Origin of the sequence: Corynebacterium pygosceleis (assembly GCF_016595275.2) — a bacterium.
Taxonomy (GTDB): domain Bacteria; phylum Actinomycetota; class Actinomycetes; order Mycobacteriales; family Mycobacteriaceae; genus Corynebacterium; species Corynebacterium pygosceleis.
The window spans coordinates 1-57671 of record NZ_JAENIQ020000005.1 but is presented as its reverse complement, the minus strand read 5'-3'; the positions used below and the strand labels follow the sequence as shown (position 1 = coordinate 57671).

Sequence of the window (57671 nt, the reverse complement as noted above, 5' to 3'; positions counted from 1 at the left end):
CGGTCGAGGACGTCGACGGCCGCGTCGTAGCAGGTCTCGAGGTCCGCGCCGTCCTGTGCCAGCCGCGCCGCGGCCATGACCGCCGCTCCGACCCCCATGCCCATGGAGGAGGTGTCCACGACCCGGACGAGATCATCCTCGAAGACGGCCGCGGCGGTCACGGCGTTCGACCAGGTGGAGGACAGTTCCTTGGACAGGTGAAGAGCGAGCACACCGTCGTCACCGCCGCGTTCCAGCTGCCGCGCGTAGACCGCCACCAGTTCCAGGGCGGACAGCCCCGAGGTCGAACGGTCTCTCCCGTTGCGCATCACGTGCAGGTCGATGACGGTGATGTCGAGGTCATCAACGACGGCGTCGGGTAGACAGGCCGCGGAATCCGTGACGACGCGTACGGGCATGGGGCTGCGGACTCCTCACGGTGAAGGTTCAGGTTTTTTGTTCACCTAAACGTAGCACCGGACGAGTTCCGGACCCGAAATGAGGGGCTCAGTCCCTCGGGTAGGTCACTCCCGCGTTCCAGACGTCGAGGTACCAGCGGGCACGCGTGACGTTGTCCGGGGTGAAGATGGCCTCGGGCATGATCCGCCCGGTGTCGCCGAGGACGTCACGGCTCCCCGGGTAGAACGGCGGACGGGCGGTCAGTTTCGCCCAGTGACAGTTGTCCGGCCCGTTCAGTATCGGCAGTTGCTCGGGGGCGATGTTGAGCAGCGACGCGGTCAGAGCCTTCAGTGTGCCGCCGTGGGCGACGAGCAGCACCGCACCGGAATCCCAGTCGTCGTACGTGCGCATCAGCTCGTCGACGACCTCGCGGGCGCGGGCCCCGACCTCCAGGTGGGTCTCGCCCCCGGGCGGGGCCCAGTTCACGTCACGGCGCCAGATGGCCCGGGCACCGGGGTGCGCGGCATCGACCTCGACGCTGGTCTTCTCCTGCCACTCCCCCAGATCCGTCTCCCGGAGACGTCGGTCCGTCTCGACGGGCAGACCGAGTGCCTCGGCGAACGGCGTCGCCGTGTCATGGGCGCGGGTCAGATCCGAGGACAGGACCCGGGTGATCCCGAAGGAACGCAGCGGCTCGACCACGGCCCGCGCCTGGGCGTGACCGATGTCGGACAGCCGGGAGTCATAGTGCCCCTGCATCCGGCCGGTCGCGTTGTAGTCGGTCTGCCCGTGCCGGAGCAGGACCAGTCGACGGGTCACAGTTCGTTCGCGTCAGGTTCCTCGGACGCGAGCGGGATCTCGTCGATGGAATCGACGTTGCGGACATCGACGTCATTCGACCAGGTCTCGGGGCGTTCCGGGGTCTCGATACCCTCGACCTCGATGAAGGGGCAGTCGCGCCAGAGGCGGTCCAGGCCGTAGAACTCCCGTTCCTCGGTCCGCTGGACGTGGACGACGATCTCGCCGTAGTCGAGGAGCGCCCAGCGGCCCTCGCGGACGCCCTCACGGCGGATCGGTTTCGCCCCGACCTCGCGGAGCTTCTCCTCAACCTCGTCGACGATGGCTCCGACCTGGCGGTCCGTCGCCGCCGAGGCGATGACGAAACAGTCGGTGATGATGAGCTGACCGGACACGTCGATGACGGCGATCTCTTCAGCGAGCTTCTCTGACGCGGCCAGTGCGGCGACGGTGGCGAGCTTGATGGAGGCGGTGGTTGCAGGCACAGGTTCTCTTCCGTGGGATTCTTCGTACTTCTCGTGTGCACCCGTGTCGGACCGTACCCGGGGAACGGGCCGACTGTCGCGGTGATCATCGGTCGATCGTCACCGGATGCACACTCTCGGGTTCAAGTGTCCCACGGTTTGCCCGTTACGGCACATTCCCCCGTGGTCACCGGAGTGGGGGACGCCACTCGACCGCACCCCCGGTGTCGCCTCCGGGCGAGCGGCCTCAGGGCGTGGGGTCGAGTGCCCCGTTCGCACCACCCGGCCGGTAGAGCTGGCGTTTCGCGATGTACTGGACGATTCCGTCGGGGACCAGATACCAGAGGGGCCTTCCCTGCGCGGCACGCGCACGGCAGTCCGTCGAGGAGATGGACATGGCGGGGATCTCGATCAGGGACAGACGTTTCCGGTGGACCTCCGGGAGGATGTCGTCGTCGAGTTCGTACCCGGGGCGGGTCACCCCCACGAACTCCGCCAGGGAGAACATCTCCTCCCAGTCCCGCCACGTGACGATCTTCGCCAGGGCATCGGCACCGGTGATGAAGAACAGTTCCGCCGTGGGGAACTGCCTGCGCAGGTCCCGCAGCGTGTCCACGGTGTAGGTCGCTCCCCCCCGGTCGATGTCGACCCGGGAGACGGTGAAACGGGGATTCGAGGCCGTCGCGATGACCGTCATCAGGTACCGGTCCTCCGCCTCACTGACCTCCCGACCGGCCTTCTGCCAGGGCTGCCCCGTGGGGACGTACACCACCAGATCGAGGTTGTGCAGATCAGCGACCTCACTGCCGGCCACGAGGTGCCCGTTGTGGATCGGGTCGAAGGTCCCGCCCATGATCCCTATTCTCCGGGGCTCGGACGGGACGGCGGCACCGGGTCGTGGGTCGCCCTGCTTCGCGGAGGTCGTCATGGCCGCAGATTCTACCTGCGGTACACCGGACCGGCCCGTTCCGGTGCACCGTGACTCAGGGGCGGGTCTGTCCGTCGCCGGTGAGCACCCACTTCGTGGTGGTGAGCTCGGGCAGCGCCATCGGCCCACGCGCGTGCAGCTTCTGGGTGGAGATGCCTATCTCCGCTCCGAAACCGTACTGTTCCCCGTCGGTGAACGCGGTCGAGGCGTTGACCATCACCGCCGCGGAGTCCACTCCCGCGACGAAGGCGTCGGCCGCCCGGATACTCGTGGTGACGATGGCGTCGGTGTGTCCCGACGACCAGCGTGCGATGTGCTCCACCGCTCCGTCGACACCGTCGACCACCCCGACGGCGATGTCCATGGACAGGTACTCGTCCGACCAGTCGGCGTCGGTCGCGGCCTCGACCTCCGCGGCACCGAACGCGGCGAGGGTCTCCACGTCACCGTGGATCCGGACGCCGGCCTGCTGCAACGCCTCCACGACACGCAGTTTGTCGGCGTCGGGGAGTGCGGCGTCGAGAAGCACCGTCTCCGTCGCGTTGCAGACGCTCGGGCGCCGGGTCTTGCCGTTGATGACGATGGCGATGGCCTGATCCAGGTCCACCGCGCCGTCGATGTAGACGTGGCAGTTGCCGGTACCGGTCTCGATCGCGGGAACGGTGGCGCCGGTGACCACGGCCTCGATCAGACCGGCGCCACCACGCGGGATCACGAGGTCGACCAGACCACGGGCGGTGATGAGGTCCTGCACACTGTCATGGGTCTCGCACGGCAGGAGCTGCACCGCGGCGGACGGAAGCCCCTGCCGCGAGAGGACGTCCTGCAGCACGGCGACGAGTGCGGTGTTGGAGTGGCGGGCGGACCGCGACCCGCGCAGGAGCGCGACGTTGCCGGACTTCAGGGCGAGGCCGAAGGCGTCGACGGTGACGTTGGGGCGCGCCTCGTAGACCATGCCCATCACCCCGAGCGGCACCCGGACCTGACGCATCCGGATACCGTTCGGCAGCGTCTTTCCCCCGGTGACGTCCCCCACCGGATCCGGGAGGGCGGCGACCTGCCGCAGACCGCCCGCCATCCCGGCGATCCGGCCCTCATCGAGGGAGAGCCGGTCGATCAGGGAGTCACTCATCCCCGCGTCGCGCCCGGCGGCGATGTCGCGTGCGTTCGCCTCCAGGATCTCATCCGCGCGTTCCACCAGCGCCTCGGCCGCGGCCAGCAGAACGGCGTTCTTGGTGTCCGTCGTCGCCTGCGCGACCGTCCGTGAGGCGTCCTTCGCGGCACGGGCCCTGGCCAGGACCTCCTCCCGTTCCTTCTCTCGGGCGGAGGAGATCGTGTCGGTGTTCTCAGCGGGGTTCATGCCGCCGAATCTTAGCAGCGCAGAATCATCCGCGGGGCGCTTCAGCACAGGTCCGGGGCGCGAACCTCCCCTTGGGTTCAGCCGGACACCCCACACGCAACAGAACCTGTGTTCGATTCCCGAGGGTGGTGTCCCGCAGCCAATTAAGCTGTCCGGTAACGAGCAGTCCCCGCCCCGTCACCTCCGGTGCAGATCCCGGTGGTGCGACGACAAGGATCCCCGCATGAGTGCAGACACCGTCGCAGTCCAACTGGCCGCAGCCATCGCCGAGGTCCGCCGCACCGATCGCCTCCGGCCGGTCACGATCCTCTGTGGACCGACAGCCCGTGGCGACGTCCTGGAGCAGCTCACGTCCACCGGCACTCTCCTCGGAGTCACCGTCACCTCGTGCGCCGGGTACATACTCGGTCGCTCGGTCGAGGTGACGGAGCGTCGTGACGGCCGTGTCCTCCTCGACCGTTCCCGCATCACCGGCTCGGTCATGCGGCTGCTCACCGACACGGACACGGAGTTCACCAGGTACGGCACCGCCGACCAGCCTGCGACGAGGAGCGCACTGGTGTCCATCGTCACCGAGCTGCTCTCCCTGCCCGGGCATCTCCGGGACCGGACGGAGGGGCGGCTCCTCCCCGGCGCGTGCCTCGACGTGGCGCGTCGCGTCCGTGCCCTGAATCCCGACTGTTTCACCTGGCACGACGCCTGCCTCCACGCTCTCACCCCGCCGCCCGACGACGCGGCGGTCATCGTCGTCGACGTCGTTCCCACGGACCCCACCCAACGGTGGTTCCTCGACGAACTGGACGCACTCCGAATCGACACCGTGGGGCAGTGCCCGACCGGGGAACGACCGGAACCCGTGGTGTGGTCCTGCAGCGACGAGAACGACGAGGTGATGCGGGCGGTCCGCCACATCAGGAAGCTCGTGGCGGAGGGAACACCGCCGCACCGGATCGCCTGCGGGTGGTGCAGCCCGGACTACGGGCCCCGACTCTCCGACGCACTGACCGGGGCCGCCGTCCCCTTCACCGGGTTCTCGGACCTGCGGTGGTCGGATGCCCCCGAGGTACGCGCACTGCTCCGCATCCTGGCACTCGATCCGCAGGTCCTGCCGCGCCGCGAACTGGCCGCGATTCTCGGCACCGGCGCAATCCGGCACCCGGTCGACGGTAAGCCGGTCCACCGGGACATCTTCGACCGGGTCACCCGACGCGCCGAGCGTTTCGATGTCCTCGCCGACTGGGAGAGACCGAGAGTCACGGACGTCGATTCCGGTGAGCCGGACGGGCACCCGGACACGGACAGAATGAGACGGTGGGTCCTCGCCCTCCGGGACGGCGTCACCGCACTGCGGGAAACAACGACCTGGGATCAGTTCACCGGCGCTCTCCGCGACCTCGTGGCCGCGCAGCTGCGCCCCGGAAAGGGGCCAGAGCGTGCGGCGGCACTCGCCGCGATCGACAGGGCCGTCGAGGGATTGTCCGGCATGACAGCGCAACTCCCCCGGTTCCGGATCGATCTCGCAACCGAGCTCCTGCGGACGTTCCTCGACGAACCCCAGCCTGTCGACGCACCGGTCAACGCGATATCGATCGGTGGAATCGACGATCTACCGGGGCGGATCCTCGATGCGGTCCTCATCCTCGGCGCCACGGAGAAGGCACTTCCCGGATCCGTGAACGAATCCAGCGCCATCACCTTCGCACAGCGTGGTCAGACACCGGAAGGTATCCAGGACACACGAATCGAGGTCTTTCACCGGGCATGCGCCACGGCCCCCGGGCACGCGGTCGTCAGCTACCCCCGCAGCCACTGCGACGGCTCCGGGGGAGTCGGCCGCTCCCGCCTCATCGACTCCACCCCGGCGGTGGTCTCCGGCGGACTCGTCGATGCTCTCTCCGGGGAGGACGTCGCGGTCCCCGCCGACCCTCGGGAACTGTTGCTGGCGCAGATACTCTCCGGCGCGGAACCCGACCCGACGATCCGTCGGGCCGCGGACATCATCGGGGCCAGGGAAACCGGTGCCGCAGCCGGGGAGCCTCTCAGCGAATACAACGGCTGGATCCCGGGGTTCACCACGGATCTGTTCCGGCGGGAGCTGTCGGCGACGGCGCTGGAGAGTTACCCGGAGTCCCCGCTGACGTTCCTCATCGAGCGGATCCTCGGTTGCCGGATCCTCGAGGACACTCCCCCGGACTCCGGCATCGACGCCCGCGACCGGGGAACCGTCTACCACCGGATATTCGAACTCTGGACCAGGGAGACCTGGCTGGACGCCACGCCGCGCCCGATCCTGCCCACGGACATCGACTGGGTGCGGGCCAGGTCCCGGCTGGACGACATCACCGACGAACAACTCGCCGCGATGGCCCCTGCATCGGGGGAAGGTGCGCGCTGGAGTCTCTTTCGTGCGGAGGTGCGCACCACGGTCGGCGCCTGGTTCGAGGAAGAACGGAGAGAGGCCCTCGAAGGGTGGGTGCCGGTCGGTGCGGAGCTCGCGTTCGGCGGCACGCACCGTGACGGGTCGACGGCCGCGCACCCCCTCGAGATCACCCTGCCCGGGGGGACGGTCCTGAAGTTCCGCGGCTCCGTTGACCGCCTGGATTACCACCCCGGACGTCGGGTTCTCCGCGTCACCGACTACAAGTCGGGAAAGCAGTCCCACTCCGGGAAGATCAGTCAGGCGTACCCCACCGGCGAGAAGATCCTCCGCCTGCAGCTCGCTCTCTACGGTGCGGCCGTCCGTGCCGCACTCGACGCGGCTCCGCTCTTTCCCGGGCTGAAGGTACCGGGGAGCCCCACCACGGGTGCACCACTCGTGGAACTCCCCGACATCGATCCACCGGGCATCGAATCCCGGTACCTGTTCTTCACCGACCACACACCCCGGGACTCGCCGCGCACATCAGCGATCACCGTCGACGACACCGTGCTGAAGCATCTGGAGTCGACCCTCCTGGCACTCCACGACCTGATCGGTTCCGGGGTGTTCCCACCCCAGAGCAGGAACGGAAACACGGGAAACATCCCGCGTCCGAACTACCTCCGTCTCGGCGCCGCGAACTACGACCGGGCGGCCGAGGCACTGACGCCGCGCGGCTTCAACCCGCTCCGGATCACCGCCGACGACCAGCCCCGGGACAACTCCGGCCCGCACACGACCACACCCGCCACCGCAGCCCCGAGGAAGCAGTGACCCCGATGACCACACCCACACTCCAGGACGACGCGGCACGGCGGACCATCACCACCGCAACCGGCGTCAACCTCTTCGTCGAGGCCGGCGCCGGATCGGGGAAGACCCACCTCCTCGTCCAGCGCCTCATCACCCTCATCGTCGAGGAAGGCGTCCCCGTCAACAACATCGCGGCGATCACCTTCACGGAGAAGGCCGCCGGTGAACTGGCGGAACGTCTCCGCACCGCACTGGAGTCCATCGCCGGGACGGGCGTGCACGATTCAGGGATCTCGGTCCGCTCCTTCACCGACACCGACACCGCACGCCGCAACGCCCGGGCCGCACTCGAACAACTCCCGGCCGCGGCCATCGAGACGCTGCACGCATTCTGCCTGCGCATCATCACCCTGCACCCGCTCGAGGCGGGGGTCCCGCCGATCATCAAGGTCGCATCCGACTTCACCGCTCTGGTCGCCTCCGACGATCTCGCCGCCGAATTTCTCGCCCTCTGCGACGACACGATCAGCGGAGCCGCACCGGACCTCACGGAGTTGCCGAACTGCCGCGTGGACGGAGAGCAGTTCGCCGAGAGCCTCACCGCACTCTCCGCACACGGGGACTGGTTGAACACGGTGCGGGACCGCATCCGGTGGATGGACGAGCACTGGGGTGATCTCGGCCCGACCATCGACGCTCCCCTCGTCCGGCCTGAACCGATCACCGCACGCGACGTCGACGACTACATCCGGCGTCTCCGCGAACTCCTCCGGAACTGCACGAACACCGAAGACAGGTTCGCCCTCACCGTGGCTTCCTGCCTCAACGACGCGGAGGAACTCCTCGCCCACGACGACCCTGCCCCCGAGTCACTGAAACCACCGTCATTCTCCCGCGGACGTGGCGGCCGGAAAGCCGACTGGGACATCCCCATCGATGACGCCAGGGACCGGTTCCAGGCCATCGGCGACGAGTGGACGGCCAGATACAATGCGGAACCCGCGTTCCACGTGACCGTTCTGCGACACGTCATGGCGTGCCATGTCCTCGCCACGGCGCAACGTCGGATCAACGGCGGCACCCTCGACTACCACGACCTGATCTACGTCGCCGACCGTCTGCTCACCCCGCCACCGGCGGGCGTCCGGGACACCGCGGCAGACACCCGCGGTGTCGTCCGAAACGAACTCCACCGGCGTTTCACGCATCTGTTGATCGACGAGTTCCAGGACACCGACCCGGCGCAACTCCGGATCATCACGGCGATCGCCGGTGACGGTGGAGATCCACGCCCGGGACGACTGTTCACGGTCGGTGACCCGAAACAGTCGATCTACCGTTTCCGGCGCGCCGACATCGATTCCTACCTCGCGGCACGTCAAGCCGCAGCCACCGGGCAGTCGGAACTCGTCGAACTCACCACGAACTTCCGTTCCTCCGCACCCGTCATCACCTGGGTCAACGACGTCTTCGGCGAACTGTTCACGGACGGTGACACCGCCGACGGCACCCGGCCCACCGTCCCCTTCGCGGAACTGAGTCCACGCCCCGACGCCCCCACCGGGAACTGTGGCGTCGTCGTGATGAACAACAACCGGGACAACGTCGACGAACTGACCCCCGGGGAAGCGGAGAACAGGGACATCGTCGCCGCCGTCCGTGCCGCACTCGCCGGCCAGTGGCTGCACCACCCGAGGGGAAAGGGACAGCAGGAACCGGTGCCCCTCCGACTGCGGGACATCGCGGTACTGGCCGTGACGCACAAGGCCGCCCGGGCGACGATGTCCGCGCTCCGGGACGCGGGGATCCCCCACATCAGTGAGAACTCATCCCTCGTCTACCGGGGCACCGAGATCGTCGACCTCCACACGGTGCTGCGGGCGATCGCCGACCCCGCGGACGAATTCACCGTCGCAGCGGCGCTGCGCACCAGTCTCCTCGGGTGCTCCGACAAAGATCTCGTCCGGTGGCGGGAGGACGGGAACCGCTTCTTCCCCCACCACCGCACCGACGACGGGGACAGCCCGACCGCTCCGTCACCGGTGGAGGCGGGCCTCGCCCTGCTCGGAGCACTCGCCACCGCAACCACCGGGGTTCCCGTCGGACGGGCCGTCGCCGCGACCATCGACGCGCTGAACATGGACGCCGTCGCCGCCGCAGTCCACCCCGACCCGACCCCGGCGCTCCACCGGATCCGGACCGTCCGGGACAACGCCCACGACTACGGCCGGGAGGTCGGCGGCGATCTCCGCGGCTACCTCGAATGGGCCGACACCCAGGCCGTCACCAGTTCCCGGATGGCGGAACCCGTCATCGACGACACCGGGGGTGACGTTGACGCGGTCCGGGTGCTCACCGTGCACGGCGCGAAGGGCCGCGAGTTCCCGATGGTGATCCTCGCCGGGCTCAGCGGACAGAAACCCAACCACACCCCCGACATCGGACTGAACCCGGATGAATCAGGGAGGGTGGCGATGCGCCTGAGTGCCACCTGCCCCGAACTCCGCACCCCGGACTGGGAAACCTGGTCGCGGAACGAGAAGACCGCGTCGGAGTCCGAGTGGATCCGCCTGCTCTACGTCGCGGCGACCCGCGCCGAATCAGTGCTCGTCGTCCCCGTGGAACCGAAGCTGACGAAGGCGGGGAAGGCGTACTCGAACTGTTACGGACACCTCCTGCACGAACTGCTCGACCCCGGGACGGTGACGTTCCCCCGCCTCGCGGACGTCGCTCCCGCCCCCTCCCCGGGAGGCACCTCCGCCCGCACCCCGGACGATCTCGTACGGAGGACCCGGGAGGTGGACGCCGCCGTGTCGGCCGCGACGAGCCGCCCCGGCAGGGCAGCCGTCACCGGACTCGCACACGGCGACCACGCTTTCACCGATCTCCCCGACGACTACCCGGCGACCACCGGATTCCGGCTCGCCGGGGCACCCGTGTCGAAGGACCACGGGACGGCGTTCGGGACAGCGGTGCACCGGGTCATGGAACGCGTCACCGAACACGGTGACGTCGGGGAACTCGCCGCCGGGGCCGCACGGCTCGGCGGACTCAGCGAGCGGGAGACGGCATCCGTCCGCGCAGCGGCGGAGAGTTTCCTCTCGTCACCGCTGATCCGACGCGCACTCGCCGGCGAACACCACCGCGAGCTGCCCGTCGCAGGGCGCGTCGGGGCCATGACCGTCGACGGTGTCGTCGACCTGATCTACCGCGACGACGACGGCTGGGTCATCCTCGACTACAAGACGGACGCCGGGCTCAGCGCCACCACCGTCGACGAGTACTTCCGGCAACTGGCGCTCTACGCACACCTCATCGGCGACCAACTGGGATCACCCGTGACCCGGCTGGAACTGGCGGTGGCCCGGAGGGGACAACCCGAGATCATCACCCGGCACAGGGCGGGCGCCACCGGGTGACGGATGAACCGCCTCCCGGATCCCGTCAGTACCCCCGCCCCGGATCCACCTCGGTGGGCATCCGCTCCCCCGATTCCAGGGCGTCCAGGTTCGCCAGCACCGCGTCCGGCATGAGCCGCTGCATGCTCTCCACCGTGTTCGCCGTGTGCGGTGTGATCACCACATTGTCCATCCCCCACAGCGGATGATCGTCCGGCAACGGCTCCGGATCGGTGACATCCAGCCCCGCGGCCCGGATCTTCCCCTCCCGCAGCGCCGCCACCAGGTCATCGGTGACCACCAGCGGTCCACGGCCCACGTTGACGAACACCGCCGTGTCCTTCATCAGACCCAGCGTCCGGGAATTGATCATCCCGCGGGTCTCCTCCGTCAACGGTGCCGCGAGAATCACGTGGTCAGCCCGCCGGAGGACATCCTCGGTGTGCTCCGCAGTGACGGTCTCCTCCGCTCCCTCGACGGGACGGCCCGAATTGTTCACCGCGATGACATCGCAACCGAATCCCTTCAGCATCGGGATCAGATCCCGACCGATCCCGCCGGCCCCGATCACCGCGACGGTCTCCCCGAACAACCAGCCGGTCCCCCGGTGCACCTCGGGGGCGGTGTCGAAGGACCTTTCACGCGCGACGTGCACGTGCATGTGCAGTGCGGAGAGCAGCAACGCCACCGCGGACTCGGCGACCGGGCGGCCGTACACCCCCGAAGCGTTCGCCCACCGGCGGGAATCATCGATGTATCCGGCGTCGAAGAACGCGTCGATGCCCGCCAGACACAGCTGGACGAAGCGGATGTTGTCCGGCAGGGTCTCCGGGAAGTCTCCGGGAACACCGTTGAACACGAGGAAATCGGCGTCCTCCAGTTTCTCCACGCGCTCGTGTCCACGACCGGACAACGCCTCCACCAGGCCGTCCCACTCCCGCGTCTGCATGACGTATCTCATGTGCGGCCACTCCTTCCCCGCGACCGGGCGTTCCCGGCGCGGTGTCGAATCATCTGTCGTCGATCCAACCTAGCCGCTTCACCGGGCAGCACGTGCGCGTTTCACCGGCACCGTTCGCCTCACGCCCTCGAGGCGTAGTCGGAGAGATAGTCCGCGTGCACCACGGGGCGCTGCATCCCCTCCGGGAGCTCACTCGTCTGCCTGCCGAGCATGGGTTCCAGGGTGTGGGCGTCATAGGCGACCTCACCCCGGCCGATGACCTCCCCGTCCGGCCCGACGATGTCGACGATGTCACCGGAGTGGAACTCACCGTCGATGCTCGTGATACCCACCGCGAGCAGTGAGTTCCCGCCACCGGTCACCGCACGGACCGCACCGGCGTCGATACGCAGGGTGCCGGCCGTGTCGGCGGCGTAGAGCGCCCAGAACTTCCAGGCCGAGATCCGCGTCGTCTTGGGGTGGAACACCGTTCCGATGTCACCGGTGTCGAGAGCGGCACCGATCTGCGCCGCCGAGGTCAGCAGCACGGGGACACCGCACCGGGACGCCAGCCGTGCCGCGGACACCTTCGACGCCATCCCGCCGGTGCCGACACGGCCCCCGTCGCCCGCGATCACGTCCCGCAGATCACCTCCGTCCCGGATCTCACCGATGAACCGTGCCTCCGGGTCGATGGGGTTCCGGTCGTACAGGCCGTCCACGTCGGACAGCAGGTAGAGCGCCTCCGCACCGGCGAGGTGCGCGACGATCGCCGCCAACCGGTCATTGTCCCCGAACCGCATCTCCGAGTGGGCGACGGTGTCGTTCTCGTTCACGATCGGCGTCACCCCGAGCAGACGGAGCTTGTCCAGGGTCCGTTGCACGTTCCGGGTCCGGTCCCGACGCCCCGCGTCGGAGGCGGTGAGCAGGACCTGCGCGGTGGTGCGCCCGTAGCGGGCGAAGGAGCGGCCCCACTCGTGCGCGAGATACACCTGCCCGACGGCGGCGACCGCCTGCTTGCCCGCGAGATCGGTGGGGCGCTCGGTCATGTTCAACGGGCCCATCCCGGACGCCACCGCACCCGAGGACACGATGATGACATGGGTCCCCGCGCCCTGGCGGGCCTGCACCGCGTCGACGATGCGGTCGATCGCCGTCGGGTCCACCCGGTTGTCCGGCCCGGTGAGCGACGATGATCCGATCTTCACCACCACACGTCGCGCGGCGGTGATCCGGGCCCGCAGTGCGGTCTCGGCATCGGAGCGGGAGGAGGAAACGGGAGTCATGCAGGACAGTCTAGGGCCCGCAGCCGCCGACACCGGACGCCCGCCCCCGTTCCGGTAGCGGAACTCCGGTGGGGGCGGGCGTCACGGGTGGTGGGCGGTGAGCGGACGACGGCGAGGACGGAGGGTCAGCCCTGCCAGCGCTCCCGGTCGGCTTCCTCCCCGTCGCCGAAGTCGAGCTCGTCGATCAGGCCACGACGCACCTGGGAGGCGCGCTTGCGCTCCGCGGCGGAGACACGGCCCGTCTGCTCCAGACGACCGTCCGTCCCCCGGCCGGTCGGGGTCAGATCCACACCGGCGGCGGTCATCGGCTCCCACTCGAAGGACAGGTCACCGATCGTGACCGTGCAGCCGGCCTTCGCGCCGGCCTTGTAAAGGGCGTCCTCGACACCGAGCTTCGCCAACCGGTCACCGAGGAAGCCGACGGCCTCGTCGTTCTCGAAATCGGTCTGCCGGATCCAGCGCTCCGGTTTCTCGCCGCGAACGAGGAAGGCCCCCTCCTCCGAGGGGTCGGCCTCGATGACGAAGTCCCGGGTACGACCCTTCGCGTCGACGGCCTGGGGCCGCACGATGGTCCGCACATCGGACTCGGCGACGGGGTTCTCCCGGCGGTGGGTCTCCACCATCTCCATCAGTTTGTACTTCAGCGGCTCGAGGCCCTTCTGCGCCACGGCGGAGATGATGAAGACGGGCCAGCCGAACTGCTCCACCAGGTCCTCTCTGACGAACTCCGCGAGTTCCTCCGCCTCCGGGATGTCGGCCTTGTTGAGGATGATGATGCGGGGACGGTCCTTCAGGTCCCCGAGGCCGGTGTCCCTGTCGAGGGCGGACTCGTAGGCCGCGAGTTCCCCTTCGAGCGCCTCGATGTCACTGGCCGGGTCACGGCCCGGTTCCAGGGTCGCGGCGTCGACGACGTGCGCGAGCACCGCCGTACGCTCGATGTGCCGGAGGAAGTCCAGGCCGAGCCCCTTACCCGTCGACGCCCCGGGGATCAGACCCGGCACGTCGGCGATGGTGAAGGTGCCGTTCCCGACGTTCACCACACCCAGATTCGGACGCAACGTGGTGAAGGGGTAGTCCGCGATCTTCGGCTTCGCGGCGCTGAGCACGCTGACCAGTGACGATTTACCGGCCGACGGGAAACCGACGAGCCCGACGTCGGCCATCGACTTCAGTTCCAGAATGACGTCGTGCTCCTCACCGGGCTCGCCCTTCAGGGCGAAACCGGGGGCCTTGCGGGCACGGGAAGCCAGCGCCGCGTTGCCAAGCCCGCCGTGACCGCCCTGGGCCGCGACGTAGCGCATCCCGTTCGAGGTGAGGTCGGCCATGACCTCACCCGCCTCGTCGAGGACGACGGTGCCTGCGGGGACCTCGAGGACGAGATCCTCCCCCCGGGCACCGTTGCGGTGGTCACCGGCGCCGTTGCCGCCGCGGGACGCCTTGATGTGCGGCCGGAAGTGGAAGTCGAGGAGGGTGTGCACCTGGGGTGACACCTCGAGGATGATGTCCCCGCCGTGCCCGCCGTTGCCGCCGTCGGGGCCGCCGAGGGGCTTGAACTTCTCACGGTGGACGGAGGCGCAGCCGTTCCCGCCGTCGCCGGCGGACAGATGCAGGACCACGCGGTCCACGAAACGGTTGCTCATAACGTTGAAAGGCTTTCTTGTTGAAGAAAAATGCTCCCTCCAACCTACCGAACACGCGACTCAGGGCCTACTCCCGTCCGCTTCCCGCCGCCCCGGGCCACCGCCGTGAGGACCGCGACATCCGGGGGCACGCCGACCACGCCACCACTGACCGCCGACACAGCCGGCCGCCGCCCGGGGCCGGGCCGGTCGAACGGCAGGTTCCCCTACACTCGGGAGGATGCAGATCAGGTACCCGGCATGAGTCCCGTCTCCGACCGCCCGGTCACCGTCGTCGGAGCGACGGGGTACCTGGGGCGGTATCTCGTCGCCGAGCTGGACGCCCGTGGACACCGTGTCCGCGCCGTGGTCCGTGACCCCGGGCGTGCCCGTCAACCGGGACCGTACGGCGCTCCCCCGCTGATCGGGGCGCACACGGAGCTGGTCCGCGCGGACGTCACCGAACCGGGTCGGATCACGGGTCTTCTCGTGGGTTCGGGGCGGGTGTTCTCCGCACTCGGGGTGACCCGCCAGAAGGCGAGCCCCTGGGACGTCGATTTTCTGGCGAACCTCGCGGTTCTGCGTGAGGCTGAGCGTACCGGGGTGGAGTCGATGCTCTATGTCGGAGCGATCGGCATGGAACACGGTACGTCCCTGGTGGCACGGTCGAAGACGGCCTTCGCTGCGGCGTTGGAGTCGTCTCCGGTCCCGGGGTGGATCGTCAACCCGTCCGCGTACTTCTCGGACATGTCCTCCACGGTGGACCTCGCCCGGAGGGGTGTGCTCCTTCTTCCCCCTGATCCCGGGATCCGGTTGAATCCGATCCACGGGGCGGACCTCGCGGCGTTCTGCGCGGATCTGTCCGAGGGGCCGACGGGCCCCGGGACCGGCCGGGTCGAGGTCGGTGGCCCCGATGTGTTGACCGCGCGGGAGGTCGTGCGGATCGCGGCTGATGCGGCCGGAACCGATCCGTGTACGTTGCGGATACCCCGGCGGCTACTTGACGGCATGGTCTGGACGGCAGGCCGGGTCAGTGACCGTCACGGAAACCTGGCCCGGTTCTTCGCCGAGTCGATGACCCGTGACGCGGTCGGCCGGTGCACGGGCACCCGGCACCTGGCCGACTGGTTCGCGGACCTCACCTGATCCGCGAAGCGGGCGGGACAGGGAGGGTCGGGGGACCGGGTTGGGCAGCGGCTCCCGCCGCATCCGTTTTCCCCGCAGCGGGTCGCGGAGACAGGCGGTGCGGGCACGCGAAAACGGCGCCGGACTCCCCTCCGGGAGTTCGGCGCCGTTCAGGCAGCTTCGTGGAGAAGTGAACCGGGGGTCCTAGACCGCGGCCGGAACTTCCTCGACGATGTTGATCATGCGACGGTTGCGCTTGGTGGAGAACTGCACGGAGCCCGCCTTCAGAGCGAACAGCGTGTCGTCTCCGCCACGGCCGACGTTCTCACCGGGGTGGAACGAGGTACCGCGCTGACGGATCAGGATCTCGCCGGCCTTGACCTGCTGGCCACCGAAACGCTTGACGCCGAGACGCTTTGACTCGGAATCGCGACCGTTGCTGGAGCTGGAAGCACCCTTCTTATGTGCCATTGTCTGTCTCCCTCCTTCAAAGGAAAAGATCGATGAAAGCCGGCAGGCTTACTTGATGCCGGTGACCTTGATGACGGTCAGCGGCTGACGATGGCCCTGACGCTTCTTGTATCCGGTCTTGTTCTTGTACTTGAGAATTCGGATCTTCGGGCCCTTGGCGTGCTCGACGATCTCTGCGTTGACGCTCACCTTGGCGAGCTGGTCAGCGGCGGTGGTTACTTCGGCGCCGTCGACGAGCAGAACCGGGGTGAGAGCCACGGACGAACCCGGCTCACCCTCGATCTTCTCGACCTTGACGAGGTCACCTTCGGCAACCTTGTACTGCTTGCCGCCGGTCTTGACGATCGCATACATAGGAGGGCTACCCCTTTTTCTAAAAACTCGGATGAGTGCGCCACCGGTGAAGCAGCAGCACTTTCAATGGACTGTGTTGAACACTTGCGTACCAGACCCCACGGCCCGTCCGGTGAAGAAACGGGCCGTGCGACCGGCGGATAGTGCACGCCGATACGGTCTGGAACAGCGACTGTCAAAGACTACCGCCCCGGACGGGTAAAAGACAAACCCACTACCTCTTTCCGGGAACTTTGCGGACGACACGCCGGCGACCTCGTTGTCCCCGCTTCGGTTTGTCGGCTGTGGAGCTGTCCACCGCAGGTGACCCCTGGCCGGAGCCCGCCTCCGCAGCTTCGTCGGGGGCACCCGCGTCCGGGGTCCGGTCGTCGGCCGCGGCCGGTGCGGCGATGCGTCGGACGATCCGGCGGCGGCCGCGACGCAGTTTCTTCACCTGCACGCCGCCCGCACCCGAAGCTCCGGAGGTCTCCTCTGCCGGAGTTTCCGTTTCTCCCGTTGTCCCGGCATCGGCGGTGGCCTCGTCCCTGGCCTCGGCGATCTGCTTCTTCGTCAGACGCTTGGTGACCCTCCTGCGTCCCCGGCGTCCCGGTGCCGGCTCCGCGGAGTCGGTGGAGTCCGGTTTCCGTCGGGATCCCTCGGCCGGGGCGGAGGTGGAGACGGAGTTCCCCTCCGTACCGGCGGAGCCGTCGGTCGACCCGTCGGCGTCGGTGTCACCGGTGGAAGCGGTGGCGTCGGTGGAGTCGGCCACGGGCCGGGCGTTGCCGCTGCCGCGGCGGCCACCGCGCCGTGCGCGACGTGCGGCGGAAGCGGACTGTTCCGTCGTGGTGTCCCCGGTGTCATCCCGGTCCACTTCCTCGATGTCCTCGTCGGCCAGTGGGCCGGACATGTAGTCGGAGCGCTTCGGCGGATGGTCGGAGACGGAGTTTCCGCGGGTCCTCCGCTTCCGGCGCGGGGACGCCTCGAATGCCTCGAGGGCCTCCCGGTAGCTGTCGGCGGGGAGGTAGTCGGCGCCCGACGGCTCGTCCGGGTCCTCCGCTCCGGCGAGGGCGACGGCGGCCGCCGCGATGGATTCGACGCTGTTCGTCTCCTCCCCGTTCCGACGTCGGTCCGCTCCGGCGGTGTCCCGGGGGCCGTCGTTCCGGTCGTCCCGGGTGTCGGGACGCTCATCCGTCGTGTTGTCCGGGGTGCGGGCGCTGCGACGACGGCCGCGTGCGTTGCGGCGGGACCGGGTCTCCCCACGGTCGTCGCCGTCACCGCGATCGTCCACCCCGGTGGAGCGGGTGTCCGCGTCTGCGGTGCCGTGTGCGTCATCCGTTGATGCCGCGGAGGTGTCGTCCTCCGCCCCGCCGGTGTTCGGGGTGGTGTCGCCGGCGGAACCGGTGCGGCGTCCACCCCGACGTCCACGGCGGGACGCCCCGGACCGGCCGCTGCGGCGCGCGGACTTTCCGTCGGTGTTCTCCTCCTCTTCCGTGGCTGCGACGACGGCGTCGGCGAGCTCCTCGATGGACGGTGTCTCGTCGGAGTGGTCGTCGCGGTTGTCCGCCCGGGTTTCCTCCCCGCGGTCCGTGTCACTGTTCGACGCTCCGGCAGCGGGGCGCCGTCCGGACTGATCGTCGGAATCGGCGGCACCCCTGCGCCCCCGGCGGGAACGCGGCGGTTCCTCCTCGTGTTCGACCGGGTCCGCGTGGACGACGATGCCCCGCCCGTCGCAGGTCTCGCATTCGGTGGAGAAGGTCTCCAACAGACCCGTACCGAGTTTCTTGCGGGTCATCTGGACGAGGCCGAGGGAGGTGACCTCGCTGACCTGGTGGCGGGTCCGGTCGCGTCCGAGCGCCTCGGTGAGACGGCGCAGCACCAGATCCTGGTTCTCCGGCAGGACCATGTCGATGAAGTCGACGACGATCATGCCGCCCATGTCCCGCAGCCGCATCTGTCGGACGATCTCCTCGGCCGCCTCCAGGTTGTTCCTGGTGACGGTCTCCTCGAGGTTGCCTCCGGAGCCGGTGAACTTACCCGTGTTGACGTCGATGACGGTCATCGCCTCGGTGCGGTCGATGACCAGGGACCCGCCTGACGGCAGCCACACCTTGCGACTCAGTGCCTTCTGCAACTGCTCGTCGATGCGGTAGTGCTCGAACACGTCGACGCCACCGTTGGCGTTCGCGTCGTAGCGTTCCATGCGCTCCTCGAGATCGGGTGCGACGGAGCGGATGTAGGCGTTGACGGTGTTCCAGGACCTGTTGCCCTCGACGACGAGGGCGTCGAAGTCCTCGTTGAACAGGTCGCGGACGACCTTGACCAGCATGTCCGGCTCCTCGTAGAGGGTCACCGGCTTCGATCCCCTGGACTTCTTCTCCTGGCTGACCTTCTCCTGGATGTCCTCCCAGAGTGAGTGCAGGCGGTTGACGTCGGCGGCGATCTCCTTCTCGTGGACACCTTCGGCTGCGGTGCGGATGATCGCTCCACCACTGGCGGGGACGACCTCCTTGAGGATCGCCTTCAGGCGCTTGCGCTCACTCTCGGGGAGCTTCCGGGAGATGCCTGCGCTGCGACCGCCGGGCACGTAGACGAGGAACCGTCCGGCGAGTGAGATCTGTGTGGTCAGTCGGGCACCCTTGTGCCCGACCGGGTCCTTGGTGATCTGCACGAGCACCTGGTCGCCGGAGTGCAGGGCGTGCTCGATGCGGCGCGAACGGCCGCCGAGGCCGGCGGACTTCCAGTCCACTTCACCGGCGTAGAGCACACCGTTGCGCCCCTTGCCGATGTCGATGAAAGCGGCCTCCATGGAGGGCAGGACGTTCTGGACGCGGCCGAGGTAGATGTTGCCCACCATCGACGACTGGGTCTCCGAGGTGACGAAGTGCTCGACCAGCAGGTCATCCTCCAGGACACCGACCTGGGTGACGGAACCGGGGTGATCGGTGCGGGCCTTCTCCCGCACGACCATCGTGCGTTCGACGGACTCACGGCGGGCGAGGAACTCCGCCTCGGAGACGACGTGCCGCTTCTTGCGGCCCTCCTCGCGCAGTTCGGTCCGGCGGCGGCGCTGCGCCTCGAGACGGGTGGATCCCTTCAGGGCCACGGGTTCATCGGGCAGTTCGGCCGCGTCCGCGTCGTCGGTGTCCTTCGACGTGCCGTGCTGCCGGTCATTGCCGTGGTCGTTGTCCTCCGCGCCACGGCCGCGGCCCTTGCCGCGTCGGCCACGGCGCTTGCGTCGGGCACCGTTGTCGGGGTTGTCGTCGGAGTCGTCCCCGTCCTCACCGTCGTGACCGTCCGCGTCGGCGACGTCTCCGGCGCCACCGGTGGCGTCCTCCACGGTGGTGGAGGTGGGGGCGAGGAACACGGGGGCGATGAAGGCGGGTGCGTCCGGTGCCGGGGTGACTGCGGGGACGACGTCCTCGAGAAGTTCGGAGTCCCGTTCCTCCAGGACGGCTTCCCCGATGTCGAAACCGGAGTCGGGGTCGGAGCCACGGGCGGAATCCCGGTCGTGGTCGACATCGGCGAGTTCGCGGTCGACTTTCTCCTCGATCTGGTGGATCTCGTTGGCGACGTTCTTCTCGACCCTGACCCTGATCTTCTCCACGGGTTCGCCACCGGGGGTTTCGGGGGCGTCCTCCGCGGGCACCGCGAGGACGTCGAGGAGCCGGTTCGCCTCCTCGGTGCTCAGCGAGGACTGTGCGACCTTGACCAGTCCCATCTTGTCCAGGGTGAGGATGAGGTCCTTGGACGTGGTGGCGAGCAGCTTGGCCAGGACGTGCACCCTGGTTTTCGCGCCCAGTTTCGAGCGGTCGAACTCGGCGGCGAGACGCGCGGTCGCGTCAGCGGGGATCTCCGCCGCAGCCGCGATCTCCGCGGCCGGTGCCGGGGTCGTGTCAGTTGTACGGCCCGCACGACGACGCGACGTCTTCTTCGGCTTCTTCGGCGCCGCGGAAACAGTGGAGTTCTCCGCCGCGTCCGTGTCGCCTGTCGTGGACGGTGCCGCCGGGGCGGTGGCGGCGGACGTCTTCCTCCGGTTCGCGGTGGAGGAAGACGCTCCGGTCTTCTTCCCCGTGGTGGTCTTCTTCGCGGTGGTTTTCCGGGTGGTGCGCTTCTTCGCCGGGGCTTTCTTCGCTTCGGACACCGCCCCGGTTTCCGGGGTCGTGTCCCCGGTGGTCGGGGTGGCGGCGGCCTTCCGGGTGGTGGTGCGTGTGCGCTTCTTCGCCGGTGCGTCACCGGTGCCGACGGATTCCTCCGTGGCTTTCGCGGGTGCCGTCTTCCTCGTTGTCCGCTTCGCGGTCCGGCGGGTCTTCTTCGGTTCTGTACCGGTGGTGTCAGCCACGGGGTCTCCTCTTGTCGCGACTTCCCCGGGCGCTGGCAGGACAAGTGGGTCTTCTCTTCTACTTCTCGTCTCGTGTCCCTGCCGCCGCCGCGCGGGGTGAAAAAGTCTTTAGTTGTCGTGTGCTCGATCAGAAAGTGTGTCTTCCACGGCTCCCGCTGCGTTCCAGCGATACCCGGTGACGGGCGCGAACGAGAAAGGCGGAGCCGACCCCCATTGTCGCACACATCCGACCCCCGTCCCCGCATTGAGCGCAACCCGACGGCGGCACCTCGCCCGACCTGCGCGTCACTCCCGCATGACCCCCGTACCCCACCCCCGGACGGAGACCACGAAAAACCGCCCTCCCCCACTGCAGGGTGGGGGAGGGCGGTCGGAGACGGATCAGAGGTTCGGGAACCAGATGCCGATCTCGCGCTCGGCGGACTCCGGGGAATCGGAGCCGTGGACGACGTTGGTGGCGACATCCAGGGCGAGGTCACCGCGGATGGTGCCGGGGGTGGCCTTGGACACCGGGTCGGTGCCACCGGCGAGCTGACGCCACGCGTCGATCGCACGGGGGCCCTCGACGACGCCGGCGACCAGCGGAGCGGACGTGATGAAATCGACGAGCTCGCCGAAGAAGGGCTTGTCGGAGTGCTCGGCGTAGTGCTTTTCCGCGGTCTCACGGTCGGTGACACGGAGATCCATGGCGACGAGCTTGAGGCCCTTGCGCTCGATGCGGTTGATGATGTCGCCGACGAGGCCGCGCTCGACGCCGTCCGGCTTGATCAGGATGAGGGTACGTTCAGTCATGCCGCGAATTCTACAGAAGTGGGACGGGACCGACGTACGGCAGGGGTGTCAGAGTTCCCGGACCACGCGTGCGGCATCGGTGACGGTCAACTGGGGGACCTTCGTGCGGAGCGTCTTCACGGCCGAGGGGACGTCCCCGCCGTCTCGGACACGGATGATCTCCCGGTAGTCGGCGGTCAGCAGCCCGAGCTGATCGGTCTCCTCACCTGCGGCACCTTTCCCCGGCGCGGCGGGCAGGGAATCGACGATCGCCTCCGAGGTCTTCAGGTTCGGCCACGGTGGGGCGTTGCGGAACACGGCGAGCGCGGGGTTCCGCCGCCCCTCCCCCTTCAGCTGTATCGCCCGATCGCGGAGGGAGGGATCGAGTGGACGGCGGACGGCGTCCGCTGCGGCGGCGGATTCCCGGCGGCGGCGCCATGCCTCCAGTGCGCCCATGACCCCGGCGCAGGTGACGAAGACGGCCACACCACCCAACCGGTGACCGTCCAACAGGAGGTAACCGCCCCACAGGCAGCCGATACCGAACACGAAATAGAGGACGCCGATCAGGCGCCGTACGGACAAACTCATACGGACAGTCTATGCCCCGTTCACGTGTGCTGGGTGACCAGGAGTCCCCGCCGCATCCGCTCGACGAGAACCTTGCGCAGATGCATGATGTAGAGCCAGACGGCGACGAAGATCAGCGCCATGACACCCATCGAGTAGTGCACGAAGAAACCGGCGACCGCGGCGATCTGGAGCACCCAGTTGACCGCCATCGCCCAGGGGCGTTTCTGCATGAACGCCACGATGAACATGGCAACACCGATGACCGTGACATACACCCAGTTGAACGTGGTCCAGTGGGCCCCACCGTCCACCCGCGCGATCACGGTCAGGACGAGAAGCAGCGAGATCGACTCCATGACCAGGGTGCCCGCCATGACACCGCGCAGGCCCTTCATGGGGTCCTTGGCCGGGGCGTGCCCGGGCCCGAGCGGACCGTACTCGATCTCTTCGTTCTTCCTCTCCTCCGTCATGACGGTTCCTTTCCGAACAGTGTGCGGGCCTCGCCGGCGGTGACCACCGAACCGGTGATCAGGACACCGGATCCGGAGACCGCTTCACCGGGTGCGTCGGTCTCCTCGGCGAGTGCCACGGCGGTCTCCACCGCACCGGGCAGGGTCTCGTCGACGTGGACGCGTTCCTCACCGAAGATCTCCCGGGCGTGGTCGGCCAGTTCGTGGCAGTCGAGTGCCCGGGGCGACGTGGACTGCGTGCACACGACCTCACTGACGTGGGGCTCGAGTGCGGTGAGGATGCCCCGGGCATCCTTGTCCCCGAAACAGCCGAGGACCGCGATGAGTCGACGGAAGTCGAAGTCCCGGTCGAGTGCCTCTCCGAGCGCCTTCGCCCCGTGGGGGTTGTGGGTCGCGTCGACGAACACCGTCGGGGTGGACCGGACGCGTTCCAGTCTGCCCGGGGATGCGACGGTACCGAATCCCTCACGGACGGTGTCCCGGTCGAGTTGGCGCCCGGCGCCGGCGCCGAAGAAGGCCTCCACCGCGGCGAGTGCGCAGGCGGCGTTGCGGGCCTGGTGTGCGCCGGACAGCGGCAGGAAGATGTCGTCGTAGTCGCCGCCGAGACCGCGCAGAACGAGCTGCTGTCCGCCGACGGCGACGGTGGATTCGACGACACCGAACTCGACGCCCTCGCGGGCGACGGCGGCGTCGGTCTCCACGGCGCGTTCGAGGACGACCTTCAGCGCCTCGGGGTTCTGTTCCGCGACGACGGCGATGTTCTCCCGTGGGGAGAGAACGTCGTCCTCGTCGACGGTGCGGGGCTTGATGATGCCGGCCTTCTCCCCGGCGATCTCGGTGAGGGTCTCCCCCAGGTAGTCGGTGTGGTCGAGGCCGATCGGGGTGATCACCGCGACGTCGGACTCGATGACGTTCGTCGCGTCCCAGGTGCCGCCCATGCCCGTCTCCACGACGGCGACGTCGACGGGGGCGTCGGCGAACGCGGCGTAGGCCATGGCGGTGAGGACCTCGAACTTGCTCATCTGCGGCCCTCCCTCCCGTTTCGACGCGGCGTCGACGATCTCCACGTAGGGCTTGATCTCGCGCCACAGGGCGCAGTACCGGCGCGGGTGTACGGGGACGCCGTCGACCGCGATGCGCTCGGTGACGAGTTGGAGGTGCGGGCTGGTGGTGCGCCCGGTCCGGCGGTGGAAGGCGCGCAGCAGGGACTCGATCATCCGGACCACCGAGGTCTTGCCGTTCGTCCCGGCGACCTGGATCGCGGTGACACTCCGCTCGGGGTTGCCCAGCAGATCCATCAGCCGGGTCATCCGGTCGAGGGTGGGGTCGATCTTCGTCTCCGGCCAGCGCAGGTCGAGTTCGGCCTCGACCTGCGCGAGGTCTGCTAGGTCCTCCGGGGTGATCGTGTCGTCCGCGGGCGGGTTCGTCGGGGCGTGGACGTCGATGGGCAGGACGAGGCCCGCCTCGTCGACGCCGAGCTCCCCGGCGCGGGCTGCGGCGGCGTCCGCCGGGGTGTCCCGGGGGCGTCCCCCCTCGAAGCCGGAACCGGTGGGGTCGATGGTGTCGGACATGTCTAGCCGAGCTCCTTCAACCGGAGGGTGATGCGTTCGACTTCCTCGGCGGCGATGCGCTGGCGTTCGCGGATCTTGTCCACGACGGCCGCCGGGGCCTTCGCCAGGAAACTCTCGTTGCCGAGCTTCTTTCCGGTGGTCTCGATTTCCTTCCGCGCGGTGGCCAGGTCCTTGTCGAGGCGCTTGCGTTCGGCGGCGACGTCCACGGTCCCGGAGGTGTCGAGTTCCACGGTGATGGTGGCCTGTGACAGACGGACCTCGAGGGACGCGGAGGGCGTGAAATCGGCGTCGGGTTCCTCGACGCGCACGAGGGAACGCACCGCGGGGACCAGGGTCTCGAGGTCGGCGGCGGTGAAGTCGATGCGTGCCGGGACCTTCTGGGAGGGTTTGAGCCCCTGGTCCGAGCGGAAGCGACGGATCTCGGTGACGAGCTTCTCGACGTCCGCGATGCGGCGCGCCGCGGTCTCGTCGATGGGTTCGCCGTCGGTGGTGTCGGCTGCGGTCGGCCAGTCGGCGACGACGAGGGATTCTCCGTCGGTGAGCGCCTTCCAGAGGGTTTCCGTGACGAAGGGGATCGACGGGTGCAGCAGCCGCAGCACGACATCGAGGACGGTACCGAGGACGAGCTGTGTGTTCCGTCCTCTGGCGGCGTCATCCTCCGGGGCCGCGGTGAGGTCACGGGGGATCTGGACCTTCGCGATCTCCAGGTACCAGTCGCACAGTTCACCCCAGGCGAACTGGTACAGCGCCTCGTTGGCCTTGGCGAACTGGTAGCTGTCCAGGTTGCGGTCCACGTCGGCGCGGACCTGTTCGAGACGGTCGAGGATCCAGCGGTCGGCGTCGGTGAGTTCCGCACGCGGCGGGAGTTCCCCGACCCGGGCACCGTTCATCAGGGCGAAGCGGGTCGCGTTGAACAGTTTCGTGGCGAAGTTGCGGGACGACTGGGCGGAGTCCTCGCCGATGGGCAGGTCGGTGCCCGGGTTCGCGCCGCGTGCGAGGGTGAAGCGCAGGGCGTCGGCGCCGAAACGCTCGACCCAGTCCATCGGGTCGATGCCGTTGCCGAGGGACTTGCTCATCTTCCGGCCCTTCTCGTCACGGACGAGTCCGTGCAGGAAGAGGTCGGTGAACGGAACCTGGGGTCGGCCACCGTCGGCGGTGACCAGGTCACTGTCGTCGAGGGTGGCGGCGAAGGTGGCGAACATCATCATCCGGGCGACCCAGAAGAAGAGGATGTCGTAGCCGGTGACCAGCACGGAGGTCGGGTAGAACTTCTTCAGTTCCGGAGTGGCGTCCGGCCAGCCCATCGTGGAGAACGGCCACAGAGCGGAGGAGAACCAGGTGTCGAGGACGTCCGGGTCCTGCACGTAGCCCTCGGGCGCGGTCTCGTCGGGACCGACGCAGATGACGTCACCGTCGGGGCCGTACCAGATCGGGATCCGGTGGCCCCACCACAGCTGGCGGGAGATGCACCAGTCGTGCATGTCGTCGACCCAGTCGAAGTAGCGGGGTTCCTGCCCAACCGGGTGGATCGTGGTGTCGTGCTCACGCACCGCGTCACCGGCCATCTCGGCGAGCTTGTCGACCTTGACGAACCACTGCTCGGACAGGCGCGGCTCCACGGGTTCACCGGAGCGCTCCGAGTGCCCGACGGAGTGGACGTAGGGGCGCTTCTCGGCGACGATCCGGCCCTGCGCGGCGAGAGCCTCGCGGATCTTCACCCGCGCCTCGGCGCGGTCCAGACCGTCGAACTCGGTTCCGGTTCCCGTGATGTGGCCGGTGTCGTCCATGATGTCCGGCATCGGCAGGTCGTGGCGGAGCCCGAGTGCGTAGTCGTTGGGGTCGTGTGCCGGGGTGATCTTCACCGCGCCGGTACCGAACTCGGGGTCGACGTAGTCGTCGGCGACGATCACCAGCTCCCGGTCGGGCAGGAACGGGTGGGGCAGGGTCTCGCCCACCAGATCGGCGTAGCGTTCATCATCCGGGTGCACGGCGACGGCGACGTCACCGAGCATCGTCTCCACACGGGTGGTGGCGACGATGACGTGCGGCTCGGAGTCGTCGAGTGACCCGTAGCGGATCGAGACCAGTTCGCCCTCGACGTCCTTGTGGACGACCTCGATGTCACTGACCGCGGTCTGGAGGACCGGGGACCAGTTGACCAGTCTGTGCGCGCGGTAGATCATGCCCCGGTCGTAGAGGTTCTTGAAGATGGTCTGCACCGCACGGGACAGTCCCTCGTCGAGGGTGAACCGTTCCCTGGACCAGTCGACGGAGTCACCGATGGCACGCATCTGGGAGCCGATCACGCCACCGTAGCGGGACTTCCACTCCCAGACCTTCTCGACGAACTCGTCCCGACCGTAGTCGTGGCGGTCCCTCCCCTCGGTCTCCTTGAGGTGGGCCTCCACCTTGGTCTGGGTCGCGATTCCGGCGTGGTCCATGCCGGGGAGCCACAGCACCTCGTAACCCTGCATGCGTTTACGTCGCGCGAGAGCGTCCATCAGGGTGTGGTCGAGGGCGTGGCCCATGTGCAACTGCCCCGTGACGTTCGGCGGCGGCAGAACGATGGAGAATCCCGGTTTCGGTGAATCGGCGTCGGCGGTGAAGTAGCCGGCGTTCACCCAACCCCTGTACAGCTCAGCCTCGACCGTTTTCGGGTCCCAGCTCTTCGGAAGCCTGTCGGCGCGGTTGTCCTGGTTCTCATTCTGTGAAGTCACACCGCCCATCTTAGAGGGTGCGGACCCTTCACCTCTCAGCAGGCCGACGCCCCGCCCACCCCGGTTGACCGGGTGGGCGGGGCGTCGGAGCGGACAGCGCGGGGAAGGGCGGTCAGAGGAGATCCGAGACGGCGTCACGCTCCGCGAGGAGCTCCTCGACGTTCGCGTCAATCCGGGCACGCTGGAAATCGTCGATCTCCAGGCCGTCGACGATCTCCCAGGTGCCGCCGCGACCGACAGTCGGCAGACCGAAGAGCAGTCCCTCGGGGACACCGTAGGAACCGTCCGAGACGATCGCCGCACTCGACCACCGCTCGGTTCCGTTGATCCAGTCGTGCATGTGGTCCACGGCGGCCGACGCCGCGGACGCCGCCGAGGACTTGCCGCGGACCTCGATGATCTCGGCGCCGCGCTTCGCCACACGCGGGATGAACTCGTCGACGTACCAGTCGCGGTCGACGAGGTCGGCGACCTTCTCCCCGCCGACGGTGGCGTAGGTGATGTCCGGGAACTGGGTCGCGGAGTGGTTGCCCCAGACGACCAGGTTCTCGAACTCGGTGGAGGGGCGGTCGAGCTTGGTGGCCAGCTGGCTCAGGGCGCGGTTGTGGTCCAGTCGCATCATCGCGTTGAACCGGTCCACCGGAACGTCCGGTGCGGCGGCCCTGGCGATCAGGGCGTTCGTGTTGGCGGGGTTGCCGACGACGAGGACGCGGATGTCATCGGCCGCATGGTCGTTGATGGCCCTGCCCTGCGGCCCGAAGATCCTGCCGTTGGCGGTGAGCAGGTCACTGCGCTCCTCGCCCTTGCCGCGCGGCTTCGCGCCGACGAGGAAGGCTGCGGAGGCGCCGTCGAAGGCGGTGTCGGCGTCATCCGTGATGCGGATGTCACGGAGCAGCGGGAACGCGGAGTCGAGGAGCTCCATGGCGACGCCCTCCGCCCCGCCGAGAGCCGGGGTGATCTCCAGGAGGTTGAGCTCGACCGGGGTGTCCTTGCCGTAGACGTCACCGTTCGCGATCCGCCACAACAGGGAGTACGCGATCTGGCCGGCGGCACCGGTGACGGTGATCTTCTTGGCTTGAGTGGTCATAGGTTGAATCATCCTCTTCTCGTCGTCGCCCGTGCCCCGGGATGATCCGGTGCGGGCGCGGATTGGGTTCGTGTGACGTCAGCCCACTGAAGAGCCCACTGAAGGTTCACTCGGGCGCGCCGCCGATGGCGGACGGCGGCACGGGCACACACGGCGGGAGGGCCGTCGCACACCTTCCAGGGTAGCCCCGAAGCCGTCGTCCCGCCGTCCGAAAAACGCCCTCAGCGGTGTGAAGGTGCACACCCCCGACATGCTCCGGATCAGCACCTCCGTAGCCGGCCACCCCCGACCACCCACGATCCCAACATACGACCTGCACTTTTGGGAATCACGGCAGATCAGCACCCCTCGACGGCGGGATTTAGGGCACGATGAAATGTAGTAGCCCCATTCCTCCCGCACTCGCGCCCCGGAACAGCTGGGCGGGCGCGGATCCGTAAATGGGGTGGCACAACGTTAACGGCGCACTGGCAACCGAGGTACGTGGTCGGCGGCCAGGCGCGCGTACGCCGTGGAGCGGTGTACGCCTCTCTCTGGAAAGGACTACGGGAATGAACCGTCCCCCCGCTGACACCGACACCTCGGGAACGACCGCGGAGCAGGTCGTCGCCGTCGCGATGGAGAGCTTCGCCCGGCACGGGTTCGAGGACACACGGTTGGAGGCGATCGCGCAGGAGTCGGGCATGTCCAAACGCATGATCCACTACCACTTCGGGGACAAGCGCAACCTCTACGTCCAGGCGCTCCTCCGCGCCGTCACGCTCATCCGTCCCGACGCCACCGAGATGGAGTTCGGATCCACCGTCCCGGTCGACGGCATCCGACAGATCGTCGCGGTCATCTGCCGGAGGATGTTCGCTGAGCCCGCCGCGGTGCGTCTGATTCTGCTGGAGAACCTGTTCCGGCACGCCGGGGTCAGCGGGGTCTCCCCCCTCGCCGATCAGTCGGCCGTGCTCCTCGCACTGGACCGGTTGCTCATGCTCGGCCAGGATGCGGGGGCGTTCCGTCCGGGGATCTCGGCACTGGACATCTACACCATCATCTCTTCACTGTGCGCGTTCCGGACGTCGAACCGGGACACGTACCTGAATCTCTACGACGTCGATCTCGCCGACGGAACGAACACCGCCGGGTTGGAGAGGCTCGCGGTCGACACGGTCCTGTCCTTCCTGACCTCGAACATGCCGGGGACCGGCACGATGAGTTACCTGTCCCTCGGTGGGCGGGACTACTCCGACGACCACGACTCCGGGAGCTCGAGCATCTACGGGGAGACCGACACCGTGTGAGTCGGCCCGTGTCAACGGGGAGAGGGCGCCTCCGGGTCCGTTGCCGGACCTTCCGGAGGCGCCCTCTCTTCTTCCGTCCGCGTCCGGGCCGGTGTGTCAGGCGGTCTTCTCGCTGGGCCCCGGGACGAGTTCGGGTTCCGCCGTGCCGCGGGCGGCGTCGGCGGTGATGACGCACTCGGCGATGTCCTCCCGGTCGGGGAGCTCGTACATCACGGGGACGAGGATCTCCTCCATGATCGCCCGTAGACCACGGGCACCGGTCTTCCGTTCGAGCGCCAGCTCGGCGACCGCGTCGAGGGCGTCCTCGGTGAACGTCAGCCGGACACCGTCCATCTCGAAGAGCCGTTCGTACTGGCGGATCAGCGAGTTCTTCGGCTCGGTGAGCACCTTCACGAGGGAGGCGCGGTCCAGATTGGTCACCGTCGCGACGACGGGGAGCCGGCCGATGAACTCGGGGATCAGACCGAACTTCACCAGATCCTCCGGGCGGACCTCCCGGAAGATGTCGACGGACTCGTCCTCGTGGAGGGACCGGACCTGCGCCCCGAAACCGAGACTGCGTTTCCCGACCCGGTCCTGGATGACCTGCTCGAGGCCGGCGAAGGCCCCGGCGACGATGAACAGGATGTTGGAGGTGTCGAGCTGGATGAACTCCTGGTTCGGGTGCTTGCGCCCGCCCTGCGGGGGGATCGACGCGGTGGTTCCCTCGAGGATCTTCAGCAGCGCCTGCTGCACCCCCTCCCCCGACACGTCCCGGGTGATGGAGGGGTTCTCGGACTTGCGGGAGATCTTGTCGACCTCGTCGATGTAGATGATGCCCCGCTGCGCCCGCTGCACGTCGAAATCGGCGGCCTGCATCAGCTTCAGCAGGATGTTCTCCACGTCCTCACCGACGTAGCCCGCCTCCGTCAGGGAGGTGGCGTCCGCGATGGCGAAGGGAACGTCGAGAAGCCGCGCGAGGGTCTGCGCCAGGTAGGTCTTCCCCGATCCCGTCGGACCGAGGAGCAGGATGTTGGACTTCACGAGCTCGATGTCGTCGTCCCGGCCGTGGTCCGCCCGCGATTCCTCGGCACGGATCCGCTTGTAGTGGTTGTACACCGCGACCGCGAGGATCCGCTTGGCGTCATCCTGCCCGACGACGTAGGTGTCGAGGAAGGCGGAGATCTCCGTGGGGCGGGGCAGACGGGCAGCCTTGTCGTCCGTGGCCTCCGTGGCCTGCCCCATCTCCTCCTCGATGATCTCATTGCAGAGTTCGATGCACTCGTCACAGATGTAGACGCCACCGCCCGCGATGAGCTTCTTCACCTGTTTCTGGCTTTTCCCGCAGAAAGAACACTTCAGCAGGTCCGAGCTTTCTTGCATGTGTGCCATGGCCTTCGGTTAGTCACTCGCAATCTTGAGCCGGGGTACGCGGCTGCGCCACGTACATTCGATCGTCCGCCCCACTCTAGTACCCGGCCCCCGCCCCCTTGTCCGAGGCGCGGCCGGGTGACGGCACGGAAATATTCGACCTACGCCTGCCTCGACAGCTTCCGGTAGTCGAAGACCTGGTCGATCAGCCCGTACTCGACGGCTTCAGCTGCGGTGAGGATCTTGTCGCGGTCGGTGTCCTTCCGGATCTGATCCGCGGAGCGGCCGGTGTGCTCGGCGAGGGTCGTCTCCATCAGGGTCCGCATCCGCTCGATCTCCCGTGCCTGGATCTCCAGGTCCGAGACCTGGCCCTGCACACCACCGGTGGCCGGCTGGTGGATCAGGATGCGGGCGTTCGGCAGTGCGGCACGCTTACCGGGGGACCCGGCGGCCAGCAGCACCGCCGCCGCCGACGCGGCCTGCCCGAGGCAGACGGTCTGGACGTCGGGCCGGACGTACTGCATCGTGTCGTAGATGGCCATCAGCGAGGTGAAGGAACCGCCCGGGGAGTTGATGTACATCGTGATGTCCCGGTCGGGGTCCTGCCCCTCGAGCACGAGGAGCTGCGCCATGATGTCGTTCGCCGAGGCGTCGTCGACCTGCGTCCCGAGGAAGATGATGCGCTCCTCGAACAGCTTGTTGTAGGGGTTGGATTCCTTCGCCCCGTAGGCGGAGTGCTCCACGAAACTGGGCAGCACATAACGGGCGGAGGGCATTTGCATTCCGTTGCTCATATCTTCGTTGTCTCCTGGATGTCCCGGTGCGTGCCGGACTTAGTTGGCGATGGAGCCGTTGGCGGCGGTGATGACGTGGTCGACGAAGCCGTAGTCCCGTGCCTGCTCGGCGGTGAACCAGCGGTCACGGTCGGAATCCTCGGTGATCTGCTCGACGGTCTGGCCCGTGTGCTCCGCGATGAGCTCCGCCATCTCCCGCTTCGTGTACGCGAACTGCTCCGCCTGGATCGCGATGTCGGCGGCCGTGCCCCCGACACCCGCGGACGGCTGGTGCATCATGATGCGGGCGTGCGGGAGAGCGAAACGCTTGCCCTTCGTTCCGGCGGACAGGAGGAACTGGCCCATGGAGGCCGCGAGGCCCATGCCGTAGGTCGCGATGTCGCACGGCGCGTACTTCATCGTGTCGTAGATGGCCATGCCTGCCGTGACGGAACCGCCCGGGGAGTTGATGTAGAGGGAGATGTCCCGCGTCGGGTCCTCCGCGCTCAGGAGAAGAATCTGGGCGCAGAGCTTGTTGGCGATCTCGTCATCCACCTGGCTACCCAGGAAAATGATGCGCTCACGGAGCAGACGCTCGTAGACCGAGTCGCTCAGGTTGAGCCCGCTGGTGGGGGCCGCCATCCGGGTGGTGTCAGTCATGGGTTCCAGAACCTACCTTCTCGCCGCCCCGGATCTGCTGCCGCACCCGCGTACGGTGCGACGTCCGGGACGGACATACTGTGTGGGACGTTGTCTATTGTTTCCGTAATGGCAAGGGTACCGCCGCCCGGGCCGGTGCCGCCGCTCTGTTCGCTGTCAGCTTTCCCGGCTCCGGACCGTGGTGAACTCCCGTCGGAAAAAGCCCGGCCACCGGATGTGGTCGGGCTTCTTCACCGGCAGCCTGGCGCCGGTGTACCGCTACTCGGCGGCCTTGTCACCGTCGTTGGAGTCCGCGGAATCGTCGGATTCCTCTTCACCGAAGTACGCGGCGGGATCAACCTTCGTGCCCTCGGAGTCGGTCACCGTGACCTCGCAGATCGCGGCCGCGAGTGCCTTGCCGCGACGGACGTCGCTGAAGAGGTTCCCGATCTGACCCGCCTGCTGCAGCTGCTGGATGAACTGGTTCGGGTCCATGCCGTAACGCTGCGCGGTGAAGATGATGTGTTCGGTCATCTCCTCCTGGCTCACCTCGGGCTGGACCTTGTCGGCCAGGACGTCGAGGAACAGCTGGGTGCGGACGGCGTTCTCGGCCTGCTCGCGGGCGTCCTTGTCGAACTCCTCGCGGGAGCTGCCCTCGAGCTTCAGACGCTCGTTGAGCTTCTTCTCGTCACCGCCGAACTGGCTGACGAGCTGCTGGACCTGGTTGTTGACCTGCTCGTCGACGATCGACTCGGGCAGCGGGAACTCGGACTTCTCCAGGGCCGCCTTGAGCACCTCGTCACGGATCTCCGCGGCCTGCTGCGCCTTGCCGCTCTCCTCGACACGCTGGACGAGGGACTCACGCAGTTCCTCGACGGTGTCGAACTCGGAGGCGAGCTGGGCGAACTCGTCATCGACCTCGGGGAGCTCACGCTCCTTGACGGAACCGACGGTGACGGTGACGAGAGCTTCCTTGCCCTCGTGCTCACCGGCGAGAAGCTTCGTCGTGAACTCGCGGGACTCGCCGACCTCCATGCCGACGAGGGTCTCATCGAGCCCCTCGATGAGCTCACCGGAGCCGACCTGGTGGCTGAGGCCCTCGGTGGTGGCCTCCTCGATGGTCTCCCCGTCGACGGTGGCGGACAGGTCGACGGTGACGAAATCATTCTCGGCGACCGCACGGTCGACGTTCTTCAGCGAACCGAAACGCTCACGCAGGCTCTGGAGCTCGGCCTCGACGGCCTCGTCATCGGTGGCCAGCGGCGCGACCTCGACGGAGATGTCGGAGAAGTCGGGGAGGGTGATCTCGGGACGGACATCGACCTCAGCGGTGAACTCGACGAGTTCACCGTCCTCGATACGGGTGACGTCGACGACCGGCTGGCCGATGACCTTGAGGTCATTCTCCTCGACGGCGGCACCGTAGCGGCTCGGAAGCATGTCATTGACGACCTGCTCCAGCACCGGGCCACGACCGACGCGCGCCTCGATCAGCTGACGCGGGGCCTTACCCTTCCGGAAACCCGGAATGGACACCTGCTGCGCCAACGCCTTGTACGCCTGGTCGAACTCCGGCTTGAGGTCCTCGAAGGGAACCTCGACGGTGATCTTGACGCGGGTGTCATTCAGCTGCTCGACGGAACTCTTCACGAGTCACTCTCCTGGAATAATGTTTGTATTGATTCGTCTAACGGGTTCTCCACCACCGGTGCCCGGGAGATATACCCGAACACCGGCGCGGGAGTGTTCCCTGTCGGGGCAACAGGATTTGAACCTGCGACCCCCTGCTCCCAAAGCAGGTGCGCTACCAAGCTGCGCCATACCCCGTTGTCGTTGAAGCGGCACAACCCTCATCGGGCTGCTGCCAGTGCAGTCTACCGACTGACCCGCCGGCGGGTTCAACAGACCCCCGTAGTTCACCTTCACAGACCTCCTCCCACCGGAGAAACACCCGGGCACAGGCGAGAAAAACCGGGAAAGCCGCACCTCACGTCAGTTACCCGCCCCCACACCACGGGCAGCGTCAACGAAGAGGGCGTCCACCACGGACATCCTCTCCGGTGACGGCCCCGGGCGCGGGAGAACCGGGTCAGGTGGTCGGCGTTCCCGCGCTGAGTTCGCCGAGGGCGGTGGACTCACGCGCGGGCACCTCACCGGGGATCCGCCGGCGGAACCCCTTTCGGAGAGACGGCCCACAGAGGTTCCGCATCGGCGCTCCTCCGGACCTTCGCCCCGAGGGACTCCATTCCGGGGAAGACCGTGCCACAGTTCCGTTCGGGCACGTGGGCCACGGGCCCGAACACGGCCAAGACGCCGTAGACGCCGACACGGCCGCAACGTGGCCGGTCGAATCCCACCAGACGTACGTACAGGCTGCGTCCGAGGCGGGGAAAACGATCGAATCATCGCCCAGGCTGTCGCGCTGGCGCGCAGAAGACCGGTCGGGGCCGCATCACTGTGATCATGCCCGTAGCCGCGCCGGACCCGCCCCGGAAGTGAACCGGGGGTCTCGGGGGTCGCCGGTGACGTCGGCGGGCGGGGTGTGTTCACCGACGGAGACTGTACGGTCCGTTCCGGGGAGCCGGGCGGTGGACATGGTCAGGCTCCTGGGTTGAAAGGGACATCTATCGGGTGGAACCGTGGGTGATGGTCGTCGCCAGTGTCGCGTGAACCACGCCAGCGACCAGGTACACGCATCCAAGGGCAAACCAGCCGCCATCGCCGTGGACGATCGCCCAGCCGAGGGCGACGGGAGCGGCGGCTCGCGCCAGTGTGCGACCGAACGCATAGGCCGCCTGGTACTCCTGGTGGTTGTCGTCCGGAGCCGCAGCGTAGGAGACGTCGAACTCGACGCTCGACTGCCACAGTTCACCGACGGTGAGGGCGATCACCGCCGCGATGATGCACGCGGTGCCGGCGGCCGTCGTGACATGCCCGCTGGCCGCGATGAGGACAGTCATCACGACAGTGGCGGTGGTTGCGATGGCGATGGATGTCGTGCGCCTGAGTGTGGCCGCCCTGCGTGTGGTCTTCATCTGGAACAGGATGACGAGCAGGGCGTTGAGGGCGGTACACAGTCCCACCATGTCGATCCTGTCGCTCCCCCACAGAAGGACCACCGCGGGAAGGGCGAAGGTGAGCACCTCGGTGTGGGTGGACAGGATGCCGTTGCTGAGGAACAGGCCGACGTAGCGCGGTTCACGGTAGGGACTGCCGCTCACCGTGATCGGGCGGCCCGGTCCTCCATCCCCTCCGTCTTCCACCGTCCGGGTTCGCCACGCGTTGAGGAAGGCCAGAAGTGTGAACAGGCCAGCGAGTGCGATGGCGGTGCGGATACCCGCCTGCCCGAACCGGAGACAGAGACCGGCGATGAGGCCACCGCAACCGATGCCGATGTTGGAGATCGTCCGCAACGCCGCCCGCGTCAGTGCCATGTCGGGGGCCGGGATTCCGAGTTCGGTGATGAAACTGCCGACCGTCGCGTTGACCGCTGCGACACACACCGAGAAACCGATGATCGCGAGCGTGGTCGCCGTCGCAGCGGAGACGACGTGCCAGGACGACAGCACCAACGCCTGAATGAACAGCGTCGACGTGTACACGGTTTTCGCACTGTAGGCGCGTGCGAGCCTCCCGGCCACGGGGATGACGACCAGTCCCGCCACTCCCCCGATGCTGGCCGCCCGTGTCACATCATTGATCGCCAGCGCCCCACCGTCGACGAAGAACAGGACCATCGCGGAGATGATGAGCCCGGTGGACGTGGTCGCGAGCATGGTAGTTCGGGCAAATGCCGCCGTGGCCGGATTGGGCCACGTGGACGACCGGAAAAGAGATGAGACCGAATGTCGGACCAGTTCGAGAGTCGCCGAAGCTCCCCTACCCATGCACGCCTCCTCATACGGGATGGATGGCAGGTCGGCATGATCTGCCACACAGCACTGTCGACGTGCCGGACATCAGCCGAAAAAATGAAGCGTAACTGGTTCGGTTCCGCTTTCGGGCTCCTGACCGTCCTCCGGATAGCCCTGATGATACCCATCCGCCAAGATGCAGCCACCCCGCCCCACAGCCACACACATCTACGGAGAAGATTCCGATTTCGATGGGCCCCTCGACACCCGGAACACCCCGTCGTCACACGGGAAAGGCAACGAGGAGAACCCCCACCCGGGACGTTGCTGGAAACGCCGGAGGGCCAGTCAAATCCGACAGCTGATTTGTCAAGCTGGACCGTGGCCCCTGATTCCTTGCTCTCATAGCTCCCATTTCAGCTCCCATCGGAATCTGAAAACACGAAAAAGAACACCCCCTACCTGCTGTATATGCTGGTAGGGGGTGTTTTTCACGTGGAGGGAACGACGGGAATCGAACCCGCGTCTTCAGCTTGGAAGGCTGAGGTATTAGCCACTATACGACGTTCCCACGACTGCGTAGAAGTTCCATGACACTGACGGACACCGTCACCGTAAAGACAATGGGGCGATACGGATGATGCGGAGCAGGTACTGAACTGCAGTGCGGACAAGTCTAACGCAACCCGGCCCAGATGAAAAATGCGCCGGTGACACCCCCTGGAGACACCCTCCGGACCGTAAGACCACCCGTAAGGCCACCACGGCCCCTCACCCAGACCGTGACACCGATTGACCGACAGACCCCCAAAGATGGTGACCCAGCCAGGTAAATCGAGAAGACACCCTCACATCCAGGGGCACCCATAATGAGGAAAAGTGCTCGATCCGACCGTCACGATGGACCGAACCCCACGTTTGAGACTCTTATTTTCACGATATGCAGAAAAAGTTGTGAAGAAATTGACTGGTGCGATCTTACCGTTTTTTCAGCAGTAAATTAACTACAAATAGGGATAGGCTACCCTTTTACTTTCAGGATTTTGCGTTTGGAAATGCTTTTGGGCATAACAGTTCCTCCAACATCTGCACTGCTGGGACAGTGTGCCCCCGAAAAAAACCGCCCGGTCACACACCACCCCACTCCAGCACCCTGTCCGCCACCGGATTTTTCCGAGCAAAAAAGGCGCGGCAACGAGCGTTCTCAGACCGGTATTTTTCTCAGGACTCCGTTAGTTGCCTACCGTATCGTGGCCGCCATGCAACCCAAGATCATTGACTCCGACTCAGGCAGAGAGCTCTGGACTGCCATCGAGTGCGCCAGGTTCTCCGGCACCGCACGCGGGACCTTCACCAGCTACGCGGGGCGCGGCCGTGCCCCCAAACCCGTCGCCAAAATGCACGGACTCACCCTGTGGGATTCCAAGACCATCCACGAGTGGGTCGAGGAGCGCAGGAACGGCCGCAAGTCAGCCAAGTCCCCTGAGTCTTCCGAAGCTTGACCCCGCGCCGGTCCACGAACCGGACGTCTTCATCAGCCGAATCCGGCTCACCCCGTAGTGCGATCCAACCGCCTACGGGGTTTTCATGTCCCCACGGCCCCGCGCAAACCGGTACGGGAACACCGGTTCCGTGTCGGACGTTGTCCATGTAGGGAGGGAAGAAGACGGTTCCACCGGGCCGGGCTTCCCCGCGATTGACCGAACTCCGCCGTATCTCGCGGTGGCTCAGCGCGTGGCTCCGTTCCACCCCACACGACCACCGTCCATCACCCCACACGAAGGTTGCCGATGAACATTCTTCCGCTGCTCCTGATCGCCGTCGTCATCATCGGAGCGGTTGTCCTGCTGTCCAGGTCCGGATCAGCGTCCGCACGCCGCTCCACCGAGTCAGATCTGGATGATGCGGTGGCCGACGCCCGCCGGTGGATCGAACGACTCGGTTCGCAGGTCCTCACCCTGACCGGCAGTGACGCCGCCTCGACGCAGGCTCTCGCGGACGCGTCCGAACGCTACAACGCGGCCTCCGGCCAGATCGGCACCGCGCAAACCGTCCGACAGGCTCAACTCGCGCGCGAATCCGCCCTCGAGGGGCTCCACTACGTCAATGCGGCCCGGGAGATCATGGGCATGCCCGCCGGCCCGGAGCTTCCTCCGTTGGAGGGGCAGCGGCGCGCGGGATCCGTCACCGAACAGCGCACCATCAACCACGACGGAGCACAGATCACCGCGTCACCCACCGCCACACCGGACACCCCCAACTACTACCCGGGTGGCATGGTCGCCGGGCGCCCGGTGCCCGCGGGCTGGTACTCCGAACCGTGGTGGGCTTCCGCAGCCCGGACCGGGATGTGGACCGCAGGTTCCGTCATGATGTTCTCCATGCTTTTCGGGGGAATGTCCGGGATCCACTACGGGCCGCAGGAGTTCGAGCAGGGATCCGGTGACCCCGGGGCAGATGGTGGCGCGGATGCCATCGGTGACGGTGGCGGTCAGGAACTCGGCACCGGTGACCCGGGTGCCGGTGGAGAAGGCGGATTCTTCGGGGGCGATGGCGGGGACGGAGGATTCTTCGGCGGTGACGGCGGAATGGACTTCGGGGGCTTCGACTTCTGATTCCCCACCCGTCCCCGAGCACGGGCAAGGGGGGAGGGGCCCGACCATCAAGGTCGGGCCCCTCCCCCCTTTTATCCGTTTATCAGTGGCCGTCGTGCCGTCGGTCAGGCCTCGGGCAGCGCCGGGGCGATCCCCGTCTTCTCGTAGTCGGCGAGGATGTCGATGCGTCGCTGGTGGCGTTCAGCTTCACTCCACGCCTGGTCGAGGAAGGCGTCGACGATGGCCAGCACCTCCTCCTTCGAGTGCATCCGTCCGCCGATACCGACCAGCTGGGCGTTGTTGTGCTCGCGGGCCAGGCGCGCGGTCTCCTCGGACCAGGCGAGGGCGCACCGGGCACCCTTGACCTTGTTCGCGGCGATCTGCTCACCGTTTCCGGAGCCGCCGAGAACGATGCCGAGCGAACCCGGATCGTTGACCGTCCGGGATGCCGCCTCGATGCAGAACGCCGGGTAATCGTCTTCGGCGTCGTAGGTGTGGGCGCCGCAGTCGATCACCTCGTGTCCGGCGTCGGTCAGATGTTGTGCGATGACATTCTTCATTTCGAACCCTGCATGGTCCGCTCCAAGGTAAACGCGCATGAAAACAGTGTAGCCCGGGAGGCCACGGTGGAGGGACCACGCGGCGCAGTCACGCACCAGGAGACGTGAGATGTCGCATAACGCGCGTCATGACGCTGATTTTCACCCCTCCCGGGGCTAGCGTCGGAGGAAGAGAACACCGCCGGAAGGAGCCCACGGAACCGTGTCCCCCACCCGCCCCAGCGTCCGAATGATCCGCCACGATGTCGGCGCCAAACCGTTCATCGTCATCTGGGAGGTGACCCGGGCCTGTCAGCTCGTCTGCCGGCACTGCCGGGCGGACGCCCAGACCGGGGCCGACCCCCGGCAGCTCACCACGCGACAGGGCTTCGAGCTGCTCGACCAGCTCGCGGCGTACGATCGCCCGCGCCCACTCGTCGTACTCACCGGCGGGGACCCCTTCGAACGCGATGATCTGGTCGACCTCGTCCGGTACGGCACCGGGCGCGGGCTGTCGATCTCCCTCTCACCGTCGGTCACCCCGAAGCTGACCAGAGCCCGACTCGAGGAGCTGCGGGAAGCCGGTGGCAAGGCGATGTCCATGTCGCTGGACGGCGCGACCGCCGAGACCCACGACGCCTTCCGCGGATTCCCCGGCACGTTCGACGCGACACTCGCGATGGCCCCGGAGATCCTCGACGTCGGGTTCCGGCTGCAGATCAACTCGACGCTCACGCGCTCGAACATCCACGAGGCACCGGCTCTGCTGAAGACAGTCATCGGGATGGGAGCGAAGATGTGGTACACGTTCTTCCTCGTCCCGACCGGGCGCGGCGCACGGCTGAACTGCCTGGACCCGGACGAGCGGGAGGACGTGCTCAACTGGTTGGCCGACATCTCCGACCGGATCGCGGTCAAGACGACGGAGGCACCGCAGTACCGTCGCGTGGTGCTCCAGCGGGAGCACTCCGACACCCCGTACCGGGGCGGCGAACTCTACCGCACGCTCACCGGGGAGACGACCCGGTTGCTCGGGGCGCATCCCGAACATCCCCGACGCCCACGGCCCCCGATGGCCGTGAACTCCGGATCGGGGTTCGCCTTCGTCGACCACATCGGCGACGTCTACCCCTCGGGCTTCCTGCCCGTGCACTGCGGGAACGTCACCGAGACCCCCTTCTCGGAGATCTACTCCCGCTCAACGGTGTTCACCTCACTCCGCGACCCGGACAACTGGCACGGCAAGTGCAGTGTCTGCGAGTTCCACGGGGTGTGCGGTGGTTCCCGCTCCACGGCGTACGCGATGACCCACGACTATCTCGCCTCGGATCCGACCTGCGCGTACGTCCCGGAAGAGTGGGCGCGGGCCCGGCAGGTGGGGGCCTGACCCGCCGGCTCCCCTTCCTTCGGGTCAGTCGAACTCGGGGCGTTCCGTCCGCGAGCGCTTGAGCTCGAAGAAGTGCGGGTATCCGGCGAGGGCCACGGCACCGTCGAACACCTTTCCGGCGTCCTCCCCACGGGGGATGCGGGTCAGGACCGGCCCGAAGAACGCGGTTCCGGCGACCTCGACGACCGGGGTGCCGACCTCGTCACCGACGGCGTCCATGGCCTGCCCGTGGAACGCGCGCAGGGCGTCGTCCCAGTCGGTGCCCGTCCCGGTGTCGGCCAGGTCCCCGTCGAGCCCGATCTCCACGAGTGCCTCCCGCACGAGGGGGACCAGTACGTCGGAGATGTCCCCGTCACCGGCGTTCTCCCTGAGCTCGGCGCCCCGTCCCTCGGTGTGGATCCTCGTCCCGAGTGCGGTGTAGAGTTCCCCGACCCTGTCCGGGTGCTCGGTGGCGACCCGGGCGAACACACGGGCCGGCGCCCATGTCGTCGTCATCATGCGCCGGTACTGCTCCGGAAGTTCATCGCGCCCCTCGTTGAGGACGCCGAGGCTCATCGGGATCCAGGTGACGTCGACGTCGCGGACCTTCTCCACCTCGGTTACCCAGCGGGACGTGATCCACGCGTACGGGCAGGTGACATCGAACCAGAACTTCAGGGGCTGACTCACTGCTCTCCTTCTTTCTCCGGGTCTCCCCGGGGTCTTCGTCTGTTTTCTGCGGCTTCCGGCAGTTCCACACCCGGGCCGTGCACACCGGTCGGGCGTCCGTTCCCGGCGCGTGCCGCCCAGGATAGGTGTTTTCCCGGCCCGACCACGCACGCGGTCTTCCTCCGTCCGTATCCTTGGCCGTGTAGTGCCGTGTCCCCGACACGGGAGACGGCACGGGTGCACCGTTTTTTCGTTCACCACCTGATAGAGCGGGCCGTCCCCGGCGGTGCCGCAGAAGTCCACACAGACAGGAGTTCGGGTTACGTGACCTCGACCAATCTCACCCGTGCAGAAGCCCGGAAGCGTTCATCGATCCTCGGCGTCGACAATTACGGGATCGTCCTCGACCTGACCGGAGGGGAGACGGAGTTCTCCTCCGTGACCACCGTCGACTTCACCGTGTCCACCTCCGGGGACACGTTCATCGATCTGCGCGCGTCCCGGGTGTCCGAGGTACTGCTGGACGGCGGAGACATCACCGCCGACGCCGTCACCCTCGGTGAGGACGGCTACGACGAGAACGCGGGCATCGCGCTGAACGGACTGGAGCCCGGCGCGCACACCCTCCGGATCACCGCTGACTGCCGTTACTCGCGGACCGGCCAGGGCCTGCACCGCTTCGTCGATCCGGCGGACAACGAGGTCTACATGTACACCCAGTTCGAGACCGCGGACGCGAAGAGGATGTTCGCCTGTTTCGACCAGCCGGATCTGAAGGCCACCTACGACCTGACGATCACCACGCCCGCCGGGTGGCGGGTCATCTCGAACGCGGACCAGACCGTGACGGACAACGGTGACGGGACGTCGACCCATGTCTCACGCATCGACTACCGGCTCTCGACGTACCTGGTCGCGATCTGCGTCGGCCCGTACCACGAGGTGCGCGACGAGTGGACCGGTGAGCTCACCCACCATCCGGAGACCCCCGCCGATCAGCCGCACGAACTGACCGTCCCGATGGGTCTCTACTGCCGACGGTCACTGGCGGACAGCCTCGACGCGGAACGTCTGTTCACGGAGACGAAACAGGGCTTCGACTTCTACCACGCGAACTTCGGTGTGGCCTACCCGTTCCACAAGTACGACCAGATCTTCGTGCCGGAGTTCAACATGGGCGCGATGGAGAACGCCGGCTGCGTCACCCACCGCGACGAGTACGTGTTCACCTCCAAGGTGAACCGCTACCGCTACGAGCGCCGCTGCGACACGGTGCTGCACGAGCTGGCGCACATGTGGTTCGGTGACCTGGTGACGATGCGCTGGTGGGACGACCTGTGGCTGAACGAGTCCTTCGCCACCTGGTCCGCCGCGATCAGCCAGGCGGAGGCCACCGAATACGACTCCGCGTGGGTGACGTTCGCGAACATCGAGAAGTCCTGGGCGTACAGCCAGGACCAGCTGCCGTCGACGCACCCGATCACCACCGACGCGAGTGACATCGAGACGGTGGAGCAGAATTTCGACGGCATCACCTACGCCAAGGGTGCGAGTGTGCTGAAGCAGCTCGCCGCCTACGTCGGGCGCGAGGAGTTCTTCGCCGGTGTCCGCAGGCACTTCGCCACCCACTCCTTCGGCAACGCGACCTTCGACGATCTGCTGGAGGCGTTGGAGGCGGCGTCGGGCCGTGATCTGTCCGACTGGGCGAACCAGTGGTTGAAGACGACGGGGGTGAACACGCTCGCGGCGGAGTTCGAGGTGTCCGGCGACAGGTACGTCTCCTTCGGTATCCGTCAGCAGGGCGCCGAGCCCGGCGCCGGGGAGCTGCGCGACCATCGTGTCGCGGTCGGCCTGTATTCCCTGATCGACGGTGTGGTGCGCCGCGTGAAGCGCGTCGAGCTGGATGTCTCGGGCGAATTCACGGAGGTACCGGATCTCATCGGTGTCGGGCGCGCGGACCTCGTCCTGGTCAACGACGATGATCTCACGTACTGCCTGACCCATCTCGACTCCGGTTCCCTGGACTTCGTGCTCCACAACATCGCCCGGATCGAGGATCCGATGCCTCGTACGTTGTGCTGGTCGGCGACGTGGGAGATGGTCCGCGACGGCCGCATGCGTGCCCGTGACTTCATCAACCTCGTGGCGTCCGGAGCCTCGGCGGAAACGGAGATCGCCGTCCTGGAGCGGATCCTCACCCAGGCGTCGAGTGCCCTGTCCAGCTACGCCGACCCGGCCTGGGCGGAGGAGACGGGCGGGAAGCTGCTCGCGGACGCGCTCCTCGACGGCGCACGGACGGCGGAGCCGGGTTCCGACGCCCAGCTGACGTTCCTGCAGGTGCTGTCCCGCCGGAAGCTGGGGCCGGACACCCCCACGCAGATCGACGTCTTCACGCAGCTCCGCGACGGGGTCTCGCCCATCGACGGCCTCGAGGTGGACAACGACCTGCGCTGGCGGGCACTGACCGCGCTCATCGCCGCCGGAGAGATCACGGACGCGGATGCGGCCGTCGAGGCCGAACTCGCCCGTGACTCCTCCTCCGACAGTCAGAAGTGGGCGTGGGCCGCACACGCCGCGGTGAACACCCCGGAACGGAAGAAGGAGATCTTCGACGAGGTCACCGATCCCGGATCGGGCCTGTCGAACCTGGCGATCCGGCACAAGATCGAGGGACTGACCTGGGCCGGCTCCGCGCCGAACCTCGGGCAGTTCAACGAGGCCTACTTCGAGCTGGCGCCCGGTTTCTGGCGCACCGCCACCCCGGAGATGGCGCTCGCGGCACTCAACGGCCTCTACCCCTCGTGGGACATTACCCAGGAGGGTGTCGCACGCGCCGGCGCGTTCCTCGACGGTGAGCACCCCACGGGCCTGAAGCGCGTCGTGTCCGAGGGCCGGGACCGCGTTCAGCGGGCGCTGCGCAATCGGGCGGTCGACGCGGACGGGTCGCCGGCGAACTGAGCTAGCCTGACTGTGTGACTTCCCCGAAACCCGGTACCACGCAGTCGATCGCGATCATCGGCGCCGGGCCGCGCGGCACGTCGGTGCTGGAGCGGCTCGGCGCCGCCCTGCACGAGGCCCCCGGACAGGCGCGCCTGGACGTGCACCTCATCGACGGGGCCCAGCACGGCTCCGGCGAGGTGTGGCGCACCGACCAGTCGGGTGAGCTGTGCATGAACACCCTCGCCGGTGCGGTGACGATGTTCACGGAACCCGGCTCGACGGTGTCGGCCCCCGTGCGGCGGGGGCCGACACTCCACGAGTGGGTCCGGCTGTTGCGCGGGGAGAACCCCGACGAGGCGGGGATCGACCCGGACGTCGCCCGGGTGTTCCGGCGGAACCGTCCCGCGCCGGTGGTGGCGGTGGCCTTCGCCGACGAGCTGCGCACCACGCGCCCCGAATCGAACCCGAGCCGCCGTCTCTACGGCGCGTACCTCCGGTGGTTCCTCGACGTGACCAGGCGCGGGCTTCCCCCTCAGGTCACACTCCACCACCACCGCAGCCGCGCGGTCGCGATCACCGCGACCACCGACGGAACCGACGAGATCACGCTCGCGGACGGAGCGGTGGTCCGGGCGGGTGCGACGGTGCTCGCCCCCGGCTGGCAGCTCTCTGTGCCGGACGACGCCGACCGTCTCGACGCGTCGGACGAGCTGACGTGGATCCGGCCCGGCCAACCCGCGGACCAACGGCTCGACCTCATAGTCCCGGGCGAAACAGTGCTGCTCCGCGGCCTGGGAATGGGGTTCTTCGACGCGATGATTCTCCTCACGGCGGGTCGCGGCGGGCGGTTCGTGGACGATCCCGCGGCGCGCTCCGGCCTGCGGTACGTCCCCTCCGGCCGTGAGCCGCGGATCGTCGCGGCATCGGGCCGTGGCTACCCGCTGTTCCCGAAGTCCGAGTACCGCTCGCTGCCGCCCCGGATGCCGCACACCAGACTGCGGGCCGTCGTCCGCGAGCTCTCCGCCGGCGACGCGCCGATCGATGTCGACCGGCAGGTGTGGCCCGCCGTCGCCCGGGACGCCCACGAGGCGTACCACCGCGCCCTGCACCGGACGCACCCCGACCGGGGCGTCGATCCGGCGGACCTCGTCGCGCTCATCGACGACACCCCGGTGGCGGACCTCCCGCGGGTGTTGGCGGCCAGGGTCCCCGGCGCACCCGTGTTCGACCCCGGTGCCGAGGCCGATCCGCTGGCCGCCCGCGGGATCACCGGACCACTGTCCCCGGAGGAGTTCACCGCCGCGGTCGCGGACGGCCTGGCCGCGGACATCACCCACGCCGCCGCGGGCCGGGACAGTGCGTGGAAGGAGGGGATGTGGTCGATCGCGTCGGCACGCAGGACCGTCTCGGTCCTCGGGGCGAACGGCCGCTACACCCCGGACTCCCGGCGCGGCCGCTACGCCTGGATGATGGCGCTGGGCAGGATGGCGGGCTCCGGTCCCCCGGCCTTCCGCACCCGGGAGCTGCTCGCCCTCGTCGACGCCGGCGTCGTGTCCTTCCTCGGGGCGCACCCCACCGTCGCGGTGACCGACGGCGGGTACCGTATGCACTCCCCCACGACGGACCGGGCGGTCACCGGGCGGGTGCTCCTCGACGCCCGTCTCCCGGCACCGGATGTGCGCACCACCGCTGACCCGCTCATGCGGGATCTGCTGCAGCGGGGCCGGATCCGGGTGTTCCGCCTGTCCGACGGATCGACGACCCCCTCCCCGGAGGTCGATCCGGTGACACAGCGGGTGATCACCGCCGACGGGACACCGGATCCGCGGCTCCACCTCATCGGGATCCCCACCCACGCACAGATGCCGGACACCACGATCAGCCCGATGCCGGGCACCGACGCGACACTGTTGCGGACGACGGACGCCGCCGCCGTGCACGCCCTGGCGGCGGTGTCCGGGCGGGTCTAACGGTCCGCCAGCTCGATCCGGGGCCGGACCGCGATGTCGGTGAGCTGTGCGGTCGGCCCCGCCGTGACGGCGAGTCGGACCGCGGCCGCGACCTCCCCGGGCTCGATGTAGTGGTCGGGGGTGTAGGTTCCGCCCGCGGACTCGACGATGCCCCGCAGCATCGGGGTGTCGGTCGGACCGGGGGCGACGCCGCTGACGCGCACCCCGGTACCCGCCTCCTCCTTGCGCAGACTGTCCGCCAGACCGCGCAGCGCGTGCTTGGTGGCGGTGTACACGGTGGTGCCCGGATGGGCCCCGTGGCCCGCCCCGGAGTTGATGAACACCACGTTTCCCCGGGCCGCCCGGAGCGCCGGCAGCAGCCGGCGGGTGAGTTCCGCGGGCACCACGACGTTCAGGTCGAGCATGCTCCGCCACTGCTCCGGGGTGGCCTGCTCCACCGAGAACCGGTGCCCGACCGCCGCGGCGTGCACCACGACGTCGACACGCGGAAGCTCCAGGATCTCCCGCAGCCCGGTGCCCGGTTCGGAGTCGAGGAGCTCGGCCACCAGATCGCAGCGCAGGGCGCGAACGTGGTCGAGCGTGTCGAGTTCCGCCAGTGCGGCCCCGTCTCGGCCGAGGGCGAGAACGTCGAAGTCGGGGGCGAGGCTGTCGACGACGGCGCGGCCGATGCCGCCCGTCGCCCCGGTGATGACTGCTACGGGTCGGTTACTCATGGGCCCCACCCTAGTGCCCGGGCCCGCACCCGGTAGGTTCATTAGACGTGAAGGATACGTTGCGCGATATTTTCCGGGACAAGCACGGGCTGAACACCGAGGGGCTGATCGACATGGCCGTCGCGGTGGGCGTGATCCTCGTGGTGGCGATCGTGATCCAGTGGACACTGATCGTCCTCATCAGGCGGATCTCCCGGCACGCGATCCAACGGGGCCCGGGACATTCGCTGTTCGGGGAGTCGATCGCGGTCGTACAGGAGGAGACGCGGGACCGGGAGCGTCGGGAGGCGAGAATCACGACGCTGTCGTCGGTGGCGCGTTCCGCCGTCGCGATCTTCGTGTGGACCTGGGCGGGCCTGGCGGTCCTCTCCGAACTCGGGGTGCAGGTCGGCCCTCTGGTGGCCTCGGCGGGTGTCGCCGGTGTCGCCCTCGGCTTCGGTGCGCAGTCGCTGGTGAAGGACTTCCTGTCCGGGATCTTCATGCTGATCGAGGACCAGTACGGCGTCGGCGATTCCATCGATGTCGGTGACGCGGTGGGCACGGTTGAGGCGGTCTCCCTCCGGCTGACCACGATCCGTGACGTCGACGGCACCCTGTGGTTCGTCCGTAACGGGCTGATCCAGCGGGTCGGCAACTCCACCAAGGGGCACGCCGTCGCGCGGATCGACGTCCCCGTCGGTCTCTCGAACGACGTCGAGGAGGCGAAGAAGGCCATCGGGGACGCCGCCCGTGCCGCCGCCGCGAGCGACGCCCTGAAGGACTCCGTTCTCAGCGAACCCGAGGTCGACGGGGTGCACGCGCTGGCGGTGGACCACATGCTCATCCGGGTCCGTGCGAAGGTCGTCGCCGGAACCCAGTGGGCCACGCGCCGCGAGCTTCTCGGCCGGATCATCACCGACCTGCGGGACCGGGGCATCTCGACGCCCTACCCCAACGGCATCGGGATCAGCGCCGAGCCGTCGGCCACCGAAGGAACCGCGGGCCCGGCGGGCCCCACCACGAAGGAGAACTGACATGACCGGAACACCGGCCAGTTTCTACGAGGCCGTCGGCGGTGAGGAGACCTTCACCACGATCGTGCACCGGTTCTACCTGCAGGTGCGCGAGGACGATCTCATCGGTCCGATGTACCCGCACGACGACTGGGAGGGGGCGGAGGCACGACTGAAGTGGTTCCTCGCCCAGTACTGGGGCGGTCCCCAGACCTTCAGCGAGAACCGGGGGCATCCCCGGCTCCGGATGCGCCACCACCCGTTCTCGATCGGCGTCGCGGAGCGGGACCGCTGGCTGGAGATGATGGCCAACGCCATCGACACCGTCGACGAGGAGACGTTGCCCGCCCCGTACCGTGCCGCCCTGTGGGAGCACATGGTGCGCGTCGCGGACATGTTGATCAACCGGTTCGACTGAGTGTCCACGCGGTCCGGGCCACGCCCCCGGATCAAAGCGGGAGAACAGACCGGCGGGTGCTGCGGTAGACGGTACCGTACGGGGCGTCGACCCGTACCCAGGTTCCGGCGCGGGAAACCCGGAGGTGGCGGGGAATCGTCCCGGGGGCGGCGGCACCGGGGATGAGTCCCAGTGAGGTGCACGTGAACACCATCCGCATGGTGATCTCCGCTGTTCCGGCCCCTGCGTCCTCGGTGTCGCCGGGGCCGGTGACGGTGAGGACCGTCTGGTCCAGGAGTGACTGCGGTGGGCCGAGGGGGCCGGAGAACTGGCGGGCGAGAGCCTGTCCCTGATCGGCGAGCTGCCGTACGACGGCCACGGGGAGGGTGTCCAGGAGGAGGAATCCGTCCGCCGGGGGCAGTGCACCCGGCCAGGCGATGTCGCAGGCGGGGCCGATGTCCGTGCGTTGCTCGGTGAGTGCTTCGTGGAGGTCGGCGGCGCGGACGACGGCACCGTCGCGGCCGACGGTTCCCTCGACGCGGCGACTGGCGATCACGTCGAACGGGGTGGTGACGAAGACGTCGACGGTGCGTCCGTCACGCTGCCGCCACCGGGCGGTGGCGTCCGGGTCGATACCGGTCGCCCGGGCCAGCAGCGCCCGGAGGCCTCCGGTTCCGGCGGTGACGGTGAGTGCCTCGGTCACTCTTCGCCGACCTCTTTCCCGGGGTCGGCGGCGTCCGTGACATCCGTACCTGCGGCGCGGCTGAGCACCTTCAGTTCATTCGTCGTGATGGCACGGGGGGTGGCGGTCTTGAGGTCGACGGCGATCTGGACGCACTCGATGACACAGGCGACGGTTCCGTGCCGGTCGATGATCGACTGGCTCGTCGTGAACGAGGTCCGTCCGACGCGGGTCACGCGGGTCTCGACGAGGACGGTGGAGGTGTCCGGGAGGATGGGACTCATGTAGCTGGCGTCCAGTCGACGGATGAACACGGCCGGTACCTCATGTCCCCGACCGATGAACTCCTCCAGGGCGAAGATGTTCCGGGCTTCCTGGGCGAGTTCGATGTAGGCGGCGTTGTTGAGGTGCCCGAAACGGTCGAAGTCGGACCAGCGTACGTGCACCTCCGCAGTGTGGACGGGGGTGTTTCCGGTGGTGCGGTCGTTGCTGTTGGCCATGTGTGTTCGGGGATCCTTCCGTGCGGGTACCGTCGCGGGCCGTCGGGTTCCCGGTCCGGACGCGGCCCCGGGACACCAATCTATACCTGCCGAGGGATCGGCACGACGATTTCATTTCAAGATCAAAAGCATACTGAACGGTTCCGGCCCCGCACGGTCGGGGGTGTTTCCGATCGTGCGGGGCCGGTGACGCGATCCGGTGTCGGCGGACTGCGCGTCAGATCATCATTCGGATCAGCGGGTCAGCTTGCGGTGCGTGACACGCGACGGGCGTGCGGCCTCCGCGCCGAGACGCTCGACCTTGTTCTTCTCGTACTCCTCGAAGTTGCCCTCGAACCAGAACCACTGGCCCTCGGCGACGTTGCCCTCCCAGGCGAGGATGTGGGTACAGGTGCGGTCCAGGAACCAGCGGTCGTGGGAGATGACCACGGCGCAACCCGGGAACTGCACGAGGGCGTTCTCCAGCGAGGACAGGGTCTCGACGTCCAGGTCGTTGGTGGGCTCGTCGAGCAGGATCAGGTTTCCGCCCTGCTTCAGGGTCAGCGCCAGGTTCAACCGGTTGCGCTCACCACCGGAGAGCACCTTCGCGGGCTTCTGCTGGTCCGGCCCCTTGAAACCGAAGGCGGAGAGGTAGGCGCGCGACGGCATCTCGTTCTGACCGACGACGATGTGGTCGAGGCCGTCGGAGACGACCTCCCAGACGGTCTTCTCACCGTCGATGTTCTCGCGGTTCTGGTCGACGTAGGACAGTTTCACGGTCTGCCCGACGGTGACCTCACCGGAATCCGGCTCCTCGAGGCCGACGATCGTCTTGAACAGGGTGGACTTACCGACACCGTTCGGGCCGATGACACCGACGATACCGTTGCGCGGCAGCGTGAAGGAGAGATCCTTGATGAGGACACGACCGTCGAACCCCTTGGTCAGGTTCTTCGCCTCGACGACCTGGTTGCCCAGACGCGGCGGCGTCGGGATCTGGATCTCCTCGAAGTCGAGCTTCTTGTACTTCTCGGCCTCGGTGGCCATCTCCTCGTAGCGCGCGAGACGGGCCTTGTTCTTCGCCTGCCGTGCCTTCGCACCGGAACGGACCCAGGCCAGCTCCTCCTTCAGGCGCTTCTGCAGCTTCTGGTCCTTCTTACCGGCGACCTCGAGACGCTTCGCCTTGGTCTCCAGGTAGGTGGAGTAGTTGCCCTCGTAGGGGTACAGCTTGCCGCGGTCGACCTCACAGATCCACTGCGCGACGTGATCCAGGAAGTACCGGTCGTGGGTGACGGCGAGAACGGCACCCGGGTACTTGGCCAGGTGCTGCTCCAGCCAGAGCACGCTCTCGGCGTCGAGGTGGTTGGTCGGCTCGTCGAGGAGCAGCAGATCCGGCTCGGACAGCAGCAGCTTCGCCAGCGCGACACGACGGCGCTCACCACCGGAGAGGTGGGTGACGGGCTCATCGCCGGGCGGGCAGCGCAGGGCGTCGAGCGCCTGGTCGATCTTCGAGTCGATCTCCCACGCGTCAGCGGCATCCAGATCCTCCTGGAGTTTGCCGAACTCCTCCATCAACTCATCGGAGTAGTCCGTGGCCATCTGCTCGGCGACGGCCTCGTAACGCTGCTTCTTCTCGAAGATCTCGCCGAGCCCCTCCTCGACGTTCTCCCGGACGGTCTTGTCCTCGTTCAACGGCGGCTCCTGCAACAGGATGCCGACGGTGGAACCCGGATCAATGAACGCCTCACCGTTCGACGGCTGGTCAAGACCGGCCATGATCTTCAGGATCGATGACTTACCGGCACCGTTCGGGCCGACGACGCCGATCTTGGCGCCGGGGTAGAAGGCCATGGTGACGTTGTCGAGAATGACTTTGTCCCCGTGTGCTTTACGCACGCTCTTCATCGTGTAGATGAACTCGCCCATGTTTGTCCCTTAGTGCTTTCTACTAGATTGCGGTACTGCCCCACGAGGTTACCCCACAGACCCCGAACACCCCGAGGAGCGGAGGCGACCACCACCGGAGACACCCCGGCCCGACACCGGGAGTCCCGCACCCGGGGCTAGAACGGTGGATCAGCTTCTCCACCACCTCCGGCCCCCACACCCACGGGAACCTCCCCCTCCCCCGGATGTGAGTCATCCGGCACCGCCGGTGCCCCCGACCGACCACGAGCGTCAGGCTCCTGCCCCGGCAGGCACCCGGACGTCACCCATCCCCCGGTCAACGGTTCCGCGACGACCTCACCCCCGGGCGCCACGGACGTGGTGAGATAGCGGTTCAGATCCGGCCCGATGTGGCTCGCCCGCAGCACGATCCGCGAACGGTTCCCGTCCGTCTCCGCGTCGGTCCACGTCTCCAGGACCACCGTCCCGACCACGAGGACACTCATCCCCTTCCGCAGACACCGGCGCGCATGCTCGGCCAACCGACCCCAGCACTGCACCTCGATCCACAGCGTGTCGTAGTCGATCCATGTACCGTCCTTCTCCCCCGGGCGCCGACGGTTGGCGCAGAGCCGGAACCTGGCGACGCCGTTGCGCCCGTTCACGCCGTGATAGGTGGGGTCCGCCCCGATGTTGCCGGTGAGAGTGAAGCTGTGCTGGGCCATGTGGGTGGCTCCTTTCGAAAAGTGTGCCGATGTATCGGATGTACACCGCCACACTCACACCTCACCCCGCAACGACACCTCCACGGGGCACGGCCCCTGTGCACAAGGTGCCGACGCCGGGTTGTTACCCACAGCCACCGGGACACCGCACTCTAGCGTCCCGTTTCGGGTGCCGCCCCTCCCGACGCACTGATGTCCCGCTCGTAGTACTCGTCGAAGTAGTTCTCCCCGGCGTTCACCTTCGCCAGCATCTCGTTGTACGCCGCCATGTCCTCGTCATCGGTCGCGTCCGCACGCCGGTCGTAGATCCGCATCTCACGACGGTCGTACCGCCACCACTCGAGAAGAACCGCACCGAAGATGATCAGCAACGGGAACTGGCCCGACGCCCACGCGATGCCACCACCGACATTCTGGTCCTTGAGCAGATCGATGTCCCACGGCAGGCCGAGCGTGGAGTAGAAGTCGTACGCCAGCACCGTCTGCATCTGCATCAGCGTGACCCCGAAGAACATGTGGAACGGCAACGAGAAGAACAACCACGCGCCCTTCCCCATCGGACTGCGCCGCACCGGAACCGGATCGACCCCGATGAGTTCCCAGTAGTACATGAACCCGGACCACAGGAACACCACGTTCATCGTCAGGTGGCCCGCATGCTCGGCGACCGCGACGTCGTAGAGCGGCGTCAGATAGAGAATGTAGAACAGCACCACGAACTGGATCGTGTTCACCGCCGGATGCGTCAGGAATCTGACCACCGGATTGTCGACGGCGACGAGCAGCCACTCACGCGGCCCGGGTTCATCCGGACACCCCGGTTCGAACGCGGCGAGAAACAGGGTGAACGGGCCACCCAGCACCCAGAACACCGGGACCCCCATCGTCAGGATCATGTGCCCGATCATGTGCATCGAGAACGTCGCCGGCATGTTCAGACCGATCCCCGAACACATCGTGAGAACCAGCAGCAGATTCCCGAGCTGGAACCAGACGGTACGCACCACTGGCCAGGCCATGCCCCGTCCGTGCAGTCGACGCACCCCCCACATGTACGCGACGGCGAGGATCACACCGAGAGAACCGAAGACGATGTCGAAACGCCACATCGTCCACACGTTCCACATCGTCGGCTCAACGAAGAGCTTGTACCCGAGCTGAATGTCCATCGTGTTCAGGTCCACCGAACGCGGCGGCGGAGGGGGCGTCCGCCCCAGGGAGACCGCCACACCGGTGATCGCGGCCATCACCAGAACCTCGACGGCCGCGACCCGCCGGAACAACGAGTGATCCCCGGGATCCCGCCTGATCGCCGGAATCGTCGCCCTACGGTGGGCGTAGCCGAACAGCGCGAGGACCACCACACCGACGGTCTTCGCCGTGATGAGCAAACCGTAGCCCGTGGTGAACCAGTCGGACCACTGGATCCGGATCGCCGCATTCACCAGACCCGACACGCTCATCACACCGACGGAGAACACCGCGATCACCGAATACCGTTCCACCGCGAGATCCATCCGGGTACCACGCCGCCGACCATGCGCGATCAGCGCCATGAGACCGCCGACCCACAGCGTCATGCACAGCAGGTGCCAGAGGTAGGAATTCGTCCCGTAGTCATGGTCGCCACCGGTCGCGGAATGTCCCTCGAGACCGAGGGGCACGACCATCGCGATCGCCCCGAGCAACAGCAACGGCTGCATCACCCAGCGGCTCGACAGGAACCCCACCGCCGCCGTCGCACCGGCGATCACCGCAACCACGAGCCACGCCAGGGACGTCGACACCTGGTTCACCGCGATCAGCCAGTTCGCTGGACGCAACGCGGTGGCGAGCGACTCACCGGACACGTCCGAGAGATACATCGGCACCATGAGCAGTGCGATCAGACCGACACACGCCGCCGCGACGGTTCCGGTACGCGCGGCGATCGACCCGTCCACTCCGAGCCGTGCGGCACAGAGATTCCTCCGCGTCACCGCATCAGCATCGGATTCCGCGGACATCTCCTCGTCAACCTCGGGAACATCGTCCACGATGTTCCCGGCACCTCCGGCGGGCTCTGATCGGGCCCCTGTTCCACCTGCACGGATCTCCCGGATCTCCTCCGTGGACAGAGGACCCGTGAGGGGGGACGTCAGGAAGGAGCTGAACAGGAACGAGCCCACGGACAACGCCATGAGCATCACCGCGGCCGACCTCAGCAACGGAAGCCCGGCGGTCGTCGCGGGACCCGGGTCGGGAATCCCGAGCGCCGCCAACGACTCCCCCAGGAAGCCCCACGAAATCACCGCACCGACGACACCGGCCGTGAGGAAGAACAGGACGTAGAGTCCGAACGAACCACGGACCCGCCGCCCGGATCCACGAGATCCCCCGTCGACACCACCGGCCCGTACCGGGTCAACCGGATTCTCCACACCATCCACGGCAGCGCCGTCAGGGGCTGCGTACGGGGAACTGTCGGGTTGTGCATCCATGGCTACAGCGTATCGCTGTCCACCCGCTCCCCCTAGCCACGCAGACCACTCCGGGGGGTTTGGTGCACCGGGCCCCGGGTGGGGTAAAGTCTCGCACCGAAAGTCCGGAAAGAACCTTCGTGTTCCGACGGCCTTCACGCCTCCGTAGCTCAGTGGATTAGAGCATCCGGTTTCTACCCGGCTGGTCGCGGGTTCGAATCCTGCCGGGGGCACAGATTCCGCAGCCCCGGTTCCATCACCAGATGGGTCCGGGGCTGCACCCGTCGGTACCGCCCCTGAGTTCGCGTACCGGCGTCACCGGGCCCCCGGGTCGCCCCGTACCGGGCGTGCCGTGGGGTGCGGTCATCTCCCGGGACACATCGGGAGCACCCGTCCCACGCCTGGCGCCACCCCCGGGCACAGCGGTGCCCTGGTCTGCTCCGGCCACCGGAGCCGCCGGCGGGCGTCACCGCCTGCCCCGACGTCTTCCCCGGTAGGTACGATGAACCGGGTCAGCCGTTCCACCGTCCACGGATTTCTCATGAAGGAGACCCCATGGCTTTACCCTCCCCCCGAAAAGACTCCCGAGCCCTCGTCACCGGGGCGAGCCAGGGAATCGGTATGGCGATGGCACGGGACCTGGCACGCCTCGGCCACAACCTGATTCTCGTCGCCAGGCGGGAGGACGTGCTCCGCCGGTTCGCCGATGAACTGGAGACGACACACGGAGTCACCGTCGATGTCCGCCCGTGCGACCTCGCCGACCCCGAGGCCCGCAGGACCCTCATCGACGACATCAACGACACGGACATCAGCATCATCATCAATTCAGCCGGCATCGCCAGTTTCGGCGCATTCATGGACCAGGACTGGGAGTACGAGACGAACCAGTTCCAGCTGAACGCCGCCGCCGTGTTCGAGCTGACACGGGCGGTACTGCCCGGGATGCTCGCCCGCCGAAGTGGCGCCATCTGCAACGTGGGTTCAGCGGCCGGAAACATGCCGATCCCGAACAACGCCACGTACGTGTTCACCAAAGCCGGCGTCAACGCGTTCACCGAGGCACTCCATTACGAGCTGAGGGGAACCGGTGTCACCTGTACGCTGCTCGCCCCGGGGCCCGTCCGCGACGCGGTGATCGAGGAAGAGGACAAGTCGATCGTCGACAAGGTCGTCCCCGATTTCCTGTGGACCACCTACGAGTCCTGCTCCCGGGAAACCCTCCAGGCCATGTCCGGCAACCGCAGACGGGTGGTGCCGGGACCACTGGGCAAGGCCATGGACCGGATCAGTTCCGTCATGCCGACAGCGATCAGCGCACCCGTCATGGGGTCGTTCTACAAGAAGATGGGGTGACCCGTGAGCAACGTCAACGATGAAACCGGGAAGATTCCCGCGAAGAACGATCGACTCGTCTGGGTGGATCTAGAGATGACGGGCCTCAACCCCTCGACCGATGTGATCGTCGAGGTCGCCGCCGTCATCACGGACGCCAACCTGAACATACTCGGAGAGGGCGTGGACCTCGTCGTCCACGCCACCGACGAGGAACTGTCCAGGATGGACGGCTTCGTCACCGAGATGCACCGGGCCTCAGGCCTCACCGAGGAGGTCCGGAAGTCGACGGTGTCCCTCGCGGACGCCGAGCAGGCGGTCCTGGATCTGATCTCCGAGCACTGCGACCCGGATCATCCCGCTCCCCTGGCCGGGAACTCCATTGCGACGGACAGGGCGTTCATCAGGGCGCACATGCCTCTCCTCGACGCGGCCCTGCACTACCGGATGATCGATGTCTCCTCCATCAAGGAGCTGGCCCGCCGCTGGTACCCGAGGGTGTACTTCCGCCAGCCCGACAAAGGTATGGCGCACAGGGCACTGGCCGACATCGTCGAGTCCGTCCGGGAACTGGACTACTACCGCCGGGCGATCTTCGTGGAGCATCCGGGACCGGGATCCGAGGAGACACAGGCCGCTGCTGCGGAATCGGTGCAGGCTTTTGAGCGGTTTTTGTAAAACGGGTGTCCTGAGTTAAGATATTCCTCGCTGCTCACACTCCGGCTAAACGGTTTGTGAACTGTGATGGTGGCTGTAGTTCAGCTGGTAGAGCACCAGGTTGTGATCCTGGGTGTCGCGGGTTCGAGTCCCGTCAGCCACCCCCAATTGAAAAGAACTCCCCGTGGTCGATGACTGCGGGGAGTTCTTTTTTTCGTGTCCGTTCACCGCCCCGGGTGTGGCGCGGCGCCATACCCCTGCCCCTTCGCCGGGAACCGGCTTCCCGGCTCCCGCCGATGGCCGTGAGCGCGGCTGTTCATGTCCCGTGTCACACGGGACAGCGCACCGGGACGTCTACCGTGTCCAGTGCCCCGGTCACGTCCTCCCCCCCGGTTCAACGACGTCACTCGTGGCACGGTGCCCTGTGGTGTCCCGGATGACCGTTTCGGGACAGAGCCGGCCAGGACGGTGGACCGGCTCGTGTGTCTGCCGGTGGTGTCTCCACCTTTTTCGGTACCGGTGCGGGTTCCGCCCTCGCGTCGAGTGATTGTGGGGAGTCTCGTTTTTCGACGGCGGTGTCGACTGTCGGTGTTCGGGGTTTGTTCTGTGGGTGACTGCCTGTCCGTGTGCGTTCCACGGATTTTCGGTCCGGACGTGCAGAATCCCGGGCCCTGTTTCCGGGACCCGGGATTCTGTGTGATCAGCCGTTAGGCGAAACTAGCTGTCAGTTCCGTCGACGGCGGACCGCGACCAGTACCGCTCCGAGGAGGAGCAGCATCAGGCCCGCCAGGATGGTGATCATGACGTTCGCGCCTGTCACGGCGAGCATTCCACCCTGCTTGGGCTTCTCGACATGATCTGTCACCTGGTGTTCATTGGTGGAACCGGTCTGGGGAACGACGTTGTTGGACGATGTCCCCTGTTCGGTGCTGCCACCGTGAGCGGAGCTCAGGGCCGGCTGCTCCACTGCATGCGATGCGGAGCCTGCACCGATCGCCAGCAGGATCGCCGCCGGGATCAGCGGGAGCCAGATACCGGAGCTCAGCAGACCGCAGTTGTCTGCGGAACCGTTGTCTCCGGAGCTGCTGCCCGAATCGTTTGATCCCGTACCGGTGCTTCCCGGTCCGGTGGATCCGTTGTCGGAGGAACCGAGGCTGGAACCGTTACCGGTGGAACCGGTGCCGGTGCTCGATCCCGTGCCGGTGCTGGAACCGGTGGAGTCCGTGGAACCGTACTCACATTCACTGCTTCCACCACTCGACAGTCCGAAGAAGGCGAGGAGTGCGGAAGACCCGAAGAAGTCCGATGATCCGAAGGAACTACCGGGCGTTGAGCCTTCACCTTCGACGACCTTGACGGTCTGAGCCGCGTCATCGATGTCCTCATGAGAACCAACCGGAGTCACTGACGTATCAGTACCCTCGAACAGCTTCTCAAAGGCAACCAGAGTCTTACCGGCCAAAGTACCCGGCAGCTCGAAGACAACCTCAACCGAACCATCAGCCGTCTCTGCCGTGAACGTCGTAGACGCTTCAACACCAGTCGACTTGCCAGTCTCCTTG

Annotated in this window: 44 protein-coding genes and 4 tRNA genes (1 of these 48 running past the window's edge); 15 read left to right on the top strand and 33 right to left on the bottom strand. The window is 67.3% G+C overall.

The features are described 5' to 3' along the window. The 5 genes from JIM94_RS10240 to JIM94_RS10220 form a co-directional block, all read right to left on the bottom strand. Window positions 1–398, bottom strand: the start of a protein-coding gene (locus JIM94_RS10240) for a DegV family protein (RefSeq protein ID WP_200250683.1). The gene continues 436 nt to the left of window position 1, outside the view; the window shows 398 of its 834 coding nt (coding positions 1–398); the start codon lies at window positions 396–398; its stop codon lies beyond the left edge, outside the window. A gap of 88 nt (window positions 399–486) precedes the next feature. Continuing rightward, window positions 487–1197 carry a histidine phosphatase family protein gene (locus tag JIM94_RS10235; protein WP_200250685.1) on the bottom strand — a complete coding sequence of 237 codons (711 nt, stop codon included), beginning with the start codon at window positions 1195–1197 and terminating at the stop codon, window positions 487–489. Beyond that, window positions 1194–1661, bottom strand: coding sequence for a ribosome silencing factor (gene rsfS, locus JIM94_RS10230; RefSeq protein ID WP_200250696.1), 468 nt, complete (start codon window positions 1659–1661; stop codon window positions 1194–1196). The genes JIM94_RS10235 and rsfS overlap by 4 nt, the downstream gene beginning before the upstream one ends. 226 nt (window positions 1662–1887) lie before the next feature. After that, a complete protein-coding gene (gene nadD / locus JIM94_RS10225) occupies window positions 1888–2493 on the bottom strand; it encodes a nicotinate-nucleotide adenylyltransferase (protein WP_234039045.1) in 606 nt (201 codons plus the stop codon). A gap of 130 nt (window positions 2494–2623) precedes the next feature. Beyond that, a complete protein-coding gene (locus tag JIM94_RS10220) occupies window positions 2624–3928 on the bottom strand; it encodes a glutamate-5-semialdehyde dehydrogenase (protein WP_200250701.1) in 1305 nt (434 codons plus the stop codon). A gap of 223 nt (window positions 3929–4151) precedes the next feature. Here JIM94_RS10220 and JIM94_RS10215 point away from each other — a divergent pair, with 223 nt between their 5' ends. Continuing rightward, window positions 4152–7121, top strand: a complete 2970-nt coding sequence (locus JIM94_RS10215; RefSeq protein ID WP_200250711.1) for a PD-(D/E)XK nuclease family protein — start codon at window positions 4152–4154, stop codon at window positions 7119–7121. A 5-nt stretch (window positions 7122–7126) separates the two neighbouring features. Beyond that, window positions 7127–10519 carry a UvrD-helicase domain-containing protein gene (locus JIM94_RS10210; RefSeq protein ID WP_200250720.1) on the top strand — a complete coding sequence of 1131 codons (3393 nt, stop codon included), beginning with the start codon at window positions 7127–7129 and terminating at the stop codon, window positions 10517–10519. 25 nt (window positions 10520–10544) lie between these two features. Here JIM94_RS10210 and JIM94_RS10205 read toward each other — a convergent pair whose 3' ends face one another. The 3 genes from JIM94_RS10205 to obgE form a co-directional block, all read right to left on the bottom strand. Continuing rightward, on the bottom strand, window positions 10545–11459 hold the full coding sequence (locus JIM94_RS10205; protein ID WP_200250723.1) for a D-isomer specific 2-hydroxyacid dehydrogenase family protein: 915 nt from the start codon (window positions 11457–11459) through the stop codon (window positions 10545–10547). A gap of 119 nt (window positions 11460–11578) precedes the next feature. Beyond that, the gene (proB, locus tag JIM94_RS10200) at window positions 11579–12724 is read right to left on the bottom strand and encodes a glutamate 5-kinase (protein WP_200250726.1); all 1146 of its coding nucleotides are present in this window, start codon (window positions 12722–12724) and stop codon (window positions 11579–11581) included. 125 nt (window positions 12725–12849) lie between these two features. Beyond that, on the bottom strand, window positions 12850–14364 hold the full coding sequence (gene obgE, locus JIM94_RS10195; RefSeq protein WP_200250729.1) for a GTPase ObgE: 1515 nt from the start codon (window positions 14362–14364) through the stop codon (window positions 12850–12852). Window positions 14365–14604: 240 nt separating this feature from the next. Here obgE and JIM94_RS10190 point away from each other — a divergent pair, with 240 nt between their 5' ends. Beyond that, entirely contained in the window at window positions 14605–15489 is an 885-nt protein-coding gene (locus JIM94_RS10190; RefSeq protein WP_200250731.1) for an SDR family oxidoreductase, read from the top strand. A gap of 183 nt (window positions 15490–15672) precedes the next feature. On the opposite strand, the gene rpmA is transcribed toward JIM94_RS10190, so the two are convergent. From rpmA to JIM94_RS10145, 9 genes are all read right to left on the bottom strand, one after another. After that, the gene (gene rpmA / locus JIM94_RS10185) at window positions 15673–15939 is read right to left on the bottom strand and encodes a 50S ribosomal protein L27 (protein WP_200250734.1); all 267 of its coding nucleotides are present in this window, start codon (window positions 15937–15939) and stop codon (window positions 15673–15675) included. A 48-nt stretch (window positions 15940–15987) separates the two neighbouring features. After that, on the bottom strand, window positions 15988–16293 hold the full coding sequence (gene rplU / locus JIM94_RS10180; RefSeq protein WP_198737741.1) for a 50S ribosomal protein L21: 306 nt from the start codon (window positions 16291–16293) through the stop codon (window positions 15988–15990). Window positions 16294–16507: 214 nt separating this feature from the next. Beyond that, on the bottom strand, window positions 16508–20140 hold the full coding sequence (locus JIM94_RS10175) for a translation initiation factor IF-2 N-terminal domain-containing protein (protein WP_248085976.1): 3633 nt from the start codon (window positions 20138–20140) through the stop codon (window positions 16508–16510). Window positions 20141–20992: 852 nt separating this feature from the next. Continuing rightward, entirely contained in the window at window positions 20993–21403 is a 411-nt protein-coding gene (gene ndk / locus JIM94_RS10170; protein ID WP_200250749.1) for a nucleoside-diphosphate kinase, read from the bottom strand. A gap of 48 nt (window positions 21404–21451) precedes the next feature. Then, window positions 21452–21973: a hypothetical protein gene (locus JIM94_RS10165; protein WP_200250752.1), complete on the bottom strand. Its 522-nt coding sequence runs from the start codon at window positions 21971–21973 to the stop codon at window positions 21452–21454. A gap of 20 nt (window positions 21974–21993) precedes the next feature. Beyond that, window positions 21994–22425, bottom strand: a complete 432-nt coding sequence (locus tag JIM94_RS10160) for a DUF4233 domain-containing protein (RefSeq protein WP_200250754.1) — start codon at window positions 22423–22425, stop codon at window positions 21994–21996. Beyond that, a complete protein-coding gene (gene folC, locus JIM94_RS10155) occupies window positions 22422–23996 on the bottom strand; it encodes a bifunctional tetrahydrofolate synthase/dihydrofolate synthase (RefSeq protein ID WP_200250757.1) in 1575 nt (524 codons plus the stop codon). Before folC ends, JIM94_RS10160 begins: the two co-directional genes overlap by 4 nt. Window positions 23997–23998: 2 nt before the next feature. Next, complete coding sequence (locus tag JIM94_RS10150; protein ID WP_200250767.1) at window positions 23999–26722, bottom strand: valine--tRNA ligase; 2724 nt, start codon at window positions 26720–26722, stop codon at window positions 23999–24001. A gap of 103 nt (window positions 26723–26825) precedes the next feature. Beyond that, window positions 26826–27800, bottom strand: a complete 975-nt coding sequence (locus tag JIM94_RS10145; protein ID WP_200250769.1) for a malate dehydrogenase — start codon at window positions 27798–27800, stop codon at window positions 26826–26828. A gap of 551 nt (window positions 27801–28351) precedes the next feature. Between JIM94_RS10145 and JIM94_RS10140 the strand changes: the two genes are divergently transcribed. Further along, complete coding sequence (locus tag JIM94_RS10140) at window positions 28352–29089, top strand: TetR/AcrR family transcriptional regulator (protein WP_200250771.1); 738 nt, start codon at window positions 28352–28354, stop codon at window positions 29087–29089. Window positions 29090–29185: 96 nt separating this feature from the next. Here the strand turns inward: JIM94_RS10140 and clpX are convergent, their stop codons facing one another. The 7 genes from clpX to JIM94_RS10105 all read right to left on the bottom strand — a co-directional run bounded on the left by clpX (window position 29186) and on the right by JIM94_RS10105 (window position 36276). Beyond that, window positions 29186–30460 (bottom strand): ATP-dependent Clp protease ATP-binding subunit ClpX, encoded by a 1275-nt coding sequence (gene clpX / locus JIM94_RS10135; protein WP_200250774.1) that lies wholly within the window; start codon window positions 30458–30460, stop codon window positions 29186–29188. 140 nt (window positions 30461–30600) lie between these two features. Then, the gene (locus JIM94_RS10130; RefSeq protein WP_200250776.1) at window positions 30601–31233 is read right to left on the bottom strand and encodes an ATP-dependent Clp protease proteolytic subunit; all 633 of its coding nucleotides are present in this window, start codon (window positions 31231–31233) and stop codon (window positions 30601–30603) included. 39 nt (window positions 31234–31272) lie between these two features. Next, the gene (locus tag JIM94_RS10125) at window positions 31273–31872 is read right to left on the bottom strand and encodes an ATP-dependent Clp protease proteolytic subunit (RefSeq protein WP_200250779.1); all 600 of its coding nucleotides are present in this window, start codon (window positions 31870–31872) and stop codon (window positions 31273–31275) included. 258 nt (window positions 31873–32130) lie between these two features. Continuing rightward, window positions 32131–33501 (bottom strand): trigger factor, encoded by a 1371-nt coding sequence (gene tig, locus JIM94_RS10120; RefSeq protein WP_200250782.1) that lies wholly within the window; start codon window positions 33499–33501, stop codon window positions 32131–32133. A gap of 103 nt (window positions 33502–33604) precedes the next feature. After that, window positions 33605–33678 (bottom strand) — tRNA-Pro (locus tag JIM94_RS10115). Between the two features lie 797 nt (window positions 33679–34475). After that, complete coding sequence (locus JIM94_RS10110) at window positions 34476–35627, bottom strand: MFS transporter (RefSeq protein ID WP_200250783.1); 1152 nt, start codon at window positions 35625–35627, stop codon at window positions 34476–34478. Between the two features lie 574 nt (window positions 35628–36201). Then, a tRNA-Gly gene (locus tag JIM94_RS10105) sits at window positions 36202–36276 on the bottom strand. A gap of 688 nt (window positions 36277–36964) precedes the next feature. Between JIM94_RS10105 and JIM94_RS10100 the strand changes: the two genes are divergently transcribed. Together JIM94_RS10100 and JIM94_RS10095 are read left to right on the top strand one after the other, a co-directional pair. Then, window positions 36965–37207 (top strand): helix-turn-helix transcriptional regulator, encoded by a 243-nt coding sequence (locus JIM94_RS10100; protein ID WP_200250317.1) that lies wholly within the window; start codon window positions 36965–36967, stop codon window positions 37205–37207. A 294-nt stretch (window positions 37208–37501) separates the two neighbouring features. Beyond that, a complete protein-coding gene (locus JIM94_RS10095; RefSeq protein WP_200250372.1) occupies window positions 37502–38320 on the top strand; it encodes a DUF1542 domain-containing protein in 819 nt (272 codons plus the stop codon). Window positions 38321–38424: 104 nt separating this feature from the next. Here the strand turns inward: JIM94_RS10095 and JIM94_RS10090 are convergent, their stop codons facing one another. After that, window positions 38425–38898 carry a ribose-5-phosphate isomerase gene (locus tag JIM94_RS10090; protein ID WP_200250320.1) on the bottom strand — a complete coding sequence of 158 codons (474 nt, stop codon included), beginning with the start codon at window positions 38896–38898 and terminating at the stop codon, window positions 38425–38427. A gap of 190 nt (window positions 38899–39088) precedes the next feature. Here JIM94_RS10090 and JIM94_RS10085 point away from each other — a divergent pair, with 190 nt between their 5' ends. After that, window positions 39089–40225, top strand: coding sequence for a TIGR04053 family radical SAM/SPASM domain-containing protein (locus tag JIM94_RS10085; RefSeq protein ID WP_200250381.1), 1137 nt, complete (start codon window positions 39089–39091; stop codon window positions 40223–40225). Between the two features lie 24 nt (window positions 40226–40249). Here JIM94_RS10085 and JIM94_RS10080 read toward each other — a convergent pair whose 3' ends face one another. Then, window positions 40250–40894, bottom strand: a complete 645-nt coding sequence (locus tag JIM94_RS10080; RefSeq protein ID WP_200250330.1) for a mycothiol-dependent nitroreductase Rv2466c family protein — start codon at window positions 40892–40894, stop codon at window positions 40250–40252. A 303-nt stretch (window positions 40895–41197) separates the two neighbouring features. Here JIM94_RS10080 and pepN point away from each other — a divergent pair, with 303 nt between their 5' ends. Both pepN and JIM94_RS10070 read left to right on the top strand, forming a co-directional pair. Beyond that, window positions 41198–43831, top strand: a complete 2634-nt coding sequence (gene pepN, locus JIM94_RS10075; RefSeq protein WP_200250334.1) for an aminopeptidase N — start codon at window positions 41198–41200, stop codon at window positions 43829–43831. A gap of 14 nt (window positions 43832–43845) precedes the next feature. Further along, entirely contained in the window at window positions 43846–45783 is a 1938-nt protein-coding gene (locus tag JIM94_RS10070; protein ID WP_200250335.1) for an FAD/NAD(P)-binding protein, read from the top strand. On the opposite strand, the gene JIM94_RS10065 is transcribed toward JIM94_RS10070, so the two are convergent. Next, the gene (locus JIM94_RS10065) at window positions 45780–46496 is read right to left on the bottom strand and encodes an SDR family oxidoreductase (RefSeq protein WP_200250337.1); all 717 of its coding nucleotides are present in this window, start codon (window positions 46494–46496) and stop codon (window positions 45780–45782) included. The genes JIM94_RS10070 and JIM94_RS10065 overlap by 4 nt on opposite strands. A 47-nt stretch (window positions 46497–46543) precedes the next feature. On the opposite strand from JIM94_RS10065, the gene JIM94_RS10060 reads away from it, so the two are divergent. Both JIM94_RS10060 and JIM94_RS10055 read left to right on the top strand, forming a co-directional pair. Beyond that, window positions 46544–47509 carry a mechanosensitive ion channel family protein gene (locus tag JIM94_RS10060; protein WP_248085887.1) on the top strand — a complete coding sequence of 322 codons (966 nt, stop codon included), beginning with the start codon at window positions 46544–46546 and terminating at the stop codon, window positions 47507–47509. Window position 47510: 1 nt separating this feature from the next. After that, window positions 47511–47906 (top strand): globin, encoded by a 396-nt coding sequence (locus JIM94_RS10055; protein WP_200250340.1) that lies wholly within the window; start codon window positions 47511–47513, stop codon window positions 47904–47906. A gap of 31 nt (window positions 47907–47937) precedes the next feature. Here the strand turns inward: JIM94_RS10055 and JIM94_RS10050 are convergent, their stop codons facing one another. The 5 genes from JIM94_RS10050 to JIM94_RS10030 form a co-directional block, all read right to left on the bottom strand. Further along, a complete protein-coding gene (locus tag JIM94_RS10050) occupies window positions 47938–48588 on the bottom strand; it encodes a DUF8185 domain-containing protein (protein ID WP_200250348.1) in 651 nt (216 codons plus the stop codon). Further along, window positions 48585–49067, bottom strand: a complete 483-nt coding sequence (locus tag JIM94_RS10045; protein WP_200250351.1) for an acyl-CoA thioesterase — start codon at window positions 49065–49067, stop codon at window positions 48585–48587. The genes JIM94_RS10050 and JIM94_RS10045 overlap by 4 nt, the downstream gene beginning before the upstream one ends. A 234-nt stretch (window positions 49068–49301) precedes the next feature. After that, entirely contained in the window at window positions 49302–50972 is a 1671-nt protein-coding gene (ettA, locus tag JIM94_RS10040; protein ID WP_200250360.1) for an energy-dependent translational throttle protein EttA, read from the bottom strand. Window positions 50973–51109: 137 nt separating this feature from the next. Next, a complete protein-coding gene (locus JIM94_RS10035) occupies window positions 51110–51658 on the bottom strand; it encodes a single-stranded DNA-binding protein (protein ID WP_200250362.1) in 549 nt (182 codons plus the stop codon). A gap of 152 nt (window positions 51659–51810) precedes the next feature. Then, window positions 51811–54138, bottom strand: a complete 2328-nt coding sequence (locus JIM94_RS10030; RefSeq protein WP_200250364.1) for a bifunctional copper resistance protein CopD/cytochrome c oxidase assembly protein — start codon at window positions 54136–54138, stop codon at window positions 51811–51813. Between the two features lie 138 nt (window positions 54139–54276). Here JIM94_RS10030 and JIM94_RS10025 point away from each other — a divergent pair. The 4 genes from JIM94_RS10025 (at window position 54277) to JIM94_RS10010 (ending at window position 56272) form a co-directional block, all read left to right on the top strand. After that, window positions 54277–54350 (top strand) — tRNA-Arg (locus JIM94_RS10025). Between the two features lie 322 nt (window positions 54351–54672). Beyond that, on the top strand, window positions 54673–55473 hold the full coding sequence (cmrA, locus tag JIM94_RS10020; protein WP_200250366.1) for a mycolate reductase: 801 nt from the start codon (window positions 54673–54675) through the stop codon (window positions 55471–55473). Window positions 55474–55476: 3 nt separating this feature from the next. Then, complete coding sequence (orn, locus tag JIM94_RS10015; RefSeq protein WP_200250368.1) at window positions 55477–56130, top strand: oligoribonuclease; 654 nt, start codon at window positions 55477–55479, stop codon at window positions 56128–56130. A gap of 69 nt (window positions 56131–56199) precedes the next feature. Next, window positions 56200–56272 (top strand) — tRNA-His (locus JIM94_RS10010). Window positions 56273–56833: 561 nt separating this feature from the next. Here the strand turns inward: JIM94_RS10010 and JIM94_RS10005 are convergent. Beyond that, window positions 56834–57671 (bottom strand): VaFE repeat-containing surface-anchored protein (locus tag JIM94_RS10005; protein WP_200250370.1); only part of this gene is annotated, 838 nt, incomplete at its 5' end.

Coding starts and splice junctions, on each gene's coding strand:
- JIM94_RS10220 (WP_200250701.1), bottom strand. CDS start 3,928: ATGAACCCCGCTGAGAACACCGACACGATCTCCTCCGCCCGAGAGAAG.
- JIM94_RS10160 (WP_200250754.1), bottom strand. CDS start 22,425: ATGACGGAGGAGAGGAAGAACGAAGAGATCGAGTACGGTCCGCTCGGG.
- JIM94_RS10065 (WP_200250337.1), bottom strand. CDS start 46,496: ATGAGTAACCGACCCGTAGCAGTCATCACCGGGGCGACGGGCGGCATC.
- rpmA (WP_200250734.1), bottom strand. CDS start 15,939: ATGGCACATAAGAAGGGTGCTTCCAGCTCCAGCAACGGTCGCGATTCC.
- JIM94_RS10125 (WP_200250779.1), bottom strand. CDS start 31,872: ATGACTGACACCACCCGGATGGCGGCCCCCACCAGCGGGCTCAACCTG.
- JIM94_RS10055 (WP_200250340.1), top strand. CDS start 47,511: ATGACCGGAACACCGGCCAGTTTCTACGAGGCCGTCGGCGGTGAGGAG.
- JIM94_RS10030 (WP_200250364.1), bottom strand. CDS start 54,138: ATGGATGCACAACCCGACAGTTCCCCGTACGCAGCCCCTGACGGCGCT.
- JIM94_RS10140 (WP_200250771.1), top strand. CDS start 28,352: ATGAACCGTCCCCCCGCTGACACCGACACCTCGGGAACGACCGCGGAG.
- JIM94_RS10100 (WP_200250317.1), top strand. CDS start 36,965: ATGCAACCCAAGATCATTGACTCCGACTCAGGCAGAGAGCTCTGGACT.
- obgE (WP_200250729.1), bottom strand. CDS start 14,364: ATGAGCAACCGTTTCGTGGACCGCGTGGTCCTGCATCTGTCCGCCGGC.
- cmrA (WP_200250366.1), top strand. CDS start 54,673: ATGGCTTTACCCTCCCCCCGAAAAGACTCCCGAGCCCTCGTCACCGGG.
- folC (WP_200250757.1), bottom strand. CDS start 23,996: ATGTCCGACACCATCGACCCCACCGGTTCCGGCTTCGAGGGGGGACGC.
- ettA (WP_200250360.1), bottom strand. CDS start 50,972: ATGGGCGAGTTCATCTACACGATGAAGAGCGTGCGTAAAGCACACGGG.
- JIM94_RS10090 (WP_200250320.1), bottom strand. CDS start 38,898: ATGCGCGTTTACCTTGGAGCGGACCATGCAGGGTTCGAAATGAAGAAT.
- JIM94_RS10165 (WP_200250752.1), bottom strand. CDS start 21,973: ATGAGTTTGTCCGTACGGCGCCTGATCGGCGTCCTCTATTTCGTGTTC.
- rplU (WP_198737741.1), bottom strand. CDS start 16,293: ATGTATGCGATCGTCAAGACCGGCGGCAAGCAGTACAAGGTTGCCGAA.
- JIM94_RS10035 (WP_200250362.1), bottom strand. CDS start 51,658: ATGGCCCAGCACAGCTTCACTCTCACCGGCAACATCGGGGCGGACCCC.
- JIM94_RS10045 (WP_200250351.1), bottom strand. CDS start 49,067: ATGGCCAACAGCAACGACCGCACCACCGGAAACACCCCCGTCCACACT.
- JIM94_RS10130 (WP_200250776.1), bottom strand. CDS start 31,233: ATGAGCAACGGAATGCAAATGCCCTCCGCCCGTTATGTGCTGCCCAGT.
- JIM94_RS10150 (WP_200250767.1), bottom strand. CDS start 26,722: ATGGGCGGTGTGACTTCACAGAATGAGAACCAGGACAACCGCGCCGAC.
- JIM94_RS10190 (WP_200250731.1), top strand. CDS start 14,605: ATGAGTCCCGTCTCCGACCGCCCGGTCACCGTCGTCGGAGCGACGGGG.
- JIM94_RS10215 (WP_200250711.1), top strand. CDS start 4,152: ATGAGTGCAGACACCGTCGCAGTCCAACTGGCCGCAGCCATCGCCGAG.
- JIM94_RS10205 (WP_200250723.1), bottom strand. CDS start 11,459: ATGAGATACGTCATGCAGACGCGGGAGTGGGACGGCCTGGTGGAGGCG.
- ndk (WP_200250749.1), bottom strand. CDS start 21,403: ATGACTGAACGTACCCTCATCCTGATCAAGCCGGACGGCGTCGAGCGC.
- clpX (WP_200250774.1), bottom strand. CDS start 30,460: ATGGCACACATGCAAGAAAGCTCGGACCTGCTGAAGTGTTCTTTCTGC.
- JIM94_RS10145 (WP_200250769.1), bottom strand. CDS start 27,800: ATGACCACTCAAGCCAAGAAGATCACCGTCACCGGTGCCGCCGGCCAG.
- JIM94_RS10110 (WP_200250783.1), bottom strand. CDS start 35,627: ATGCTCGCGACCACGTCCACCGGGCTCATCATCTCCGCGATGGTCCTG.
- JIM94_RS10085 (WP_200250381.1), top strand. CDS start 39,089: ATGATCCGCCACGATGTCGGCGCCAAACCGTTCATCGTCATCTGGGAG.
- nadD (WP_234039045.1), bottom strand. CDS start 2,493: ATGGGCGGGACCTTCGACCCGATCCACAACGGGCACCTCGTGGCCGGC.
- proB (WP_200250726.1), bottom strand. CDS start 12,724: ATGACTCCCGTTTCCTCCTCCCGCTCCGATGCCGAGACCGCACTGCGG.
- JIM94_RS10210 (WP_200250720.1), top strand. CDS start 7,127: ATGACCACACCCACACTCCAGGACGACGCGGCACGGCGGACCATCACC.